Genomic DNA, 56,901 nt, shown 5'->3' on the forward strand with positions numbered 1-56,901 from the left:
GGTCCGTCGAATTACGATCCGGTGCGCTATCACGACCGTGCAATGACGCGGCGAAACTATGTGCTCGACCGGATGCTCGAGAACGGGTTCATCACCCGCGCGCAGTTCGATGCGGCGAACGCCGAACCGCTGGGGGTCGTGCTGCGACGCACGCCGCGGTTTGAAAGCGTCGGCGGCTATTTCGTCGAGGAAGTCCGCCGCCAGCTGATGGCCAAGTTCGGCGAAAGCGCGAAGGACGGCCCTTACAGCGTCTACTCGGGCGGCCTCTGGGTGCGGACCTCGTTCGACACGCGGTTGCAGGATCTGGCGCAGCAGGCCTTGCGTGATGGTCTGGTCCGCTTCGACAGCGGGCGCGGCTGGAACGGGCCGATCCGCCATGTCGAGATCGAGGACGACAACTGGCTCCAGCCGTTGCTCAACAGCAACATCGCGCTCGATTACCGCAACTGGGTGGCGGCGATCGTGACCGGCAAGGACGGCAATAGCTGGAACCTGGGCTTCCGCACCGGCAAGACCGGCACGCTGCCGCGCTATGCCGCGCAGATGGCGGTGCGCGGCAAGGGCGGCAATGCGTTCGGGGCGATCAAGACCGGCGACATCATCGCGGTTGCGCCCGAAGGCGGCGAGTTCGCGCTGCGGGCGATCCCCAAGGTTTCAGGTGCTTTCGTCGTCGAGGAGCCTGCCAGCGGCCGCGTCCTTGCGATGCAGGGCGGCTTCGACGACCGGTTGCAGGCGTTCAACCGCGCGACCCAGGCGATGCGCCAGCCCGGATCGACGATCAAGCCAATCGTCTATTCCGCCGCGCTCGACAACGGCATGACGCCCGCCTCGATCATCGTCGACGGGCCGTTCTGTGTCTATCAGGGCGCGCGGCTGGGGCAGAAATGCTTCCGCAACTTCGGCAATTCGCGCGGCGCCGGGCCGCACACGATGCGTTGGGGCATCGAACAGTCGCGCAATCTGATGACGGTCCGTGCCGCCGCGCAGACCGGCATGCCCAAGGTCGTTGCCACCATCAAGAAGATGGGCGTCGGCGATTACGCGCCTTATCTCTCCTTCGCGCTGGGCGCCGGCGAAACCACCGTGGGGCGGATGGTCAACGCCTATTCGATCCTCGCGAACAACGGCAAAGGCGGGCCGCCGTCGCTGATCGACTTCGTCCAGGATCGTCACGGCAAGGTGATCTGGCCCGAGAACTGGCGCGCCTGCGATCGCTGCAACGCACCCGATTGGGACGGCAAGTCGATGCCGCGTCCGGTCGCGCGCCAGCGCCAGGTGCTCGACGCGATGACCGCCTATCAGATGGTCCACATCACCGAAGGGGTCGTCCAGCGCGGCACCGCGGTGACGCTGCGCGATCTCGATCGGCCGATGTTTGGCAAGACGGGCACGAACAATGGCCCGACCGACGTCTGGTTCATCGGCGGAACCCCGCAATATGTCGGCGGCCTGTATATCGGCTTCGATACGCCGCGGAACCTTGGCAGCGCGGCGCAGGGCGGCACGCTGGCCGCGCCGATCTTCAAGCAGTTCGCGGTCAAGGCCTATGCCGATCTGCCCAAGCTGCCATTCCGCGCCCCCGCGGGTATCCGGATGGTCCGGATCGACCGGGGCAGCGGCCGCCCGGTCTATGGCACATGGCCGAACACCGATGATCCCAAGCCGGGCGTCATCTGGGAAGCGTTCAAGCCCGAAAGCGAACCGCGGCGTGCCGCGCGCCGTACGGGCCCCGCCCCCACCACCACCACCACGCCGACCGCCGCCCCCAAGGCAGAGGCTCCGCGCGACAGCGATTTCTTGCAAAGACAGGGCGGAATCTACTAGCCGTCCCCATATTCCGGGGCTGGCTGTTCATGCCGACCCCAACACTGGAGAATACCCATGCGCGCCGAAGCGCAGGCTCACGTTGACACCATCAAGGACGCGCTGGCGCTGTTGCGCCGTTTTCTCGACTGGGACCGCGCACTGCGTCGTCTCGACGAGCTGAACGCGCGCGTCGAGGATCAGGCGCTCTGGTCGGACCCCAAGGCTGCGCAGGAGGTGATGCGCGAGCGTCGTCGTCTCGACGAGGCGATCAGCGCGACGCGTGCGATCGAGAGCGAGCTCAGCGACACGTCCGAGCTGATCGAAATGGCCGAGGCCGAGGGCGACACCGCGATGGAAGCGGACGGCGTCGCCGCGCTCGCCGAACTTGCCGCCCGCGCGGACAAGGACAAGATCAAGGCGCTGCTCGCGGGCGAGGCCGATGCCAACGACACCTATATCGAGGTCAATGCCGGTGCCGGCGGGACCGAGAGCCAGGACTGGGCGGGCATGCTCAGCCGGATGTATTCGCGCTGGGGCGAACGCCACGGGCTGAAGGTCGAGCTGGTCGACCAGCATTCGGGCGAGCAGGCGGGGATCAAGTCCGCGACGCTGCTGCTGAAGGGCGAGAACGCCTATGGCTATGCCAAGACCGAGAGCGGCGTCCACCGGCTGGTGCGCATCAGCCCCTACGATTCGGCAGCACGCCGGCATACGTCGTTCGCCAGCGTCTGGGTCTATCCGGTCGTCGATGACAATATCGAGGTCGAGTATAACGAGAGCGACCTGCGTATCGATACGTATCGCGCATCGGGCGCAGGCGGCCAGCACATCAACACGACCGACTCGGCGGTGCGCATCACGCACGTCCCGACCGGCATCGTCGTCCAGTGTCAGAACCAGCGATCGCAGCATAAGAACAAGGCCGAGGCCTATAATCAGCTCCGCGCGCGGCTCTATGAACGCGAGCTCGCGATCCGCGAGCAGGCAGCCAATGCCGAGAATGCGTCGAAGACCGATATCGGCTGGGGCCACCAGATCCGGTCCTATGTGCTGCAGCCGTACCAGATGGTGAAGGACCTGCGGACCGGCGTGGTCTCGACCAGTCCGTCGGACGTGCTCGACGGCGATCTCGAGGCGTTCATGGCCGCGGCGCTGTCGCAGCGTGTGACCGGCGAGGCGGTCGAGGTGGAGGACGTCGATTGAAGATGACGCGCGTCCTGGCCCTGCTGCTGTCCCCGATCTGGCTGCTAGCGGCATGCGATGGCAGCAAACCGCTGATCCAGCGTGAACCCAAGGATGCGGGCCCCTTCCCCGCCGCCGACCGGCCGGTCGCGTCGATCGTCTCCGCGCGCTGGTCGAACGAGGAGGCGCGCGACCGGCTGAACGAGGCGGGCGAGGTCATGACCAAGGCGGATATCCGCAAGGGCATGACCGTCGCCGATATCGGCGCAGGCGAGGGCTATTACACGATCCGCGCCGCCGCGCGGGTCGGCAAGGACGGTCGCGTTCTCGCAGAGGACATCGTCGCGAGCGTGCGCGACCAGCTGGCGGAGCGCGTCGCGCGCGAGGATCTTACCAATGTCAGCGTGCGACTCGGTGAAGCCAATGATCCGAAGCTGCCCCCGGCGAGTTTCGACCGCGTGCTGATGGTGCACATGTATCACGAGATCGAGCAGCCCTATGAATTCCTGTGGCGGCTTCGTCCTTCGCTGAAACCCGACGGACTGGTCGTCGTCGTCGACGCCGATCGCGAGACGCGCAACCACGGCACGCCGCCCGCATTGCTCAAATGCGAGTTCGCGGCGGTCGGCTATACGCAGGTCGACAGGGACGAGATGCCGTCGGCGGGCGGCTATATGGCCATGTTCCGCGCGACCGGCCCGCGCCCCGCGCCCGAGGCGATCCGCGCCTGCCGGACGAAATAGCGCCACCGGGCGGAGCAACTGGTGCTCCGGACCGTCAGACCACCCCCATCGCGCGCAGGCTCGCCACCCGGTCGCCCGCGATCACCACGTGATCGAACAGCACCACCTCCACGGTCCGCAACCCCGCCGCCAGCGCACGGGTAAACGCCACGTCGCGCGCGCTCGGGGTCACGTCCCCGCTCGGATGATTGTGCGCGATCACCACCCCCTGCGCCGCGAACGCCAGCGCATCGGCAGCGATACTGCGCACCGCGATCCGCACCTGATCGCGCCCGCCCGCCACATGCCGCATGCCCAAAAGCCTCCGATTCGGATCAAGATAGGCGACCGCCACCGCCTCAGTCGTTGCATGCCCGAGTCTTGCGAACAGCGCGCACGCCGCTGCAAGGTCGGCAATGATCGGAGCGGAGGCGGGCCAGGCGGGCACCACCTCGACTGCCGCATTGCCGCCCCTGTCGCATTTACAACTGCATCCGCTTGAGCGATCCGTCCCGCACCGCTAGGCCGTCGCGATGCGCCAATATCTAGACCTCATGGACCGCGTGCTCTCGACCGGAGTCGAGACGATGGACCGCACCGGCACGGGCACGCTCAGCGTCTTCGGCGCGCAGATGCGCTTCGATCTCGCGCAGGGCTTTCCCGTGCTGACGACGAAGAAGCTTCACCTCCGCTCGATCATCGTCGAACTCCTGTGGTTCCTGCGCGGCGACACCAATGTCCGCTGGCTGCAGGATCGCAAGGTCGCGATCTGGGACGAATGGGCGGACGAGAGCGGCGATCTCGGCCCCGTCTATGGCAAGCAATGGCGCGACTGGGTGGCCGGCGACGGTCGCCATATCGACCAGATCGCCGAGCTGGTCGACCAGATCAAGACCAACCCCGCCTCGCGCCGCCAGATCGTCTGCGCGTGGAACCCGGGCGATCTGCATGCCATGGCGCTGGCCCCCTGCCACTGCCTGTTCCAGACGCATGTCGCCAACGGCAAGCTCTCGCTCCAGCTCTACCAGCGCTCGGGCGACATCTTCCTCGGCGTGCCGTTCAACATCGCCAGCTACGCACTGCTGACGCACATGCTCGCGCAGCAATGCGGACTCGAGGTCGGCGAGTTCATCTGGACCGGCGGCGACTGCCACCTCTATTCGAACCATCTCGAGCAGGCACGACTGCAACTCGGCCGCACCCCCGGCCCGCTCCCGCGGCTCGAGATCGTGCGCACGCCCGACTCGATCGACGCGTATGAGTATGAGGATTTCGTACTCCACGATTACGTCGCGCAGCCGCACATCAAGGCACCCGTCGCGGTCTGAACAGAGAGCGAATCGCAATAGGAACTGGGTGCCGTCCGCGCGGTTGACCGTCCGAACCCATTCGGAAGGCCTATCATGGACATCACCCAGCTCATCCTCGACGAACACGCGCAGCAGCGAGCGCTTTTCGCGCAGATCGACAGCATCGACGCCAAGGACACAGAGGCGCTGTCGGCACTGTGGACCCGCCTCAAGAACCTGCTCGACGCGCATGCCGAGGCGGAGGAGCGCTTCTTCTACCCGCGGCTGATGAAGATCGGCACCGGCGGCAACGACGCCAACTCGGCCGCCGAGGAGACCGAGGACGCGATCGAGGATCACAACGACATCCGCGAAACCGGTGAGGCAGTCGACAAGCACCCGGTCGGCTCGGACGCGTGGTTCGAGGCGGTCGGTGAATGCAACAAGGCGAACAGCGATCACCTTGCCGAGGAAGAGCGCCAGGGTCTGACCGATTTCCGCAAGCATGCGACGCTGGAAGAGCGGCACGAGCTGGGCGTCCGGTTCGCGGCGTTCGAGGCGAACCACCTGAACGGCGTGAAGGTCGTCGAGAAGGATCCCGAGGCGTACGTCAAGGAACACGCCCCGAACTGATCCCCCCGCTTCTTACCACCCCGGCGAAGGCCGGGGTCCAGGTGGAAAGGTGTTCGTAACGGAGTGCCGTCTTTCACCACCGACGTCCCCCAACTGGGCCCCGGCCTTCGCCGGGGTGGTGATACAAGCATAGCCCCCCGCCCCCATATCCGGCATGATGCGCCGATGATCACCTTCTACCTCGCCCGCGCCAGCAACGGCGTCATCGGCCGTGACGGCCAGCTTCCCTGGCGCCTCCCCGCCGACCTCAAGCGCTTCAAGGCGCTGACGATGGGCAAGCCGATGGTGATGGGGCGCAAGACGTTCGAGAGCTTCCCGAGCCCCCTCCCCGGCCGCCGCCACATCGTCCTCACCCGCGGTCACTGGCACGGCGACGGCGCGGAAGTGGCGCATTCGATCGACGAGGCGCTCGCGATGGCCGGCGACGACGTCGCGGTGATCGGCGGCGCGCAGATCTATGCGCAGCTGCTCCCCCATGCGGACCGGATCGAGCTCACCGAAGTCCATGACGAACCCGAAGGCGACGCCATCGTCCCCGCGTTTGACGGCTGGCACGAGATTGCCCGCGAAGACCACCCGGGCGAAAAGCAGCGTCCACCCTACAGCTTCGTCACGCTCACCCGCCGGTAAAGACCGTTCCCCCCGCGAAGGCGGGAGCTCGGACTCGACTCCCGCCTTCGCGGGACAACAAGGAGGCGCGGGAGACAACGACACGGAAGGACTATCGTCATCCGCGGCGTCTGGGTACTGACCCGTGCATGCAACGGCTCGACGGTGGCGCATCCATCCCTTCGCATCTGGCGGACGGGATCGTGGCGCTGGGTAATTTCGACGGATTCCATCTCGGTCACCAGGCGGTGGTCGCGCGCGCGATCGCGTGGGCCAAGGCGGAGGGTCGCCCCGCGCTGGTGGCGACGTTCGATCCGCATCCGGTCCGCCATTTCCGCCCCGATACGCCCGCCTTCCGCCTCACGACGCTCGACCAGCGCGAACGGCTGTTCGCAGACGCTGGCGCCGATGCGATGGTGGTGTTCCATTTCGACGGCGATCTCGCCGCGCTGACCGCCGAGCAGTTCGTCGCCGACCGGCTCGAACGCAATCTGCGGATCGGCGGCGTGGTGACGGGCGAGGATTTCACCTTCGGCCATGCCAAGAGCGGCACGGTCCACACGCTCGCCGCGCGCGGCCCGGTCCACGGCTTCCGGGCGGAAACCGTCGGCGCGGTTGCGCTGGATGGCGAGACGGTGTCCTCGACCCGGATCCGCGAGGCGCTGCGTGCCGGCGACATGGCGACCGCGACCCGGCTGCTGACGCGCCCGTTCGCGATCGAGGGCGTGGTGCAGCATGGCGACAAGCTCGGCCGCACGATCGGCTATCCGACCGCCAATCTCGACATGGGCAACTATCTGCGTCCCGCCTACGGGATCTACGCGGTGACCGGCCGGCTGGAGGACGGCCGCGTGCTGAAGGGCGCGGCGAACCTCGGCATCCGCCCAAGCTTCGATCCGCCGAAGGAACTGCTCGAGCCGCATTTCTTCGATTTTGCCGAGAACCTGTACGGGCAGACGATCGAGGTCGCGCTGATCGACTATCTGCGCCCCGAGGCGAAGTTCGACAGCCTCGACGCGCTGATCGCGCAGATGGACATCGACTGCGACCGCGCACGCACCATTCTAGGCTGATTGCCGCGGCGCCGTTGCGTATGGGAGGGGGGATGGCAACGGGCTCCCGGCTCGGCTACAGCCCGGCCCACTTATGACCGATACTCCTGCGCCCGCCCGCGATTACCGCGACACCGTCTTCCTGCCGAAGACCGACTTCCCGATGAAGGCCGGTCTCGCCGCCAAGGAGCCGGCGATCCTCGAGCGCTGGGCAAAGCTCGGCATCTACGACCGGCTGCGCGAACAGCGGCTCGGGCGCGAGCGGTTCATCCTGCACGACGGCCCCCCGTACGCGAACGGCGACATCCACATGGGCCATGCGATGAACAAGGTCCTGAAGGATATCATCGTCCGCTCGCAATCGCTGATGGGCAAGGACGCGCCCTACGTCCCCGGCTGGGACTGTCACGGCCTGCCGATCGAGTGGAAGGTCGAGGAAGCGTATCGCGCGAAGAAGCTGAACAAGGACGACGTCCCCGTCGACCAGTTCCGCGCCGAATGCCGCGCCTATGCCGAAAAATGGGTCGCCGTGCAGAAGGGCGAGTTCGAGCGGCTCGGCGTGATGGGCGACTGGGCCGATCCGTACCTCACGATGAAGTACGACGCCGAGGCGACGATCGTCGGCGAACTGCTCAAATTCGCCGAGAGTGGCCAGCTCTACCGCGGTGCGAAGCCCGTGATGTGGTCGCCGGTCGAGAAGACCGCGCTCGCCGAGGCCGAGGTCGAATATGAGGACATCGTCTCGACGCAGATCGACGTTGCCTTCGAGATCGTCGACGCGCCGAACGCGCCCGAACTGGTCGGCGCGCATGCGGTGATCTGGACGACGACGCCGTGGACGATCCCGGTGAACCAGGCGCTGAGCTATGGAGCCGAGATCGAGTATGTCTGCGTGCTTGCGGACGATCGCTATGTCGTGATCGCCGAGCATCTGCTTGATAGCGTTCGCACGCGCATTGGCTTCGATCTTTGGTCGGAGAACATCAAGTGGCGCGGTAAGGGTTCGCAACTGGAAGGCGCGACCGCACGCCACCCGATGCACACCCTCGGCGGGTTCTTCGCGAAGCCGCGCCCGTTCCTCCCCGGCGACTTCGTCACCACAGACGCGGGCACCGGGCTCGTCCACATGTCGCCGGACCACGGCGAGGACGATTTCGAGCTCTGCAAGCAATACGGCGTCGACCCCGTCTTCGCGGTCGACGGTGCGGGCATGTATCGCGCAGACTGGGCCTGGCTGGGCGGGCAAGGGTCCGTCATCAACAAGAAGTTCGTGGCCGCCGACGGCCCGATCTGCACCGACCTGCGCGCGACCGGTGCGCTGCTCGCGGCGAGCGACGATTTCAAGCACAGCTACCCGCATTCGTGGCGTTCAAAGGCCAAGGTGATCTTCCGCGCGACGCCGCAATGGTTCATCCCAATGGATGCGGCCACGTCGGTTGGCACCCAACGTGCTTCGACTTCGCTCAGCACGAACGGGGTTGGGGATGCGGCCGCACCCCCGTTCGCCCTGAGCGAAGTAGCAGGGCCTGGGTCGAGCAACGGCGCAACCCTCCGCGAAATCGCGCTCGACGCGATCGCCGCGACCACCTGGATCCCTGCGCGCTCGGAAAACCGGATCACGTCTATGGTGCAGGGCCGCCCCGACTGGGTCATCTCGCGCCAGCGCGCCTGGGGCGTGCCGATCGCGCTGTTCGTCAACCGCGTCACCGGCCAGTACCTCAACGACCCCGCCGTCAACGCGCGCATCGTCGAAGCCTTCCGCCAGAACGGTGCGGATGCGTGGTACGCCGACGGCCACCAGGCGCTGCTCGGCCCCGACTACGACCTCGCCGACTATGAGGTCGTGAAGGACATCCTCGACGTCTGGTTCGATTCGGGCTGCACCCACGTCTTCACCGTCGAGGCGCGCTATGGCGAGGGCACCCGCGCCAACCTGTATCTCGAAGGGTCGGACCAGCATCGCGGCTGGTTCCAGTCGAGCTTGCTCGAAAGCTGCGGCACGCGCGGTCGCGCACCCTATGACGCGGTCCTCACCCACGGCTTCGCGCTCGACGGCCAGGGCCGCAAGATGTCGAAGAGCCTCGGCAACGTCGTCGATCCGCTCAAGATCATCGGCGAGAGCGGCGCGGACATCCTGCGCATGTGGGTCGCCTCGACTGACTATTTCGACGACGTGAAGATCGGCAAGGAGGTGCTCGCCACCGCGTCGGATTCCTACCGCAAGCTGCGCAACACGTTCCGCTACATGCTCGGTGCGCTCGAAGGCTTCGACGAGTCGGAACGCGTCGCGGTGTCCGACATGCCCGAGCTCGAGCGCTATGTGCTCCACCGCCTGGGCATGATCGACACCGAACTGCGCCAGGCGGCGGAAGGCTATGAGTTCAACCGCTACACGCGGCTGCTGACCGACTTCGCGAACGAGGACCTGTCCGCGTTCTTCTTCGATATCCGCAAGGACTCGCTTTACTGCGACGCGCCCGGCGACGTGAAGCGCCGCGCGTACCGCACCGTCCTCGACGTGCTGTTCCACGCGCTGGTCCGCTACGCCGCGCCGGTGCTGTGCTTCACCGCGGAGGAAGTCTGGCAGTCGCGCTTCCCGAGCGACGACAGTTCGGTCCACTATCTCGAATGGCCGTCGCTCCCGTCGCTCGACGCGGACGACGTCGTCGGCGCCAAGTGGCAGGAAATCCGCGCGCTGCGCGTCGCGGTCACCGAGGCGATCGAGCCGTTGCGCCGCGAGAAGACCGTGCGGTCCAGCCTCGAGGCCGAGATCACAGTCCCGGCGATGCTGCTCGACGCCAACGCGCTGGCCGAGGCATTCATCGTCGCCAAGGTCACGCCGGGCGATACGGTCACCGTGACGCGCACCGACTTTCACAAATGCGGCCGCTGCTGGCGCCACCTTCCCGAAGTGACGACCGACGGCGAGCTCTGCGACCGGTGCGAAGAGGTGGTGGCGCATGCGTAACCTGCCAAAGGCCGGCTTCGGGGCGGCGATCGCGCTGTTCCTCGCCGACCAGCTCAGCAAATGGGCCGTAACGCGCCCGCTCGGGATCGATTCGCTCGGCGATGCGCAGACGATCACGTCGTTCTTCGACCTGCGCTTCGTGCCAAATATCGGCATTTCGCTCGGGTTGCTGCCCGCCGATGGCCATCTGACGCGCTGGGCGCTGGTGCTGCTGACGGGGGCGATCTCGGTCGGGGTCGCGATCTGGATGACGCGCGAGAAGAACCGGGCAGATCAGATCGCGCTGGGCTTCGTGCTCGGCGGTGCGGTCGGCAATATCCTCGACCGGATCCGCCTTGGCTATGTCGTCGATTTTGCCGACCTGCATATCGGCGAGTGGCGCCCGTTTTTGGTCTTCAATGTCGCGGATGCAGCGATTACTGTCGGCGTGCTCGTCCTGCTTGTCCGGGCGCTGCTCGTGCGCGAGAAGCCCCCTGTGGAGAATTCCCATGCGTAAGTTTGTGCCCCTGGCTGCCGGTCTGGCGAGCGTCGCGTTGCTGTCCGGCTGTGGCGCCGGCAAGAGCCTCGATCGTGCGCGGCCGGACGAGTTCGCCGTCGCCCGCCAGGCTCCGCTGGTGATCCCCCCCGATTTTGCGCTGGTCCCGCCGCAGCCGGGTGCGGCACGGCCGCAGGATACCGCCGCGAACGCACAGACGCTCGACGCGCTGTTCGGCGGCACCGCCGCGCGCAGCCCCGCCGAAGCTGGCGTGCTGAGCGAAGCGGGCCCCAGCGCCGCCGACCCCGGCATCCGGTCCAGCGCGGGCGATCCCGGCACGACCGTGATCGACAAGGGCTCGACCACGCGCGACATCGTTGCCGCCCCCGAAGGCGACGGCCAGGATGCGCGCGCAACCGCCAACTGATCGGTTGCTGCAAGACGCGAAAAAGGGCGGCCCCCTTGCGGGAGCCGCCCTTTTTCGTGTTCGGTCGATGGCCGCCCCGCCCGCTCCTGCTCCGTGGATACCCCAGCTTTCGCTGGGGTGACGAGAGGGAGGCAGGAAGCGACCGTGCAAAATGTCGCAACCGCGCGCTCCCGCCATCACGGCCGAACGCCAGGACGACGACAGCACCCGCGCTACGTCAGAACGCAGCGGTCAGCGACGCCAGCACCTTCCCGTTGGCGATCGAACCGACGCCGTCCTGCCCACGGCTGAAGCTCGGCTGGAGATACGCCGACTCCGCCTTGCTGATGTCGGTATCGACATAGGCGACGCCCAAGGTCAGCGGCGTGCCAGGAATCACGTAATCGGCACCCACCAGCCAGTCGAAATATTCGCCGGTCGGCGACACGCTGGTGGCGAATGGCCCGAGCCCCTTGTTGCCGTTCGAATAGCCGACATGCGCCTTCACGGTCAGGCCGGTATCAGGAATGCCGCTGCTGACATCGCCCCACAGGTACAGGTTCGAATCCTTGGCGTTGACGCGGTCATAGACCCCGTTGGCGGCCGAGGTGCCGTTCGAATACCAGGGGCCCAGTGCCTGCTGCTTGGGCGCATAGGCGACGCCCGCGGTCAGCGCGACCGGGCCGGCGGTGCCCGAGAGCTTGGCATAGGGCTCGATGAAGTCGGTATTGTCGAAGCCCGACGGGTACATGTACCACGTCGCGCCGACGTCGAGCGTGCCGCCACCGACGGGAAGCTTGTACCCGGCGATGAGGTCGAGCTCCATGTTGGCGCCGCCGAACGTGCCCCAGCCGGCGAGGTTCGAACCCCAGGTGCCGATATAGACGCCGCTCTTGTGCGCGATCGTGATGCCGCCCTGGACCGCGAGATTTTCGTCCGACTGCGACACGCCGCGAAAGCGATAGTCGCTGACAAGTCCGACCGATCCGCTGACCGTGACGTCCTTGGGTGGCGCCGTATCCTGCGCGAACGCAGGGGGTGCGGCAGCCAGCGCGAGGCCGCCGAAGAGGATAGTGGAGAAGCGCATCGTTTCCCTTTCGAAACTGGAAATTCGATGTCCCCGCCTGCACCCGCGGACGCCGCATCTATCGAGGCATGGCCTCCGAGCGCGGTCTTTCCTGCGGTGACAAATGAATGACAGTCGTTGATGCACTGCACAAGCGATTATTGCGCCAGGCGCGGTGTTGACGCCATGGATGTTGCGCACCGGCCACACCGTCTCGGTTGCAACGCGCGGGTGCGCGCCGGCCTATCGACGCAGGATCGGCGTGCGACGCGGCGCTTCCCAGCCCTCGCGCGCCAATTCGGGCATGTCCGCCTCGCGTTCTGGATAACCGAGGCAGAGATAGCCGACGAACCGCCATCCCTCCGGCACGCCCGCAATGTGCGCGATCCGCGCGGGGTCGAGGATCGAGACCCAGCCGAGCCCGATCCCCTGCGCGCGCGCCGCCAGCCACAATGTATGGATCGCGATCACGGCGGAATAGGCGACGCTTTCCGGCATGGTCTGACGCCCCAGGCCGTGACCCTGGCTCGGATCGGGTTCGACGAACACCGCGATGTGAACGAGCGCCTGCTCAAGCCCGGCAAGCTTCAACCGGGCGTAGAGCGCGGCACGCGTCTCGTCTTGGCCGGCCAGCGCGGCGGCGTTGCAGGCGGCAAAGTCCGCGCGGATCGCGTCGCGCCGGGCGGGGTCGTCGATCGTGACGAACCGCCAGGGCTGGCTGAGCCCGACCGACGGCGCGGCGTCGGCGACCGCGAGCAGCGCGTCGACTGCGCCCGCGGGCAGCGGATCGCGCCGGAACCGGCGGACGTCACGGCGCCAGCGGAACAGCAGGTCGAGCCTGGCCTGAAACGCCGTATCGAAGACCGGGCCTCCAGCGTCGGGCGGTTCTGTCTGCATGACCGGCACGCTGTACCCGCTCACGTCCGGCGAGCAAGGTCGCTAGCCGCGCACCGCCCGAAAGGCGGCGAGCCCCGCGTCGAGATCGGCGATCAGGTCCGCCGGGTCCTCGAGCCCGATCTGAAGGCGGATCATCGGCCCGGCGACTTCGCGGCGGGTGACGCTGCGATAGCGGTGCGGATCGACCGGCAGCGCCAGGCTTTCGAACCCGCCCCAGCTATAGCCGATCCCGAACAGCTCGAGCGTGTCGATCAGCGCGGCCCGCGACGCCTCGTCACCGCCGTCCAGCACGAACGAGAACAGCCCGCTCGATCCCTTGAAATCGCGCACGAACAGATCGTGTCCCGGGCAGCCAGGCAGGGCCGGATGCAGCACCTGCGCCACCTCCGGACGCGCCTCCAGCCACTGCGCGATCGCCAGCGCGCTCGATTGATGCTGGGCCAGCCGGACCGCCATCGTCCGCAGCCCGCGACTGCCGAGCCAGCAGTCGTCGGGACTGGCGATCTGCCCCAGCTGAAAGCTCGTCTCGCGCAGCGCCTTGAAATGGCCGGGTCCTGCCGTCACCGATCCGAGCATCGCGTCCGAATGGCCGACGACATATTTGGTGCACGCCAAAATCGTCAGGTCGACGCCGTGGCCGATCGCCGGAAAGAACAGCGGCGTCGCCCAGGTATTGTCGAGCAGGGTCGTCACGCCGCGCGCGCGCGCCGCCGCGACAATGGCGGGGATGTCCTGCACCTCGAAACTGAGCGAGCCGGGACTCTCCATGAAGATCGCACGGGTCTTCTCGCCGATCAGGTCGGCGATTCCCGCACCGATCAGCGGGTCGTAGAAGCGGGTCGTGATGCCGAACCGCTTGAGCAGGCCGTTCGCCATCCCGCGCGTCGGGTCATAGGCGCTGTCGACGAGCAGCAGTTCGTCGCCCGGCGACAACACCGAGAGCAAAGCCGCCGCGATCGCCGCGACCCCCGATCCATAGAGGAACGTGCCCTCCGCCCCGGGTTCGAGCGTGGTCAGCGCATCCGCAAGGCTCCACTGCGTCGGCGTGCCCTTGCGACCGTAGAACAACCGATGATGCGTATCGCGGGTCGCGCTGTCGCGAAGATGGCCGACGGAATCATACAGGATCGTCGACGCCCGCCAGACCGGCGGACTGACGATCGCCCCTTCCCCGACACCACGAGTCCATTCCGCGCGACGTCCGGCGAGCACCACCTTGGTGCCGTCGCCGACCGGCCTTGTCGTTTCGGTCATTGCGTTCCTGTCGCCTTCGCGCCCATTGCCTTCGGCGTCGACGGATCGCCGCCCCATTCCGACCAGCTGCCGTCGTACAGCGCGACCTCGTTGCCAAGGAGGTGCGCGCCGAACGCCAGCACCGCCGCGGTGATTCCCGATCCACAGGTCGTCACGATCGGCCTGGCGAGATCGATGCCCGCGCCCTCGAATGCCGATCGCAACGCGTCGCCCGTCTTCCACGTGCCGTCCGCGTTGAACAGCGTGGCATAGGGCAGCGATTTGGATCCGGGGATATGCCCGGATGCGGTGCCGGGTCGCGGATCCGCCTCGGCACCGGTGAACCGGGCGGCGGAGCGTGCATCGACGACCTGTTCCGCACCGCTCGACAGGTTCGCGGTCATCTGGTCCTTCGTGCGAACAGCCTTGTCGTCGGCCCAGATGGTGAAGTGGCGATGCCGCACCGCCTGCTTGCCCGACTCCGTCTCACGCCCTTCGGCCTGCCATTTCGCCAGACCGCCGTCGAGGATCGCGACATTGTGCGCACCGAAGGTCCGCAGCATCCACCAGGCGCGCGCCGCCGTGCGCCAGGGCGAGCTGTCGTACAGCACGATGCGGCTGCCATCGCCGAGCCCGAGCGACTGCATCCGGCTGGCGAACTTGGCAGGCGACGGCAGCATGTTGGGCAGGTCGCTGTCGGTGTCGCGAAGCTCGGCGAGGTTCAAGAACACCGCGCCCGGAATATGCGCCGCTGCATAGTCCGCCGCAGCGTCGCGACCCTCGGCATAGGTTGCGTCGACGACCCTGAGATCGCCAGCGCCCGGGACGCTGGTCTCGAGCGCGTTCGCCAACCATTCGGTGCTCACCAGCGTGTCCATGACCTGCCCTCCTGACGGTTGGCGCGGATAGTAACCGGCGCACAGTCGAACGTCGAGGCCGCGGCTCGGCCGCCGCCCCGCCAGCTAGGTCTTGAACGCCAGCCCGATCGTTACCGCCAGCCCGATGAGCGAGAACATCTGGACGGTCGGCCAGTCGACCCAGCCGACCGCGTCGGGATCGCGCCGCCGATGGCGACGGCGGGCGCCCAGACCCGATGCGATCGCGAGCGCCGCGAAGCCGCCGCTCGCCGTCCACAGCAACGGTGCCATGTCAGCTCCCGAGCTTTTCCACCTTGTCCTGAAGACTGGCGAGTTCGGTGCGCAGGGCAGCGATCTCCTCGTCCTTCGTCGCCACCGGCCTGACGGCTGCTGGTGCGGGGGATGCTGCACCCGCAGCATTGCCGGGGGCAAAGGCCTGCGCGGCAACGTCGAACATCGCCAGATTACGCTTGGCAATGTCGGCGAAAGGCGAATGGGCAAACGCCCCTTCGACCGCGGTCTTGAACTGTTCCTGATTGCGGCGGAAGCTGTCCATCGATGCCTCGAGATAGCCGGGCACCATCTTCTGCATCGAATCGCCGTACATCGAGATCAGCTGGCGCAGGAAATTGACCGGCAGCATCGTCTCGCCGCGGCTTTCCTCCTCCATGATGATCTGGGTGAGGACGTTATGCGTGATATCCTCTTCGGTCTTCGCATCGACGACCTTGAAGTCACGGCCCTCGCGAGTCATCGTCGCGAGATGATCGAGCGTGATGTAGGATGATGTTTCGGTATTATAAAGCCGCCTGTTGGCGTACTTCTTGATGATGACAAGCCCGTCGACCGTGCTTTGCTTCTTCATATGCAGCCCCTCCACGTGACCGGGGCAAACGCTACGCGCTTTGACATTGCGCCGCAACATGGTCCACGGCCATTGCCGCTGTTCCTCGCCATGTTGCGCAACGAAACCGCAGCATCGCCCGACCGCCGCGCGCGGGCGCTGGCCGGGCTCGACCGCTATCAGGCCGCGCCCCGGGATCTGCCTTTGCCGCCCCGCCCGATCCGCGCGTCGGCCGGCCGGGCGGTCCTGCGCGACTATGGCGGTGGCACTACGGGCAAGCCGGCGGTCATCGTTATACCCTCGCTGATCAACCCGGCGGCGATCCTCGATCTTTCCGCGGACACGTCGCTGATGCAGTGGCTGGCCACGCGGGGCTATCATGCGCACCTGCTCGACTGGGGAACGCCGGGGCCCGAGGATCGGGACCTCGACCTCGACGCGCATGTCGCGCGCATCCTCCTGCCCCTGCTGCAAGGGTTTGCCACCCCGCCGATCCTGGTGGGCTATTGCCTGGGCGGCACCCTCGCCGTCGCCGCTGCCGCCTTGACGCGGGTGGCGGGGCTGGCGACGATCGCGGCACCCTGGCATTTCGCCGGCTATGGCGAGACCGCGCGTGTCGAGATGGCGCGACTTTGGCGCGCCGCCGCGCCGTTCGCGCGCCAGACGGGGCTGTTGCCGATGGAAGTGCTGCAAAGCGGGTTCTGGCAGCTCGCGCCCGCGCAGACGATCGCGAAATACGAGACGTTCGGCGACCGCGATCCGACCAGCCCCGCCGCGCGTGCGTTCGTCAGGCTGGAGGACTGGGCGAATGCGGGTGCGCCGCTCCCAGCTGCCGCAGCTGCCGCGCTGTTCGGGGACATGCTCGCCAGGGACCTGCCCGGACGCGGTCTGTGGCGGATTGCCGGTCGCGCGATCGCCCCGCTGGCGTTGTCCTGCCCCGCGGTCGAATTCGTCGCGCGCAACGACCGGATCGTGCCCGCCGCCACCGCGATCGGGCTCGCGGACCGGCGCGACGTCGATGCCGGCCATGTCGGCATGATCGTCGGCAGCCGCGCCCGCGACCAGCTCTGGGAGCCGCTCGCGAACTGGATAGATTCGCTCGGCTAGCGTATTGCATTCTCGAAACGAGAGGACCCGTCATGACCGCCACCCACCCCAGCGACATTGTCATCACCGCCGCCAAGCGTACGCCGGTCGGCAGCTTCCTCGGCGCCTTCGCCACCGTCCCCGCGCATGAACTCGGCCGGACCGCGATCGAGGCGGCACTCGCGCAGGCCGGTGTCGACGGCGCCGATGTCTCCGAAGTGATCCTCGGCCAGGTGCTGACCGCGGCGCAGGGGCAGAATCCTGCGCGTCAGGCGTCGATGGCGGCGGGCGTTCCCAAGGAAGTCCCCGCCTGGGGCGTCAACCAGGTCTGCGGCTCCGGGCTGCGCGCGGTCGCGCTGGCATGTCAGGCGATCCAGACCGGCGACGCGACGATCGTCGTCGCGGGCGGGCAGGAATCCATGTCGCTGTCCGCGCATGCCCAGTCGATCCGCGGGGGCCAGAAGATGGGCAATCTCAGCCTTGTCGACACGATGGTCAGCGATGGCCTGACCGACGTGTTCAACGGCTATCACATGGGCATCACCGCCGAAAATCTCGCCGAGCAATATCAGGTGACACGCAGCGAACAGGACGTCTTCTCGGTCGCCTCGCAGAACAAGGCGGAGGCGGCTCGCGGATCGGGCCGGTTCAAGGACGAGATCGCACCGGTGACGATCGCCGGCCGCAAGGGCGACACGATCGTCAGCGACGACGAATATATCCGCGCGGGCGCGACGATCGAGAGCGTGTCGGGCGTACGGCCGGCGTTCAAGAAGGACGGCACCGTCACCGCGGCGAATGCGAGCGGCCTCAACGACGGCGCCGCCGCGCTGGTGCTGATGCGCCGCGACGAGGCAGAGCGCCGCGGCAGTCCGGTGCTCGCGACCATCCGCAGCTGGGCCTCGGCCGGCGTCGATCCGTCGATCATGGGCATCGGCCCCGTCCCCGCCACGCGCCGCGCGCTGGAGAAGGCCGGCTGGACGATCGCCGATCTCGACCTGATCGAGGCGAACGAGGCATTTGCCGCCCAGGCCTTGTCGGTCGGCAAGGAGCTCGGCTGGGATGCCGACAAGGTCAACGTCAATGGCGGCGCGATCGCGATCGGCCACCCCATCGGCGCGAGCGGCGCGCGTGTGCTGACGACGCTGATCTACGAAATGGAGAAGCGTGACGCCCGCAAGGGTCTCGCGACGCTCTGCATCGGCGGCGGCATGGGAATCGCCATGTGCCTCGAACGGTGAGACTGCCGTTGCCGCACTTATAAGCCTCAAACGAATAAAGGGGGCCGCTCGGTAAGACGAGCGGCCCCCTTTTTCATATTATCGCTCGGTCAGAACTTACCGGCAACGCTCACCGCGAACCGGCGACCGATCAGATCACTATAGCTGGCCGGGATGATGATCCCGTTATACTTTTCGCCGACCCTGTTGAACAGGTTGGTCACGGCAAAGGTAACCCGGAAACGATCGCTTGCGTTTATGTAGACGCTCGGATTGACCGTCACGAAATCCTTGAGCTTGTCGATTTCGCGAAGATCGGCACCACGGCTGACGCGAGAGAAAAGCTGCTCGCCGGTATAGTTGAACGAGGTCGAGATGCCGAAGTCGTCATGAAAATAGGAGAGGTTGTACTGGCCCTGAAACGTCGGATCGCCCAGCGTTCCGTCGGTCCGCACGGGGGCAACGCCGGTGATGTCGTTGACGCGCTTGAGCGAGACGAAAAGATTTCCCCGCATCCCGACCGAGCCAGGAATGCCCAGACCCGACAGCGGACGATTATAAGTGAGTTCGGACTGGATCCCTTCGAACTTGATCTTGTTTCCGTTGACGAAACCACTTCCGACACCCGGGTTTAGGGGGTCGTTGACCACCTGGCCACCATTGTTGCCACCGTTCGCCGATGTGCCGCCTTGTCCCTGTGCATAGCGTCGGATCTGTGAGCAGAACGCATTGCCGTTCGCCGGATCGGCGGCGTTGAACGTCGAATTGTCGAAACACGCCGATGCGATCTGCGCGACCGTCAGGCTGGCAATCGGATCCGAGATCTTGATGTTCACATAATCGACCGTCAGCGTCAGGTTGGGAATGAAACGCGGCTGTAGAACGACACCGTAGGTGAAGCTCTTCGCCACTTCATTCGCAAGCCCGACATTGCCCCCGTTGCGTCCCGGGACGGTGGCGGCTGCGGCATCCAGTGGCGTGGCATTCGGGAATGCCGACAGGAAGGCCGCGCAGTTGCGGGCACGGTTTTCGGGCGCGGCACCGGCATTGATGTTGGCAGGCGAACACAGGTCGGGAACCGTGGTGAACACGTTCGCAACGGGGGAGAACAACTCGGTGATGGCAGGTGCGCGGAACGACTTCGTATAATTGCCGCGCAGCGCGATATCCCGGATCGGCGCGAACGACACGCCGCCTGCATAGGCCGTGAAACCGCCATTGACGGTGTTGTTGACGTGACGGCCGCTGGCATTCAGCTGAAGCGAATGCAGGAACGACAACCCGTTCTGCGCCGTGACGATCGGAAGGATGACTTCGCCGAACACCTCGTCGACATTGTATCGTCCCGCGACCGGAAGAATGGCGACAGCACGCCCCTGCCCCAGTTGCTCGAAGGTGCTGGGGGTGAAGCTGCCGCGCTCCTCGCGATGCTCATAGCCCAGGTTCAAGCCGGTCTCGTTGCCGAACAGGTCGAACGGGCTGCCGCCGACATTGACGTTGTAAACGATCTGTTCGAGCCGGCTCCTCGTGATGTTCTCGGATACGATGTACGACCGTGCCTCCGGGCTCGAAAGACCTTCACCCAACAGGTTGAGCGGCACGCAGGCGGCGTCTGCGACTGGCGTACCGCCAGGTGCGGCCTGCACCAACGGGGTTGCCGTGCACACGATCTGCCCCGCAGCGTTCCGCGTGACGTTCACCGCATTGATGAACCGCTGCGCGTTGATGTCCTGTCGGGTATCGCGAATATCGACCCGACCGATGTTGCTGCTGGCTTCATAGTTGAAACGACGACCACCAACATTGAAATTGCCGCGGACGCCCGCGACGGCACGATATTGCTTGTTGGTCGAAAAGCCCGTCAGGTCGGCCAGATCGAGCGACGCACGCGAGACCTGGAACCGCTGGACGCCGAGCGCCGTCAGCTGCGCACGCGCCTGATCCGTCAGGAACGGGCTTGCGGTCGTGAACGTCAACGCGCCGCTGAGACCGCCGAACAGGCTGCTGTTGAAGGTTGGCTGCTGAACCAGTTCGTCACCGCGCGACTGGAAATAGGTTGCCTCGATGAAGACCTTGAACGCATCGGAAAAGTCGTAACCGGCAAAGCCGTTGAACACGTTGCGCCGCAGATCGCTGGTGATCTGCGAATAATCGTTGAAGCGGAACCCGTCGCCGCCGCTGCCCTGCTGGACGCTCACGAACCGGATACCCCGGTTGAAGGGCACGAGATTGCCGCTGCGGTCGAACTGATAATTCTGCACTGCCGCCGCGACTGAGCCGGTCCCGTTCGCGTTGGCGAAGGCCGACGTGATCAGACCTCCACCGGTCAGCAACGGCAACGTCCGGTCGCGTACCAGGATCGATCCGGGAAATCCGTCAGTTCCGGAATCATTGAAACCGATTCCCGTATTCACCCGGCCGTCATTTGCGGCGGTCGTACCAGCAGGGCGGCCGAGCTGTGCGGACTGCGCTGTCGAGGGATTGTCGGCCGATCCGATATTGTCGCGCAGAAATCCCCGTGAATTGTACAGCAAACCCTTCTGATAGTCGCGCGTATAGGCCAGCGTGATGTTACCGCGGCCATCGTCAAAGTCGAAGCCGCCCGCCAGCGCTAGGTTGTAACGGAATGCGTCCCCTTCTTCCGTGATACCGCTCAATGCGGTGTAGCGGACGCCCTTCAGGCGGGTGTCGAGAATGAAATTGACCGTTGAGGCAATCGCGTCTGAACCATAGGTGGTCGCCCCGACCGTCGAGATCTGTTCGATACGGTCGAGCAACAGCGTCGGAATGACGTTGACGTCGACCTGCGTCCCCGCGCCGCCCTGGTTGAAGATCGTCGTCACGTTGGACGATACCGAGCGGCGGCCGTTGATCAGCGTGAGCGTCCGGTTCGAACCCAGGCCAAGTCCGTTGATGAAATTGACGCCTTGGCCAAACGAACCCTGCGCGCCTGCGGGGGTGATGCTGCCGCGAATGCCCGGCGTCTCGTTCAGCGCATCGGCAGCATTGGTCAGGCCGCGATTGGACAGATACTGATTGTTGATCACCGTGATCGGCACGGTGCCTTCGACGTTCGGAAGCCGGATACGCGATCCGGTGACGGTGATCTCTTCGGGGGCGGACTCGCGCCGCGTTGCGCCATCGGCGCCCACCGCCGGCTCGCCCGCGACCGGCGCGCACAGCGACCCATCGGCGAGACGCTCCTGGCCGGGCGTGCATTCAGGGGTGGTCGAGGTTTGTGAATAGGCGGTGCCGGAAAATCCCGCGGCCAAGACGGCAAGCGCGGATACGCGAACGAGCAGATTGCATCGCATTAGTTATATCCCCCTGTGAACACGTGATTTTCTAGGGAGACATCGGACGAAGATCGACCCTTACATGACGGAATTGTCATTTGGCGCCGCACGCGTTGTAAGAATGCAACATATTTGTCACAATATGTCGATTTATAATCTATGTTTGTTGTTAAAAACCTCCGCAAGGCCGCTTGGGTGTATTTTGGTTTAAACCCTATGGTTTGCGATCGCACGGCGGAAGCTGTGAGCCTCGTTGACAACGACGCGGCCGCTATCGCCCCGCTGCGGTGATAACGCCACCTCGCCTCTTCGAGTTCACAACATGGAATATGGAAGGGGATGTGTCGAATTGTTGCGTGAACGCTACAGTTTTGTGAAAACTCGGACTTCCGTTCATGCTGCAGCAATAAACCAATTGCGCGGCCAATCGCATGGCGTCACCCTCTCGCCATTGAATAGGGCATAAATGCCAACGCAAAGGGGTTTTATGAAATTTTCTCGCTTTCTGGGCGCGACGGCGATCGTCGGCGCGCTCGCGGCACTGCCCGGCACCGCGCTGGCACAGACCACCCCGGATCAGGTCACCCCTGCTGCAGAAGCACCCCAGCGCGAAGCGTCACAGCCTGCGAACGACGAAATCCTCGTCACCGGGTCGCGCATCGCCAGCCCGAACGGCGAATCCGCGGTTCCCGTCAGCACGATCAGTGCGGTCGAACTGACGACGACCGCCAAGACGTCGATCGGCGACGTCCTGAACGATCTGCCGCAGCTGCAGAGCACCTATAGCCAGGCGAACTCGACCCGCTTCCTCGGCACGGCCGGCCTCAACCTGCTCGATCTGCGCGGCCTTGGAACGCAGCGCACGCTCGTGCTCGTCAACGGTCGCCGGCATGTCGGGTCCGACATCCTCAACAACGCCGTATCGGTCGACACCAACACGATCCCAACTGACCTGATCCAGTCCGTCGATCTTGTGACGGGCGGTAATTCGGGCGTCTACGGATCGGACGCGCTGGCCGGCGTCGTCAACTTCATCCTGAAGGACAATTACGAGGGTCTGCAGGTCCGCGGCCAGGGTGCGATCAGCGAGCGTGGCGATGCCGGGTCCTATTTCGGCAGCGTCCTGGCGGGCAAGAATTTCGCCGACGGTCGCGGCAACCTCGCGGTCAATCTGGAATATTCGCGGCAGAATGCGCTCTACGCGTCGCAGCGCGACTATCTGCGCCAGGCCAACGGCTTCATCGCAACCGATTCCGACTCCGCGGGCGTCGCTACCGGTCAGACGAACCTGAACTATGACGGCATTCCGGATTCGGTGTTCTTCCGCGATATCCGGTCGGCAACGATCTCGGCCGGCGGTCTTGTCGCCTTTGCAAGCCCGACCGGCGCGTGCGGGCGCGACAACACGCCGACGGCGACGTTCAACAATGCCGGACGCCCCTTCTCGTGCAACTTCCTGTTCCAGTCGTCCGGCGCCCTCGCGCAGCAAACCGGCTCGCGCGTCGGCCTTGCCGCAACGGCCGGCACGGGCAGTGCCACCAACCCGTTCCGCGCCAGCGCGGTGCCGGCCGGATCCTATCTGAGCGGCAATGGCGACACGCGCCGTGAAGGGCAGCTGATTCAGATCCTGCCAGAACTTAACCGGTACTCGGCCAATCTCATCGGCCATTTCGAGGTATCGGACGCCTTCGTCCCGTTCATCGAGGCCAAATATTCGCGCACCGATTCGGTCGGACAGGGGAGCTCGGGACCGGCCTTCTTCACCGGCCAAACGCTGGACCTTCTCTACGAGCGTCCGCGACTTGATAACCCCTATCTGTCGGCCGATGCGCGCAACACCATCGCTGCGCAGATCCTCGCAAGCGGTATCAATCCGACCACCAACGCACCGCTCACGGCCGCGAACATCACCGCGATCAACAATGGGTCCTTCCGCTTCATCCTGCGCAAGAACCTCACCGATCTGGGCGTCCGTACCGAAGCGGCGCGTCGTGAAACCTACCGCCTCGTCGGCGGTGTCCGGGGCACGTTCAACGACGACTGGCACTATGAGCTTGCGGGGAACTATGGCGAGTTCCGCGAAAAGACGAAGGTCATGGGCAATCTGAACCAGCAGCGCATGGTGCTTGCCCTCGACGCTGTCACCAATCCGGCAAACGGCCAGATCATCTGCGGATCGCAGCTGCCGGGTACGGGTCAGGCGCGCGCCGATGCGTCCTTCGGCGGCGACATCGCCGGAAACGCAGCCGTCCAGGCGGCGGATATCGCCGCCTGCCAGCCGCTCAATCCGTTCGGCACAGGGAATATCTCGCAGGCGGCCAAGAACTACGTCCTTCAGGACACGGTCTCGAGTGGCAAGATCACGCAGCTTGACATCAACGGCTTCGTCTCCGGCGATCTGAGCCAGCTGTTCAGCCTGCCCGGCGGCGACATCGGCTTCTCGGTCGGCGGCGAATACCGGCGCGAGACGGCCTTCTACGAGCAGGATCCCTTGGTCTCGTCAGGCTACACCTTCTACAACGCGATCGGAAAGTTCGACCCGACCTCGTTCGAGGTCAAGGAAGCGTATGGCGAAATCCGCATACCGCTGTTGAAGGACATCACGCTCATCCGCGAGCTGACACTGAGCGGTTCGGGCCGCGTGTCGGATTACAAGGGCTCGGCGGGCACGGTTTACGCATATAGCGGCAACGCGACCTATACGCCGATCGATGGGATCCGTTTCCGCGGAAACTATTCTCGCTCGGTCCGTGCGCCCAACCTGTCCGATCTCTACTCGCCGCAATCGCAGAACTTCGCCACCGTCACAGATCCGTGCTCGGCGCGAAACGTCGCGGGGGGCACGCAGTTCCGGGCCGGCAATTGCGCCGCGGCGGGCATTCCGACCACCTACGACTATGTCTACGCACAGACGCTGGAGATTGTCAGCGGCGGCAATCCGCAACTCGACGTCGAAAAGTCGGATTCCTACACCTATGGCGTGCTGCTCCAGCCCAGGTTTATCCCGGGCCTGACGCTGTCGGTCGATTACTACAACATCAAGGTCAACAATGTGATCACCGCGCCATCGGCGCAGGGCATCATCAACAGCTGCTACGATTCGCCAACGACCGGCAACCAGTTCTGCTCGCTCTTCACTCGCGTTCCCGCGGGTCAGACCGGTGCTGTCGGTGAAGAGCAGTATCGAATCGTCGAGGGCAGCCTTCAGCAGACCTTGCTCAACTATGCAAAGCTGCAGGTTCGCGGCATCGACGTCGACCTGAACTACACCCACACCTTTGGCGATGTTCGCCTGAACAGCCACATCATCTACACGCACGTGCTGACCAACAGCTCGTTCACCGACCCGACGCAGCCGGGCTTTGCTGACACGACGGTCGGCGAAGTCGGAACGCCCAAGGATCAGGTCAACTGGAACCTTGGCGCTGATTTCGGCTCGGTCTTCGGCAACCTGCAGATGCGTTACATCACGAAGCAGTCGGTCGGGGCCGCCGAGAACCGTCAGTCGTTCCAGGGCCGCGTCCCGCAGAACCTCGACGATTTCGACATCCCCTACTACCCCGACGTGTTCTACATGGACGTGAAGTTCGGCGTGAACGTCACGCGCGAAACGAACTTCTACTTCGGCATCGACAACCTCACCGACCGCCTCCCGCCACTGGGCTCGACGGGCATCGGCGCCGGCACCGCGATCTTCGAGCCGCTGGGCCGCAAATTCTACGCCGGGTTCCAGGCGAAGTTCTGACCTGATCGCAATTTTCGCGACAAACGGTATCCCTTGCGGGGCGGTGATTTCCACCGCCCCTTTTTTTTGTAACCCGCCGGTCCGCGAACACCTATGCGGTGCTTGCCGTGACCTAGTGCCGCGCCTTGCCCGCGCGGAGCGTCACGCAGATATACGCGGCGCGTCCCAAAGGCGCTGGAACCTGGTGCCCATCGCGGTCAGCAGTTCATATTGCGACATCCCCGACACAACGGCCGCATCCGGCAAGGCTACGTCAAAGGCGATCCAGTCCCCCTCGCTCACAGTCGCCGAGGTCACGTCGATCGCGACGAGATCCATCGAGACCCGGCCGATCACTGCCAGCCGGTCCTGACCATGCCATGCGGTGCCGCAACTGGAAAATCCCCGGAAATACCCGTCGGCATATCCAAGATTGACGACCGCGACATCGGTGTCGGCCTTCGCGGTCCATGTCGCATTATACCCGACCGCGTCGCCGGCGTGCACCCGCCGGACCTGCAGGATCTCCGCCTCGGGATAGACCACCGGCACGATCACGTCGCCCAGTTCCCCTCGCGGCACCCCGCCATACACCGCCAGCCCCGGCCGTGTCAGATCGAACGCATAGTCGTGCCCCAGCGCGATCCCCGCGGAGTTCGCAAGACTCATCCGACGCGCGCCCGTCATGCCCTGCAACGCCGCGAACCGATCGCGCTGTACCGCGTTCATCGCCGCGTCCTCATCAGCGCAGGCGAGATGGCTCATCAACGTCTCGATCGTCAGGTCGTCGAGCAGTCCGTCGGCGATATCCTGCGCAGACACGCCGAGGCGGTTCATCCCCGTGTCGACCATGACGTCGCACGCGCCGCCACCCGCCGCCTTCCAGCGCGCGACCTGTGCCGGCGTGTTGAGCACCGGGCGCGCGACCCCGGCGCGGCCCGCCGCCATGTCCTCGTCGCGGACGCCGTGCAGGACCGACACCGTGAGGCCGAGCGGTGCCAGCTCGACCGCCTCGCGCCAGTTGGAGACGAAGAAGTCGCGACACCCCGCCCCCGCGAGACGCTGCGCGACCTCGACCGCGCCCAGACCATAGCCGTTCGCCTTGACCGCCGCACCGCACGCGGCGCGGCCGCTCATCCGGTCGAGCGTCTGCCAGTTGCGGACGAGAGCGTCGCCGTCGAGGCGCAGGCGGAGCGGGGCGGGGATATCGGTCACCCGCGCGGGATAGAGCGCTCGCGCGGCATCGTCGATGACCTTCCCGCCTGCCCGCCCTCGCCCGGCCCCGATCCGTCTGTTACCGCATGGCGTAGCGCAGCCCGATCCAGAGCGTGCGCGGCGTCGCACGCTCGACGATCGTGCCGCTGCTGATCCCCGCCTCGACAGTTTCATCGAACAGGTTTTCCGCGCGCGCCTCGACGACCAGCGCGCGGGTGATCGGATAGGCCGCATAGGCGTCGAGCGTGGTTGCGGGATCGAGGCTGCGGCTGTTCTGATCGTCGTCGAACTGGCGCGCGACATGGCGCACGGTCAGCGACGCGGCGGCGGCATCGCGGCGCCAGTCGACCGTCGCCGATACCTGGTCGCGCGGCGTCTGGGCCGGACGCAGTCCGTCGAGCGCGATCGCGGCGGCCGAGGCATCAACGGTCGAGTTGACGTGCGACCAAGAGGCCTGGACGCCGACCGGGCCGGGGCGATACGCGGCATCGATCTCGAACCCGTGCGCGCGGATCGCGTCGAGGTTGCGGCGGACGCGCGACGCGCTCGTCGCGGTCGACGAGAGGGTGACGTTGGCGATCGCGTCCTTCAGCCTGTTGTAGAAATAGGTTGCGGCGATGCTGACCCCCGGCGCGGGCGCCAGCGTGACCCCACCCTCGACCCCGGTCAGCCGCTCTGGCGACAGCAGCGCATTGGCCGCGGTCGTGTCGTTGCCGACGCGGAACGGGCGATAGAGTTCGTTGAGCGTCGGCAGCCGCCAGCCGCGATAGCCCGCAACACGCAGCGTAACCGCGTCGACGGGACGATAGGCGATCCCCGCGCGGCCCGTCGTTTCGGTGCCCTCACGATCGGCATAGCGCAGGTCGGTGACCGGCAGCCCGCCGGCAAGCGGTCGTTCCGACAGATAACCCTGGTCGATCGTCCAGCGGTCGATCCGCCCGCCAAGGCTGAACGTCACATCGCCCGCGACGAGACTGCCGTCCGCGAACAGCCCCGACGTGGTCGAACTGCCCCCCGCCTCGCGTCGCCGCGTCGGATTGCCGCCGGCAAAAAAGAACAGCTCCTGCGTCTTGCCGCTGACGTCGCGAATGTCCGCGCCGAGCCGCAGCGTTATCGCCTCACCGAGCGGCGGCAGGAGTTCGAACCGCGCACCGAGCCCGGTCGCGGGCGTATTATACTGGTCGAGCGACTGGGTCGTCGCGCTGCGAGCCGCGTTGATGCTGCCAAAGCTCGAGGCAAAGGCGCGGGTCTGAAGATAACCCAGCAGCGAATAGCCCCAGCGCCCCCGCCCGACGAGTCGCAGGCTGGCATCCGCGCCCTCGCTGCGATTGTCCGTGAAATCGCTGCCGCGGTCGCGCGTGTCGGTGAAGGCGCTCGCGTTCAGCTGCAGTTCGGTGGTCGCGTCGACGGCGATCACCGTGCGCACGGCGCCCGACGCCTGTTCATACGGCGCCGGGCGATCGACCGCGCCGCGCGACCCAGCGACCGTCGGCGTGAAGCCGTCGCCGCGCGCATAGGCCCCCGACACGACCGCGAAACCGCCGTCGCGGACCAGCGCCGCCGAGGCCTGCGCGTCGACCGAATCGCGGCTGCCATAGGCGATACCCGCCTGAAACGGGGTCAGCTGGTCGGGACTGGCGCTTTCGAGCTCGACGGTGCCGGCGAGCGCACCCGGCCCCTGATAGCCGCTGCCGCCGCCACGCGTGACGCGGATCCGGCCCAGCCGGCCCGTCGCATAGGCGGGAAACGCGACCCAGCCGCCGAACGGGTCGGCCTGCGGGACGCCGTCGAACAGCAGCAGCGCGCGGCTCGACGCATTGCCACCAATGCCGCGCAGCGAAATGCCCTGGCTGGTCGGGTTGGCGCTGCGTGAATCCGAGCGGCGGAACTGCTGCAGCCCTGCGACATCGGCGAGCACGGTTTCCAGCCGGTTGCTCGCGCTCGACTGGATGCGGTCGCGCTCGATCGTGACGATGTCATAGGCCCGGTCGCCGGGTACATCCGCCAGGCCGCGCCCGGTGACGACGATCACCGGCGGCGTCTCGGCGACGGGCGATGGGACGACGTTTTGCGCGATGCCCGGCATCGGGAGCGCGAGCGTAAGGAGAAGGACGGCGGGCAGGCGACGCGATCGCGCGATAATGGTCATCGCGGGCTCATGCCAGCATTGCACCGCCGGCGAAAAGCCTCTTTCGCCAAAGACCTGACACCAGGGCAAAGGCGGGGACGCACACGCACTCCCCCGCCCCCGCCGGGCTGGGTCAGATGAGTTCGACCGCGACCGCCGTCGCCTCGCCGCCACCGATGCACAACGCCGCCACGCCCTTGCGCAGACCGCGCGCCTTCAGTGCGGCGACCAGCGTGGCGATGATCCGCGCGCCGCTTGCACCGATCGGATGGCCGAGCGCGGTGGCGCCGCCATTGACGTTCAGCCGGTCGCGCGGGATTGCGAGGTCGCGCATCGCGATCATCGCCACCGTCGCGAACGCCTCGTTGACCTCGAACAGATCAACGTCCCCGACCGACCAGCCCGCACGGTCGAGCACCTTGCGGATCGCCGAGACGGGCGCGGTCGTGAACTGTGCAGGGGCGTGCGCATGCGCGGCGGTCGCGACGATCCGCGCCTCCTGCGCCAGACCCAGCCGCGCGGCGACGCTCGCCCGCGTCAGGACCAGTGCCGCGGCACCGTCCGAAATCGACGCCGAAGTCGCCGCGGTGATCGTGCCGTCCTTGGCAAAGGCGGGGCGCAGGCCCGGGATCTTCTCGGGCTTTGCCTTGCCGGGCTGCTCGTCCTCGACGACCGCGACGTCACCGCCGCGCGTCCTGACCGTCACCGGAACGACCTCGTCGCGGAAATGGCCCCCGGTGACCGCCGCACTCGCCCGCGCGAGGCTTTCGAGCGCGAACGCGTCCTGGTCCGCCCGCGTGAATTGATAGGCCCCCGCCGTGTCCTCGGCGAACGCGCCCATCGGCTTGCCCTTTTCATAGGCATCCTCGAGACCGTCCAGCATCATCGAATCGGAGACGACGTCATGGCCGATCCGCGCGCCGCCGCGATGCTTGGCAAGGAGGAAGGGCGCATTCGTCATGCTTTCCATCCCGCCCGCGACGACCACGTCGACGGTCCCGGCGGCGAGCGCCTCGAACCCCATGATCGCCGCCTGCATTCCGGATCCGCACATCTTGTTGATCGTGGTGGCCTCGACCGAATCGGGAAGCCCCGCACCGAGTGCCGCCTGCCGCGCGGGCGCTTGTCCTAGCCCGGCGGGCAGGACGCAGCCCATATAGATGCGGTCGATCTCCGCCGGATCGACCCGTGCGCGCTCGACAGCCGCCTTGACCGCGGTCGCGCCGAGTTCGGTCGCGGTAACCCCTGACAGCGCCCCCTGGAATCCACCCATCGGCGTGCGGGCATAGCTGGCGATGGTGATCGGATCGTCGGTCATGGTGATCGTTCCTGTAAACGGCATGCGGCGTGCGCCAGTGGACCGGGGCCGGCGTCGCCGCGCACGGGCGCGGACCATACCGGATCATCCAAAGTCGCTGCAACCGACGCTCTGAGCGCCCTGCCATACCCGCCGCGAATGGTGTGTCAACACCACCGCGCCACCGTGGCGCGCTGCCCCGAATTGCCGCACGCAGGACGTCGCACCCCCGGCCCGACGCGGTACCCGCGCAACGAACCGCCAGACGCGCGCGTTTAAGAGACATGGTCAATCGACCGTGCCCAGACTTGGAAGCGTCACCGGCCAGCATAAGCCGGGACCCGAAAGGAGACGAACATGACCCATATGTTGCTCGCTGGCCTCGCGCTCGCGACCGCCGCCACCATGGCCGCACCGACCATCGAACACACCACGCGAGTCGATCATCACAGCGGCCCCGTGGAGGTCCGTTATCGCGGCGCGGTCGTCGTCGAACACCGCCAGATCGGCGCGGTCGCACCCGCGGGGCAATCCTCGACGCTGCGTTGTGCCTGGACCGCCAACATGATCGTCGACCGGCACGCCAAGGCGTCTTCTGGCACGTTGATGACGCGCAACTTCGCGCGCGATGGCGTCGCGGCGGGCCACCAGCCGGGATGGTGCAGCAGCAGCCGCGCCGCGATCGCGCGCGAGGTCGCCGCGAAGACGCGCGACCTCCATCAGGACGTGACCGCGATGGCACAGGAAGACCATGACGTACTCCGCGCCGAACTCGATCAGATCCACGGAGCGTTGGCCGCAGGATGACGCGCCCCTTCACGCATACACTCGCGCTGACCCTGTGCAGCGCAGCAGCGCTTCTACCGGCATCCGTGCACGCACAGGTCGCGCCCTCCGGCGGGGTCGAGGTCGCCACCGACGAAGCACGCCGCGGGCTCAGCTGGAGCGAGGGCCGCGCGGTGCTGTCCGCGGATGCGGCGGCGTCGCTCGGCCGGATCGACGCGACCGCGCGTGTCACGACGCTCCGCAACGCTGACCGCCAGGCGGGCGCCGAAGCGGTCGTCGACGTCATGGTGGCAACGGGGTGGGACCTAGGCGCGGTCACGCTCCGGACGTCCGCGACCGGGCATCTGTTCGCCGGCGCGCGCACCGGGATGGACTATGCGGAGATCGGCGCGTCCGCGCGGTACAGCTATGGTCCGGCCCGTCTGGTCGGCGGGATCGAGTTCGCCCCGTCGCAGGATGCGCTGGGGGGCAGCAACGTCTATCTTTATGCGAATGCCGATGCCGGGATCCCCGGGACGCCCTACACGCTGCTCGCAGGTATCGGGCACTCCTCGGGCACCACGACGGATCCGCTGCGCATACAGCGGCTGCGTCCCGGTGGCAGCTATACCGATTGGCGATTGGGCGTCGAACGCCAGCAGGGGCCGCTGACGCTCGGGGTCGATTATATCGGCACCGACATCGCACGCGCCGATGCGACCGGCCCGTTTGCGGATGCGCGACACAGCGGCGACCGGATCGTCGCCCGCGCGCGGCTGGGCTTCTGATCCCGCGGGAGCGCACTGATCCGCGCTCCCGAGACCGGCCCCCTTGGAGGGCCGTGCTCACGAAGATCCAGAAATGACATGATGGGGTTTGGGAAGCCCGGAAGTCCCTGAGGACATCCTCTGCTTCGAATTATCCCTACCCGGCTTTCTGTCTACAAAGACGAGAAAGACCGGGTAGGGTCAATTCCATGGTGGGCGTGGCAAGGATTGAACTTGCGACCCCTGCGATGTCAACACAGTGCTCTACCACTGAGCTACACGCCCGCCGGAGCGCTCCACTAGCCGCGCTTATCGCGGGGCGCAAGCGCTCAATTGAAGCTTGTTGCATTATCCATCTCGAACAGCCGATCGACCTCGGCCACCAGGTCGCGGAGATGGAAGGGTTTGGACAGCACGCGCGCCTGCGGCATCGTCTTGCCCGCCTTCAGCGTGACCGCCGCAAAGCCGGTGATGAACATGACGCGGAGGTTCTTGCAGAGCTCGCCAGCACGCTGTGCCAGCTCGATGCCGTCCATCTCCGGCATCACGATATCGGTCAGCAACAGGTCGAACGTCTCGGTCTCAAGCAGCGGAATCGCCGCGGTGCCACGGTCGACCGCGGTCACCGCATACCCCGATCGCTGCAGGGCGCGGGTAAGATATTCGCGCATGACCTGATCATCCTCGGCCAGCAGGATTCGCAACATCGATATATTCCCGTGATTTAGCGGTCCGTTACTCCATAAGCAGTTAAGATTTCCAGATCGTTTGCCCGTTCATGCAATGCGCCCTACGCTTTTCCGCATGCAGTCTCCTTCGTTCACGCGCTTCGGCGACCTGCCGCCTGCCAGCCCGGTGGTGATGTCGGTACCGCATGCCGGTCGCGACTATCCGCCCGCCTTGCGCGAGGCGTTACGCGTCCCGTTCGACACCGTGGTGGCGCTCGAGGACCGTCATATCGACATCGTCGCCACCCGGGCACGGACGGTCGAGACGATGATCGTGCAGACCCGGGCACGCGCCTGGATCGACCTGAACCGCAGCGAGGCCGAACGTGATCCGCGCGTGGACGAGGGGGCGAACCCGATGGCGCAGCCTCAACCCTCCGCCAAGCTGCGAAGCGGCCTCGGCCTGGTGCCGCGTCGGGCAGCCGCCGCGCCCGACCTCTGGCGGCGCCGGTTTACCGACGCGGACATCTCCAGCCGGATCGCCAACGACCACCGCCCCTATCATGACGCGGTGCACGACGCGCTGGCTGCAGCGCAGGCGCGGTTCGGGATCGCAATCCTCCTCGACGTCCATTCGATGCCGCCGCTCTCGGCGGCGGGCGTACCGGGCGGCAGCCCGCCCCGGATCGTGCTGGGGGACCGTTTCGGCCGCAGCGCCGATCCGCGCTTCCTAGCCTGCCTCGAGGCCGAGATCGCGGACACAGGCCTCCCCTTTGCCCGCAACGCGCCCTATGCCGGGGGGCATATCCTCGAACGGCATGCGCGTCCCACCACGGGGATCCACGCGATCCAGCTGGAATTTGATCGGTCGCTCTATCTCGATCGCCAGTTCGACGGGCTGGGCACCGGCGTGGATGCGACGGTGCGGCTGCTCAAGGCGCTTCTCACGGCCTTGACGAACGAGGCTCTTGCCATGGGCGCATCGGCCACCACCCGGGCCGCAGCCGCCGAATAAGGGCCAGCGCCAGCGACACCAGTTCCCCGCAGCGGGATCCCAGCTCGGCACATAAAAAAACCACCCCGTGCGCGAAGCACGAGGTGGCCAAGGTTCAGGGAGGAGGCACGCTAGAAGCGTGCCGTACGACGCCGCGAAAGGGGGGGACACGGTGCCGTACAGGTCTAAAATGGGCGAGCGGGATTTTGGTTCAACCCCGACGCGAAAAATTCTGCGCCGCAACGATCGTAGCCCGGGATCCCGGCGCGAGCGACCGGCATCCGGTGCGCCGACCGACCGCGCTGCGATCGGTCGGCGCGGACGGATCAGCCGCCGAGCTGCGGCAGCGGCGTCTTGCCGAGCTGAACCTGGCGCGCAAAGATGTCGCGCATCAGCGCGAGCGAGAACAGGTGGGCGTACAGCAGCGGCAGCATGCCCGACTTGCTGATCTTGCGCAGCGCATCGCCGCGCAGGTCGATCAGCTTCTCCTCGTTGACCATCTGGAACCCGCGATAGACGAAGGGCTGCTCGGCACCGTCGGGCTGGATCGAGACTTCGCCGTCCATCAGCAGGCCGAGTTCGCGCAGCTCCTTCATGAAGTTCTGCGTGCGCGCGCCGGCCTGTTCGAACGATTCATTGAACGCCAGGATCGACTTGGTGACCTCGGTCGGCGCGCCATCCGCGAACAGCGCGTCGCCCTCGTCGAACGCACCGAGCGCATCGGAGGTCGGATCGAAGCAGAGCGACAGCTCCTGCGCATCGGGATGCAGCCGCGCGAGCATGTACGGATAGCGGCGGATATAGGCGGGAACGTAGAAGGTGTTCTCGGTCAGCTTGCCGTCGTCGCCGATGAAGACGTTGACGCCCTCGTTGAGGCCCATCAGCGCCAGCGGGATCGCATCGTCGCCGACCGAGAAGACGATCGGCATGTGACGCTGCACCAGCGGGAATTCGTCGACGGTGATCGGGATCGCATGCTGGCCGACGAGGAACGGCGCGCTCTCCTGCGGGCGGACCTTGTAATCGGCGTGCGTGTCGCTCGAAAGCGGCTCCAGGCCGTTGTAGAAGAGCGGAAGCTGCGGTGCGCTGGCCATCATGTATCTCCAGTGTTTCGTCAGAGGATCTGGGCGGCAGGACGCCGGCGATTGGCGCGAGGCTCTATGGCGTGACGCCTGCCCGTGCAAGCGTGACGAGCTTGCCGGGGTTCAGCAGCCCGTGCGGATCGAATGCGGTCTTCACCGCGCGCAGGATCGTCAGCCGTGCGGGCGACGACAACCGCTCCAGCTCGCCAATCTTCATCTGGCCGATCCCGTGCTCTGCGGAGATCGATCCTCCGGCCGCGACGACCAGATCGTCGACGAAGCGCGTCACGACCGGCGCATCCTCGGCATACCAGCGCGCGGGATCGGTGCCCTGCGGGGCGCGGACGTGAAAATGGACATTGCCGTCGCCCAGATGGCCGAACCCGCTGGCATGCGTACCGGGAAACCGCGCGTTGCAGGCCCGCGCGGCATCGATCATGAAGCGCGGCATCGTCTCGACCGGGACCGAGATGTCATGCTGGGTGGCGGGGCCGAGCGCACGCTCGGCCGCGGACAGGGAATCACGGATCCGCCAGAATGCCGCGGCCTGCGCCTCGCTGGCGGCGATCACGGCATCCTCGGCCTGCCCTGCCTCCAGCGCGGCGCCCAGCAGCCGTTCGAGCAGCGCCGCGGGGGTCTCGCCGTCCATGGACGGTGCGGTTGCCTCGATCAGGACATGCCAGGCATGGTCGCCGTCGAGCGGGGGACGCGTCCCCGGGAGATGCGCGACCGCTGCCGCTAGCGTTTCACGCGGCAGGATCTCGAAGCTTTCGACACGGTCAGTCGCCGCCTGCAAGCGGCGGAGCAGCCGGAGCGCGCTGTCAGGTCCGGAGACCCCGACCCAGGCGACCGCGCGTGCGGCCACGGCTGGCACCAGCCGCAATGTGGCTGCGGTGACGATCGCCAGCGTTCCCTCGGATCCGACCAGCAGCTGATCGATGTCGTAGCCGCGATTGTCCTTCTTCAGCGCAGACAGGCCGTCATGGACGCTGCCGTCGAGCAGCACCGCCTCGACGCCTGCGACCAGCCCGCGCATCGTCCCGAACCGCAGCACCTGCGTGCCGCCGGCATTGGTCGAGACCAGGCCGCCGATCGTCGCGCTGCCGCGGGCACCGAGCGTCAGCGGGAAGCGCTGGCCGGCCGCCTGTGCGGCGTCGTCGAGATCGGCGAGAATAGCGCCTGCCTCCACCACCGCGAGGCCTGCCTCGGCATCGATCGACCGGATGCGGTTGAGACGGCGCAGCGACAGCAGGGCGGCACGGCCATCGGCGGGCGGCGTCGCCCCGCCGACCATCGACGTGTTGCCGCCCTGCGGTACCAACGGGACGCGGAACGCCAGCGCGGCCTGGGCGATCGCCGATACCTCGGCAACCGACGACGGAGCGAACATCAGCGGGGCTGCACCGTGGAACCGGCCGCGCCAGTCCTCGAGCCAGGGGGCGATATCGGCGGCATCGGTGACGATGGACTTGCGCTCGAGCTGCGGGGCAAGCGCGTCGAGCATCTGTGTCTGTTCGGGCGTCATGACAGCGCCGCTAAGCGCAATTCACCTCCCGTTCAACGATCGCGGTTAACGCTGCTTAGCGACATCATGATTCACCCTGCGCTTCCCGCCTCCCTCCTCGCCCTCACCGCCCCCCTCGCGGCCGTGGCGAACCCCGCCGTGCCAACGCGCGCGCGCGTCGAGATCACGCAGGTCTCGATCCACGAGCGGATCATCATCCGCGTCCCCCGCATGTTCAGGCGATCGGCCCAACCCGTCGGTAGCGCGCCCTTGTCGAAGCCGCGCGAGTGGAAGGAGCGCAAGGGGCCCAAATGCGTCGCCGTCGCGGAGATAGCGGGCGCCTTTCTCGGCCAGCCGGGCTCGGTCGATCTCGTCATGCAGGACGGCACGCGATTGCGCGCGAAGCTTGATGGCGACTGCAAACCACTCGACTATTATCCGGGCTTTTACCTGCGGCCGAGCGGTGACGGTCTGATATGTCGCGATCGCGACGCGATTCGCATGCGGTCCGGGGCGCGCTGCGAAATCGATGACTTCAAGACGCTGAAGCTCAAGCAATAGACAAGACCGCTGGGGTGATGTGCGACTTTCGTCGTGTCGCCACCCGCTTTCCTTGACATTTTGCTGGAAATCCGCGAGCGGCGGGGCGCTTGAGGGAATAATGCGCGCCCTCCTTTTCCCGGACATATAAATGAGCTTTGCCGATCTCGGCCTTTCCGAAGAACTCCTGAAGGCGGTCACTGACGCCGGCTATACCGAGCCGACGCCGATCCAGGCCGGCGCGATCCCTTCGGTTCTCATGATGCGTGACATCATCGGCATCGCCCAGACGGGCACCGGCAAGACCGCGTCGTTCGTGCTGCCGATGATCGACATTCTCGCCCATGGCCGCAGCCGCGCCAGGATGCCGCGCTCGCTGATCCTCGAGCCGACCCGTGAACTTGCCGCGCAGGTTGCCGAAAACTTCGAGAAATACGGCGTCAATTCGCATCTCTCGATGGCGCTGCTCATTGGTGGCGTGTCGATGGGCGACCAGCTCGCCGCGCTCGAAAAGGGCGTCGACGTCCTGATCGCGACGCCGGGCCGGCTGATGGACCTGTTCGGTCGCGGCAAGATCATGCTCAACGGCTGTTCGCTGCTGGTCATCGACGAGGCGGACCGGATGCTCGACATGGGGTTCATCCCCGACATCGAGGAAATCTGCACCAAGCTGCCCAAGTCGCGCCAGACGCTGCTGTTCTCGGCAACTATGCCGCCGCCGATCAAGAAGCTGGCGGACAAGTTTCTCTCGAACCCCAAGACGATCGAGGTCTCGCGCCCTGCATCGACCAACCTCAACATCAAGCAGTATCTGGTCCCGGTCGCCAGCCAGACCGCGAAGCGCGAGACACTGCGCCGGATCCTGGCGCAGGACGAGGTCACCAACGCGATCATCTTCTGCAATCGCAAGACGACCGTGCGCGACCTCAACAAGGTGTTGAAGCAGGCGGGTTACAAATCAGGTGAAATCCATGGCGACATGGAGCAGCCCCAGCGTCTCGCCGAACTGGACCTGTTCAAGAACGGTGCGGTGACGATCCTCGTCGCCTCGGACGTCGCCGCACGTGGTCTGGACATCAAAGGCGTGTCGACCGTCTTCAACTATGACGCGCCATGGCATCCCGACGATTATGTCCACCGGATCGGCCGCACGGGCCGTGCGGGCGCAACGGGCACAGCCTATACCTTCGTCGCACCCGACGATTCCGAGAATATCCAGAATATCGAAAAGCTGACGGGCCAGACGATCGAGCGGTTGAAGCTGTCCGAGCCGAGAGCGCTGGCTCCGGCGGCTACCGCGCCGTTCGAGAGCGATGAAGAGCTGCCACCGCGGCGCGAGCGGTCGCGGACCCGGCGGGTGCCGCGTGCCGATGTGGTTGCCCATGCCGTCGAGGACGCAGTGATGGCTGCCGCCGAAATCGCAGCGCCCTTGCCCGCCGCGACGCCGAAACCGTCGCGCTGGGCTCGGACGCCGATTGACGAACCGGTCCCTGCCGCACAGCCTGCGCTTCCCCGTGTTGCTCCGGCAATGCCCATCGCGCCGGTCGCGGAACGTCCTGCCGCGGTCCCGGTGCCGACAGTGCCGCCAGCACCGTCGACCGCCATGCCCGAGCAGGCACGCGAGCCAAAGGTCGATCCCGTGCGGGCCACCCGCCGCAGTACCGTGCCCGACGCGCCGGTTGACGGGTGGAACGGCCCCTTCCCCAGCTTCCTGAATGCCGTGATTGGCGGATACGAGTGATGCCGAGAACTTAGCTTCAGGCTTACCCACTATAGGAGCGATAACGACACAAGCGCGCTTTCCGTTTTGATCGTCGATCCACGGAGCGATCGCCTTGGTAGTACGGGGGCACGTGGCCGAACTGACGAATGCCCGCGCGATGGGGCCACAGGCGCTGACGGGTTAGCTCGCGTCTGGGCCGCCTGATCGGGCATTCGACCTCCTAGCGCAACCTCATGACGCCATCTTGGCCATAGCGTCATCATCCAGCGTTGCTGCCCGCCGATAGGCCGCGCGTTCGGTCAGGCGGGCGGCATAGGCCTCGAATGCTGCAAGCTTCGGCATCGTGCCGAACTGTAATCCCCATATGACCTGGGCACCGACATAGACATCGGCTGCCGTGAAGCGTTCGCCCGCGATATAGGTATGCGCCGCAACGGCATGCTCAAGTCCTGCGATGGCGGCGTCATAGGTCCCATAACCGACCATCCGCTGCTGCGTCTCGGTCGGGACCACGCCGAGCGATCGGTTGGTGATTGCCGCCTCCAAAGGCCCGGCCGCGTAAAATAGCCATCGATAATAGTCGGCCCGCTCGTCGGCCGTCGGCGCCAATTGCGCCTCGGGCACGGCGTCGGCCAGATAGGCGCAGATCGCGCCGCATTCGGTAACGACGTGGCCGTCATGGACAATAGCCGGCACCTTGCCCATCGGATTGACCGAAAGATAGGACGCCGCCTTCATCGTTGTCGCATAATCGAGCATTACCGTATCGTAAGCCGCCCCGGTCTCCTCGAGCATCCAGCGAGCAATACGTCCCCGCGACATCGGATTCGAATACAGCGTCAACGTCATGGCTCGCCCCTCAAGAACATAGAGTGAACGATGGTCTCATGGCGATGCCATGCCGTCAAGATGCGATCGCGGCTCGCACCCAGCGGGTTGTGCCGTCGAACGAAGCAGCGATGAATCTTACGCCAGCGCCGTCGCGAACAGCGCGAGCATGCGGCCCCACGCACGGTCCGCCTGCACCGGATTATAGACTTTGCTGTCGGGCGGGCACCATCCGTGCATCGTTTGCGGATAGACCTCGATTTCGGCCGGACGTTTCGCTGTCGCGAAGGCCGCCCGCAGCACGTCCTTCTCGGTCGGTGCGCGCGCATCATCGTTCGCCGCTATCGCGATCAGATAGCTGCCTTTCAGTGCAGGGATCAGCCGGTGCGGGCTATCGGGTGTGTCGGTCACAAACCCACCGCCGTGAAACGTCGCCCCCGCGCGGATGCGTCCCGATACCGCAGCAGCGGTGCGGATTACCATCGGCCCGCCCATGCAATAGCCGGTGGTCGCCAGCCCGCGCTTGCGATCCACCTGCGGTTGCGCATCCAGGAACGCGGTGAAGGATTTGGCGTCACGGACCGTACCCTCGGGTGTAAGCGCGTCACGAAAGGGTGCAATTCGAGCGCGGACGGCCGGCTGGTCGTAGGATTCACCGGGGCTAAGGAACGGCGCCTTGGTCGACCGATAGAACTGATTGACGACAAGGACGGCATAACCCGACTGCGCGAGTCGATCGGCCATCTGACGGAACGCGGGGCGCAGACCCATGATGTCCGGCCAGACAAGCACGCCCGGATGAGTCCCGGTGGCCGGCGCGACGAAATAGGCGTCAGCCTGACCATCGGGCGTCTTGATCGAGACCTCGCGTCCGCTGATCGGCTTCGCATCGGCCGGCACGGGCAACAGCATCGCGAGGCCTGCGGCCCCGGTCATCACGCCGAACTGGCGCCGCGACATGGCGGCGAGATAGTGTTCGTTATCGTCTGCGGTATGCTCGTCGCACATGGGGCCTCTCCTGCCGGCTTTGATCTGATGCTAGCTCACGTTGCGCGCCACCACCACACGCCATCGACACTGTCCCGAACGGCGCGACCCTCGACCTCGAGCCGACGCAGATGCGCGAGCGCTTCACCCGTCGCCATGCCGAGCAGATCGGGGCCGATTGCGCGCCGGAACAGCCGTCCGAAACACTCGACCGCACGACGCGGCTCGGCGAGAAAGGCAGCGAGTTCGTCGAGCCGTTCGCGGTGCTCACGATCCATCGCGTCAAGCCTGATATGAAGACCAGTAAACGGATCGCCATGCCCCGGCAGGACCAGCAGATCTGCGGGCAATGTCTTCAGCCGGGCGATCGCGGCAAACCATTCGCCCAGCGGATCCGCATGCGGCTCGGTGATGCCCAAAGAGATATTGGGGCTGATACGGGGCAGAACCTGATCCCCGGCAATCAGGATGCCCGATGCTTCGTTGAGAAGGCATGCATGCTCTGGGCTGTGGCCCGACCCGATCACGACCCGCCAGTCATCGCGCCCTACCGTCAACACGTCACCGTCGGTGATCCGCGTGTAACCTAAGGGAAGCGGCGTGATGATCTTGCGGAATCCCGCCCACCCCTTCGCACTGGCATGCGCGATCTGCGTACTGTCCCAGCCCGCACCGCGCCAGAATGCCAGCATTTCGGCGGGAACGGCATCCCTGGCATCAGCGGCCAGCATTCGTGCGGTCAGCCATTCGCCCCGGGTCATGACGAGCGCCGCGTCGTGCGTTTCGCATAGCCAACCAGCGAGGCCGATATGATCGGGATGAAAATGCGTGCCGATCACGCGGGTGATGCGGACGCCCGACTTCGGCCCTGCCAGGATTGCGGTCCACGCGTCGCGAGCTTCCGGCGTATTCATGCCCGTATCGACGAGCGCGTCGCCGTCGCCGTCGGCGAGCATCCAGCAGTTCACGTGGCGCAGCGGACCGGGAATTTTGAGGCGTACCCAGTCAACGCCGGGAGCGATGCGAAATACGTTACCGGGTTCGGGCTCGCGGTGGCCAAAGGGGTAGACCAGCCCCTTGTGTGTTAGCGGTTCATCCTGTGCAGCCGGCAGCGACGTCATGTACCGCAGGTAGCAACCACTAGGCGCCAGAGATAGTCCCTGGGCCGACACGCGCATCAGCCATGCCGCGTGCCCTCAATGCCCTGTGTCGCCGGCCATCCCCGCGCCGTCAGGACCGCAAACCTGTTTGATAGCTCGTACCGGCCCCGCACCGCGCCACGCGGGGACCGGGAACGTTCAGCGCTTGAAGGGGTCGTCGAACAGCGGCTTGACCGGCAGGACACCGCCGTCTGCGACGAACTGCGCGTCCGCCGCTGCCTGCGTACGCTCGTTACGAAGCTGCTCGAGCAGCGCCTCACGATCACCTTCGAGACGCGTGTCGGTCGGTGCTTCCATACCCGCCGCCTTGGCGGCCTTGGCAACCGCGGCGTCGAGTTCGCGCTGCGACGTCAGGCCGAGCGTGACCGGATCCTTTGGCGTGATGTTGGCGATGTTCCAGTGGCTACGGTCACGGATCGCGGCGATCGTCGTGCGCGTCGTGCCGATCAGCAACGAGATTGCGCCATCTGTGATCTCGGGATGATTGCGGATAATCCAGGCAATGCCATCGGGCTTGTCCTGACGCTTAGACACCGGCGTGTAACGCGGGCCCTTGGTCCGGCGGACCTGCTCGGGACCCTTGATCATCTTAAGCTGATAATCGGGGTCGGCCGCGCCCTTGTCGATCTCGTCCTGCGTGACCTCATGCGCGCGGACGGGATCACGCCCCGTCAGCTTGGTCGACGTGGTGTCGTCGGCGATCGCCTGGATCTCGAGAATGTGCAGACCGCAAAAATCTGCGATCTGTTCGAAACTGAGCGCAGTGTTGTCGACCATCCAAGCGGCGGTCGCATGGGGCATGAGCGGCTGGGCCACGGCGGAAACTCCGTAAAAATAGAAAGGGCCGCCCCTTTCGGAGCGGCCTGACATGACACACGACTTAGTGCGCCCATGGCTAACAGGCAAGCGCGCGATCGTCGCGTCGCATCATGCCGCCATGCGCGGTCGATCGAGTGGACGGGCAAGCGGAACAAGGGCACGCAGAAACTGGCGCGCACTTGCGGGCCAGCTGTACCGGGCAGCATAGGCGGCGCAGGCGACGGGATCGCGAGTCAGTGCCGCCGCGATCGCTTCGTCGAGATCCTCATGCATCACGCCAACGCGCGGGTCGAGTACGTCGATCGGGCCGGCGACGGGATAGGCCGCAACCGGCGTCCCGCACGCGAGCGCCTCGATCATGACCAGCCCGAAGGTGTCGGTCCGGCTGGGAAAGACGAGGACGTCCGCGGTACGATAGGCCGCCGCCAGCCCTTGTCCGTCACGCTGGCCAAGAAACACGGCATCGGGGAAGCGACGTGCAAGCGTGGCGCGCGCGGGTCCGTCGCCGACGACGACCTTCGTTCCCCTATGCGCGGACGACAGGAAGGCCTCGACATTCTTCTCGACGGCGACGCGCCCGACATAGAGCAGGATCGGGCCGGGCAGCGCCGCCATCTCCGGATCGCGGGCGCCGTCCAGCCCGAATTGTGCAAAATCGACGCCTCGCCCCCATTCGCGAATCTGATGCAGGCCCTGTGCAGTAAGTGTTGTTGCGACGGAGGGGGTGGAGACCAGGATCGACTCGGCGGGACGATGGAACCAACGAATATAGCGCCATATCCAGGCGGGGTTCGCACCCGTCCGTGCCGCGATGTAATCGGGAAACTGGGTATGATAGGCAGTTGTGAACGGCAAATCTCGAGCCAGGCACCAGGTTCTTGCGGCGAGGCAGACCGGACCTTCCGTCGCGAGGTGTATCGCATCGGCGCCAAAGCTTTCGAGCAATCGTCCGACTGCGCCCGACCGTGCAAAGGCCAGCCGAATCTCGGGATAGGTCGGACACGGCATCGAGGCGAACTGCGCGGGGGATATGATCAACACTTGATGACCCGTCACTTCGAGTTCCCGCCGGACGGACTGCAGGGTGCGAACCACGCCGTTGACTTGCGGGCTCCAGGCATCGGTGACGATCGCGATACGCATCGGGGTCTCCTTGGGTAACCGCGGCATGAGCCGAATTGACGTGGGTCAGGCGGCCAGCGTGACGATGTTATCGACCTCACGCGCGGCGATTTCGTCTGCCCAGTGAAGCAGTTCCATCCGCCCGTCGAAATGCTCGACAAGCGCGGTGCAGCCTTCGACCCAGTCGCCGTCATTATAATAGGCAACGCCGGCGATATCGCGCATTTCCGCCGTATGGATGTGTCCGCACACGACGCCGTCGACCCCCCGCACGCCGGCCGCGTGCGCGACGACTTCTTCGAAATGCGATATGAAGGCGACCGCGTTCTTGACCTTGGCCTTGGCGTGTTTCGAGAGCGACCAATAGGGCATGCCGAGGCGTCGGCGCGCGCCATTCACCCACCGGTTGAGCCCCATGAGCAATGTGTACGCCGCATCCCCAATATGCGCGACCCAGCGATGCGCCAGCGTGATAGCGTCGAACTCGTCACCGTGCAGAACCAGCAGGCGGCGGCCGTCGGCGGTCTCGTGGATCGCCTTGCGCCGGATCGAGATCCCACCGAAGTCGAGCCCCGAATATTGCCGGAACACCTCGTCATGGTTGCCCGGAATATAGACGACCCGCGTACCGCGCTTCGCGCGCTTGAGCAGCCGCCACAGCACGTCGTTATGCGCCGCCGGCCAGTAGAATTTCTTCTTCAATCGCCAGCCATCGATCATGTCGCCGACCAGGAACATCGTCTCGCTGTCGACATGGTCGAGAAAGTCGTTGAGCATCGCCGCGTTGCAGCCACGCGTGCCGAGATGGACGTCGGAAATCCAGATCGTGCGATATTGCCGCCGGTCGACCACGCGTTCGGGCACAACGGGTCGCGAATGGATGAAGTCCGCGATGTCCGCCACATCGGCTATCGGCAACGCGTCGGTTGGAAACGTGACGATGTCCATCGGCCTGCCCCGCAAATCTGTTCGTTGCGGTCCTGTCTAGCGGCGCAATATGACATGGCAGTCGCAGTCCGGTGACTATTCTAAGTCATCGGACGACGCACAGCCTCCGTCACGAATACGGAGGCGGCTCGGGGACAGCCTGGTTAGGCATGTCCGCGTCACGTCATGGACAGCACGATCTTCCCGACGTGATCGCCCGCCTCCATCCGCGCATGCGCCGCCGGGGCGTCGGCAAAGGCAAAGACGCGATCGATCACTGGCTTGAGCTTGCCGGCCTCGACATGCGGCCAGACCGTCCGTGCCAGTTCATCGGCCACGAGCGACTTGAACGCGGTATCACGCGGGCGCAGCGTCGATCCCGTCAAGGTCAGACGACGGCGCATGATCTCGAACAGCGGCACTGTCGCATTCGCCCCACCCTGAACCGCGATCGATACGTGCCGCCCGTCTTCGGCCAGACATTGCAGATTACGCGCGACATAGTCGCCACCCACCATATCGAGTACGGCCGCAACACCCTTGCCGCCGGTGATCTGCTTGACCCGTTCGACGAAGTCCTCGGTCTTGTAGTCGATCGCGTGCGTCGCGCCGAGGCTGAGCGCGGCTTGGCATTTCGCCTTCGAGCCCGCGGTGACGATGATGTCGATCCCGAAGATGGCACACAAGCCGATCGCCATCGTGCCGATCCCGCTCGTGCCGCCATGGACGAGTACCGTATCGCCTTCGGTCGCATAGGCACGCTCGAACAGGTTGGTCCACACCGTGAACAACGTCTCGGGCATCGCCGCGGCTTCGACCATCGTCAGCGCTTCGGGCACGGAGAGGCACTGGCCGAACGGCGCAACCGCATATTCGGCATAGGCACCGCCCGTGATCAACGCACAGACCCGCTGCCCGATCTGTTCCTCGCCGACCCCGTCGCCGACCGCGACGATCGTCCCGGCAATCTCCATGCCCAAGATCGACGGGGCACCGGGCGGCGGCGGATATTTACCCTGCCGTTGCATCACCTCGGGACGATTGACGCCCGCCGCCGCAACCTTGACGAGGACCTCGCCGGCTCCGGGATGCGGCACGGCGCGCTCCACAAGGACGAGCACTTCAGGGCCTCCCGGGGCTTCGGGATCGATTGCCTTCATGACGTCAGGGACGATGTAACGCGGAGTCACGGTTTTTGCAGTCATGTGATCGAGACGCCCCATTGGATTCCCGTGCCTTATTGACATCACTCCGGTGCGGGTCAACGTTACAGGCGCAATGGATCCGGATGACGCCCCCTCTCGTCCCGACGATTTCCTCGATGCGCTCGTGCGTCAGGACATCGACTCGCTCTCGGTCGCCGAGCTCGATGCGCGGATCACCGTGCTGCAAGGCGAGATTGCGCGCTGCCAGTTGAAAAAAGATCGAGCGATTAGCCACCGCGCCAGCGCCGACGACCTATTTAGACGGTGATGTCCTCGACCTCGTCTCGGCGGTCCGCATTTGGACGGTGCAGGAACGCAGGCCGGCGGGGTCAAGTGCTTGATGCGATCGATTACCGTTCCGACATAGTGGCAAAGGGCCTGCGTCTGCGTGGCCCGACAGGAGTAATGTAAATGCCGTCATTTGCACCCGCCCTCGAGACCACCCTGCACAAGGCACTCGAGGCTGCATCGTCCCGACGCCACGAATATGCGACGCTCGAGCATCTCTTGCTGGCGTTGATCGACGACGAGCACGGATCGAAGGTCATGGGCGCCTGCAACGTCGATCTGGGCGAACTGAAAACCACGGTCGCGCATTATCTCGACACCGAGCTCGATGCGCTCAAGGTCGATGCCGCGACCGATCCTTCGCCGACGAGCGGCTTCCAGCGCGTCGTCCAGCGCGCCATCCTTCATGTCCAGTCTTCGGGCCGCGACGAAGTAACGGGTGCCAATGTGCTCGTTGCCTTGTTTAGCGAGCGGGAAAGCTATGCCGTCTATTTCCTGCAACAGCAGGACATGAGCCGCCTCGATGCGGTCAGCTTCATCAGCCACGGCGTCGGCAAGGGCGGACAGCAGCCGACTGAAGCTTCGACGCCCAAGGGTGCCGACGACGAGAAGCCGACCAAGGGACAGGAGAAGGGCAAGACGGAAAGCGCGCTCAAGCAATTCACGGTCGACCTGAACGAGAAAGCCAAGAACGGGAAGGTTGATCCCCTGATCGGGCGCGGGCCGGAGGTGGATCGCACGATTCAGATCCTATGCCGTCGCTCGAAGAACAATCCACTTTATGTCGGCGATCCCGGCGTCGGAAAAACCGCGATTGCGGAGGGCCTCGCGCGGAAGATTGTCGAGGGCGAGGTCCCCGACGTGCTCAAGCCGGCGGTGATCTACTCGCTCGACATGGGCGCATTGCTGGCAGGCACCCGGTATCGTGGTGATTTCGAGGAGCGCCTGAAGGCGGTCGTCAACGAGTTGGAGAAGATGCCGGACGCGGTATTGTTCATCGACGAGATCCACACAGTCATCGGTGCCGGCGCGACGAGCGGCGGTGCGATGGATGCGTCAAACCTGCTCAAGCCGGCGCTCTCAGGCGGGACAATCCGCTGCATCGGCTCGACGACGTACAAGGAATTCCGCAATCATTTCGAGAAGGATCGCGCCCTACTGCGGCGCTTCCAGAAGATCGATGTGAACGAGCCGACGATCGAGGATACAATCAAGATCCTGGCTGGCCTGCGCTCGGCGTTCGAGGATCACCACAACGTCAAATACACCCCCGACGCGATCAAGTCGGCGGTGGAGCTTAGCGCGCGCTACATCAACGACCGCAAGCTGCCCGACAAGGCGATCGACGTGATCGACGAGGTCGGTGCGATGCAGATGCTGGTGCCGCCGAACAAGCGCAAGAAGACGATCACCCCCAAGGAGATCGAACAGGTCATCGCGACCATGGCGCGCATCCCGCCGAAATCGGTTTCGACCGACGACAAGCTCGCACTTGCCACGCTCGAAACAGATCTGAAGCGCGTGGTGTTCGGACAGAATGCGGCGATTGAGAAGCTCAGTTCGGCGATTAAGCTGGCGCGAGCGGGTCTACGCGAGCCAGAGAAGCCGATCGGCAACTATCTGTTCACCGGCCCCACCGGCGTCGGCAAGACGGAGGTGGCCAAGCAGCTGTCTTCGATCTTGGGCATCCCGCTCCAGCGGTTCGACATGTCCGAATATATGGAGCGGCACTCGGTCAGCCGTCTGATCGGTGCGCCCCCGGGCTATGTCGGGTTCGATCAGGGTGGTCTGCTGACCGATGCGGTCGACCAGAATCCGCATTGCGTGCTGCTGCTTGACGAGATCGAGAAGGCGCATCCAGACCTGTTCAACATCCTGTTGCAGGTAATGGACAACGGGCGCCTTACCGACCAGCACGGCAAGTCGGTCGATTTCCGCAACGTCATCCTGATCATGACGACGAATGCGGGGGCCAGCGACATGGCGCGCGAGACGGTGGGCTTCGGTAACCTTACGCGTGAAGGCGAGGACGAACAGGCGGTGCAGAAGATGTTCACGCCGGAGTTCCGCAATCGCCTCGATGCGATCGTGCCGTTCGGCTATCTGCCGACGACCGTGGTCGCCCGGGTCGTGGACAAGTTCATTCTTCAGCTCGAGCTTCAGCTGGCGGATCGCGGCGTCCATATCCAGCTCGATGACGAGTCGAAGGCGTGGCTCACCGAGAAGGGCTATGACAAGCTCTACGGAGCGCGTCCGATGGGCCGTTTGATCCAAGAAAAGATCAAGCAGCCACTCGCCGAGGAACTGCTGTTCGGGAAACTGGTCCATGGCGGCGAGGTGACGGTGAAGATGAAGGATGGTGCGCTATCGTTCGCGATTGAAAGTGCGGCGCCGAAAAAGCCCAAGAAGAAGGGGAAGGCTGAACCCGTCTCTGCCAAGTAGCAGCGAGACGGCGTCAAGCTGCGTTTATGAGACCCGGCGGCAGCGCTTGCCGCCGGGTTTTTTTGTGCCATAGCCAGCCACGTTTACCGTTCTTTGCCGAACGCGCTTTACGAGGCATGTCATGGGGATACGGGCATATATGCGGTGGGTCATGGTCTTGCTGCTGTGGACGCTCTGCTTGGTAACTGCACAGCCCGCCGCCGCGACCGCCTTCCCCCTGGCGACCTGTCTCGTCCGCGCAGCACCCGGCATGACGGCGCCGGCCCTGTTCAAGACGCCGGAACGATTCGACTGCACCACCCCACAGCGCCGATTCGGCCCGGGTGATTTCTGGGTCCTGTCACAGCCGCTTCCCGCGGCTCAGCTACGCGGCACCAGCGCGCGTATCGGCAGCATCTGGATGACGCGCATCACGCTCTATGTCCGCTATGCCGATGGTGCGATTCGCCAGGTCGGCGTCACGCCAAAAACCGCCCATGAGATCCTGAACCTCGGCGCCGTCCTCTCGCAACCGCTGCCGCGCCATGACGCGCCACCGGTACGTCTCCTGTGGCATGTCGAAGGCGCCACGAACCTTCGCGGCGTCATCCTGCAGCCGGCACTGGCGGATCATGGCGAGGCGGCGACGACCGAGATCGTGCGCGGCGCACTTTACGGCGCGTTTGCCGGCATGGCGATCGCGCTGATCGTCTACAATCTGGCGCTATGGGGAGCGCTTCGCCAGTCCTTCCAGCCAATTTACTGCCTGCTCGTCCTGTGCCTTCTGGCCTATGTATCGACGTCATCAGGTGCTGCCGGCCAAGTCTTTACGGGCCTCGACAATAACGACCGCCAGCGGCTCAACATACTGTTCCTGGCCGCATCAGCCAGCACAGCACTCCTTTTCGCCCGCAGCTTTTTCGAACGCGCCGTGTTCTCGGGTTGGGTACGGCCGCTCAGCAGTGCTGTGATGGTCGGGCTGGTCGGCATGGCGGGGCTCTGGGTCATGCTCGCCCCACGCGCGATCCATGTTCTCGATACCTGTATGTCGATCGCCTATCTGGGATTCATCGGGGTCGTGGCGATCATCCTGTGGCGCGCGTGGCGCGTCCGCAGCAATTATCTGTGGTTGTTTGCGCTTGCGTGGGGTGCACCGATCGTCATGTCCGGGCTTCGCATCGCCAGCAGCTTCGGGATGGTCGAGCCGAGCCTGCTGGTCGACAATTCGACGGTCATCGCGATGGCGATCGAGGCGCTTCTGTCGAGCACGGCGATTGCCTATCGCATCCTGTTGCTGAGCCGCGAACGCGACGCTGCACGGGAACAGGAGATCGCAGCGCGCCTGCTTGCCGATACTGACCCGCTGACCGGTCTGCTCAATCGTCGCGCCTTCCTGGCACGCGCGATTGGCCGCCCCGGCGAGCAGACGCTGCTGATCGCCGACATCGACCATTTCAAGCGGGTCAACGAAACGATCGGTCATGATGGCGGCGACGAGGTGTTGCGGGCCTTCGCCCGTGCGCTGCGCAGCGCACTGCCAACGGATACACTCATCGCCCGGATCGGTGGCGAGGAGTTTGCCATCCTCGTCGATGCCTCGACATCGGTTTCGCCCTGCGCAATCCGCGACCGTGTCCGCGGCCAGTCGATGCCGTATGATATCACCGTCACCGCCAGCATCGGTACGTGCACCGGCCCCCTGTTGCACGACGCCGACTGGAAGACGCTCTACCGCGACGCCGACCGCGCCTTGTTCGAGGCCAAGGCGGCGGGCCGTGATCGATCGCGAAGCGCGGTCAGCCTCGTCTCGGCCGCCTGAGTGCGGTGCCTGGTGCCGCGGCTTGTCAAAGCGGATTGACGACGTCAGGATGCAGCTTCCCCCGGGAGAATGACGATGCGTAATCGTAAGGCTGCCCTTGCTGTCGCTGCGCTGGTGCTGACGCTCGCAGTAATGCCGCGACCGACGGCGGATATCCGCCTCATCACGCATGACCCGTCCGACCCCGCGCCGCACAGGATGCAGGCTGCCGTCGACCTGGGGCTGATCGGCATATCGGTGCTTTACACCTGGACCGTCGAGCGGCTGCACTAGAATTTGCAGCAAACACGGCGCGCGCCGGCCGCGGCATAGCCTCCGCCGTCGACGCGTCCTTGACCCCCGTCGCGCGCCTGCTCCATAGCAGCACCCATGGAAACGCCGACCGAAGACCTCTCATTCGAAGAGGCATTGAAAGAGCTGGAGACGATCGTGGGGCAGCTCGAGCGTGGCGATACGCCGCTGCAGCAGGCGATCGAGCTTTACGAACGCGGCAACAAGCTGCGCCAGCGTTGTGCTGATCGGCTGGACGCTGCGCAGGCGCGGATCGAAGCGATCCGGCTCGATGCCGAGGGTAAGCCGGCTGGGGTTCGCCCCTTTGCGGCAGGTTGAGCCGCGCATGACGACCTTGCCGCAATCGCTGGCGGAAGCGCTCGCTGAGGTTTCCGCAGAGATCGACGCGCAGTTCGACCTCCTTCTGGCGATCCCCGAAGATCCGCGTGCGGACCTGTATCACGCGATGCGTCACGCGGCGATCGGCGGCGGCAAGCGGCTACGCCCGTTGCTCGTTTTCGCGACCGCCAGCCTGTTCGGGGTCGACCGTGCTTGTGCGGCGCGGGTGGCCACGGCCATCGAGGCGATCCATGTCTATTCGCTGATCCATGACGATCTCCCGGCCATGGACGATGACGACATGCGTCGTGGCAAGCCGACCGTGCACAAGATGTTCAGCGAAGCATGCGCGATCCTCGCAGGTGACTGCCTTCACGCACTGGCGTTCGAGATCCTCGCCGACCCGTCAACGCACCCCGATCCGTTCGTGCGCGCCGATCTGGTGCTCGACCTTGCCAAGGCGTCCGGCCCGACTGGGATGGCCGGCGGCCAGATGATGGATCTCGAGGCGGAGAATGCCCGGTTCGATCTGAACACTGTCACCCGGCTTCAGCAGATGAAGACCGGTGCGCTGATTTTGGCGTCCGTCGAAGCAGGCGCCATTCTTGGCAGGATTGCGCCCGAGGGCCGGGTTGGCCTGCGCGGCTATGCGCACGATCTGGGGCTCGCCTTTCAGATCGCCGACGATCTGCTCGACGCCGAAGGCGATGAGGCGGCGGCGGGCAAACGCCTCCGCAAGGATGCCGGTGCGGGCAAGGAGACGTTCCTGTCGCTGCTCGGCGCGGATCGCGCGCGCGAACAGGCGCGCATGCTTGTCGACCAGGCGATCGCACATCTGCACAGCTATGGCCGTGAGGCCGATCTGCTCCGCGAGATCGCACGCTTCGTGCTTGACCGCGACCGCTGACCTCTTCCGGAGACACCGACCATGACGGCAAGCCACGAGACCGTAAGGGTCGGTGTTTACCCGGGTACGTTCGACCCGATCACGCTGGGCCATATGGACATCATCCGGCGTGGCGCGAAGCTGGTCGACCGACTGGTCGTCGGCGTCACGACGAACGCCTCCAAATCGCCGATGTTCACGATCGAGGAACGCATGGCGATGGTAAGGCGTGAGGTGGAAGGCGTGGCCGGCGAGATCCACGTGGTCGCGTTCGATTCACTGTTGATGGATTTTGCCGAGCGCGAAGGGGCAAAGGTCATCGTCCGCGGTCTGCGTGCCGTCGCCGACTTTGAATATGAATATCAGATGGCAGGGATGAACCAGCAGATCAATCCGCGGGTCGAGACGGTGTTCCTGATGGCGGATGTCGCGCTGCAGCCGATTGCGAGCAAGCTGGTCAAGGAAATCGCGCTCTTTGGCGGGGACATAGCCAAATTCGTGCCGCCTGCCGTCAGCGAAGAGGTCATTGCCCGCGTCAATCAGATTGGCCGCAAGGGAAGTTGACGCGCGCGGGACGCCAGTCGGCGGACGATGTTCAGTTTGGCGCAAGCACGGATTTGTTCTAAGCGGCGGGCTTCAAGGTCGGCCCCGGCCTCATGGCCAATGCGAGTAGGGATTTGATGCGCTTTTTCGCCGGTATGTTTGCGATCCTCGGGTGCCTCGTCGCGGCGCCTGCGTACGCCCAGATCATCGATCCCGCCGTTGCCGGACGCGCCACCCCGCCGTTGACGACGGACATGCAGAACCTGCTGCTGCTTGACCTGTCGACTGGGGGCCGGGTCACGATCTGGCTTCGTCCCGATGTCGCCCCTTTGATGGTCGAGCGTATCAAAACCCTGACCCGGCAGCATTTCTACGACGGCCTGGTGTTTCACCGGGTGATCGACGGGTTCATGGCACAGGGCGGCGATCCAAAGGGTGACGGTACCGGTGGCTCACCCCTGCCCGACGTGAAGGCCGAGTTCAATTATCTGCCGCACGTTCGCGGCGCGGTGTCCGCGGCGCGTTCGGAAAAGGAAGACAGCGCGAACAGCCAGTTCTTCATCGTCTTTCAGCCGCGCCTCAGCCTCGACAAGAAATATACCGTGTTCGGCCGGGTGATCGACGGCATGCAATATGTCGACGCCATTGAGCGCGGCGAGCCGCCGGCAAACCCCTCGCGGATCCTGCACGCCTATATCGCTGCGGACAGCCCACCGGCCTATGTCGCCGCGCCCGTTACCCCGCCACCGGCACTGGGCGCGCCTGTAACCCTGCCGGGGACCGGCAGTAGCAAGTCGAGGCCAGCACCGGCGGTCGTTGCAAAGCCCAAGCTTGCCAAGAAGGCCCCCGCGAAGAAGTGAGAGTCCGTTGAACGTCGACCTTTTCGACTTCGACCTGCCGACCGACCGTATCGCACTCCGGCCCGAAACGCCGCGCGATGCCGCACGGCTGTTGGTCTTAGACGGGGATGCAACACGCGACCTGCGCGTCACGGATCTGGCTGGACAGCTGCGTCGCGGCGACCTGCTGGTGTTCAACGACACGCGGGTCATTCCGGCGCAGCTCGAAGGGCGTCGTGCTGGGATCGAGCAGGACGGGCAGCTCTCGTCCGGGGCGAAGATTGGGGCGACGCTGCACAAGCGCGAAGGGCCGCGGCGTTGGCGCGCCTTCATTCGAAATGCGCGCCGTCTGCGCGATGGCGATCCGATTGATTTCGGCAACGGCGTCGTTGCCCGGGCGGTCGACCGGGCAGACGACGGCAGCTACGCGCTCGAATTCGCAGGGGACGAACCGATCGAACTGCTGCTCGATCGTGCGGGGCGAATGCCCTTGCCTCCCTATATTGCCGCGAAGCGCCCGACGGACGCGCGCGACGCCGAGGATTACCAGACGATGTTCGCCGCCGAGCCCGGCGCGGTCGCGGCCCCGACCGCGGCGCTGCACTTCACCCCATCGGTGATGGCTGCGCTCGAGGCTGCGGGCATCGCAAAGGCAACGCTGACGCTGCACGTCGGTGCGGGCACGTTCCTGCCGATGAAGGTGGACGATACCGACGATCACCAGATGCATGCCGAATGGGGCCGGATCGATGCGACCACGGCGGACCAGCTGAATGCAGTCCGCGCCGCCGGCGGCCGCGTGATCGCGGTCGGCACGACATCGCTGCGACTGATCGAGAGCGCGACCGGTGACGACGGCGTCATCCGACCGTTTGAGGGCGACACGGCGATCTTCATCACGCCGGGCTACCGCTTCAAGGGGATCGATGGCCTGATGACCAATTTCCACCTGCCGCGGTCAACGTTGTTCATGCTGGTATCGGCGCTGATGGGACGCGAGCGGATGCAGGCCGGCTATGCGCATGCAATTGCGGCCAAGTATCGCTTCTACAGCTATGGCGATGCCAGCCTGCTGCTGCCATGACCGGCCCATGTTGATCCCGTTGATTCTGGCTTTGCAGGTCGCGCCTTCCGCGGGGATTGCGCAACCGCCCGCAACGATCTTTGCCGAACCGGCCGCGATGCTGATCGCCGCCTGCGATGCGGATCGCGACGCGCGCGTGACCAGGCCCGAACTCGACACTTGCCTCGCGCGGAGCTTTGCGGGCGCCGAGGGCAGCACGACGGGTAAGATCGGCTATATCGCCTATGCCGACTGGTCGCTGAAATGGCTTGGCGATCGCAACGCCCTGCCGAGCCCCTTCGAAGTCGATCGCGACGGCGACAACGCGATCACCCTTGCCGAGCTTCAGGCCCGATTTGCGCAATTCTTTCTCCGCTTCGACCGCAACCGGGACGGCGTACTCGTACGCGAGGAACTGCTGACGATCAGGAGCTTCGCCCCCAACGCCCCACCGCGCGGCAAGCGCCGTTAATGGATCATACCGTGTCCCCTCGTTTCGACTTCACCATTTCTGCCACCGACGGCGCAGCACGCACGGGCCAGATCGCAATGCAGCGCGGCGTGATCCGTACCCCCGCCTTCATGCCGGTCGGCACCGCCGCGACGGTCAAGGCGATGAAGCCCGACAACGTGGCGGCCGCGGGGGCCGACATCATCCTCGGCAACACCTATCATCTCATGCTGCGTCCCGGCGCGGAACGTGTCGCGCGACTGGGCGGGCTTCACGGCTTCATGGGCTGGTCGAAGCCGATCCTGACCGACTCGGGCGGGTATCAGGTGATGAGCCTTGCCGATCTTACCAAGCGGTCCGAGGAGGGCGTGTCGTTCAAATCGCATCTCGACGGCACCCGGCACCTGCTCAGCCCCGAACGGTCGATCGAGATCCAGCGATTATTGGGGTCGAACATCGTCATGGCATTCGACGAGCTTGTCCCGACGACCTCCACGCGGGAGGTTCAGGCCGCCGCCATGGAACGATCGATGCGTTGGGCAAAGCGATCACGCGATGCCTTCGATGCAGGCGGTGCCCATGCGGATAACAACGCGATCTTCGGAATCCAGCAAGGCGCGCTGAACGAGTCGTTCCGCAAATCCTCGGCGGACGCGCTAATCGATATCGGCTTCGATGGCTATGCGGTCGGCGGATTGGCGGTCGGCGAGGGACAGGAGGCAATGTTCGGATGCCTGGATTTCGCGCCGGGACAATTGCCCGCCGACAAACCCCGCTACCTGATGGGCGTCGGCAAGCCTGATGATATCGTGGGCGCTGTCGAGCGCGGAATCGACATGTTCGATTGCGTCATGCCGACCCGGTCAGGGCGAACCGGCCAGGCGTTCACGCGCAACGGGCCGATCAACATCCGCAACGCCCGGTTTGCCGAGGACCAGTCGCCGCTGGCGGCCGACTGTGCCTGCCCGGTCTGCGCCACCTGGAGCCGGGCCTATCTGCATCACCTCGTCCGTGCGGGCGAAATGCTGGGCGCGATGTTGATGACCGAACACAATATCTGGTTCTACGAAACGCTGATGGCAGATCTGCGCGCTGGGATCGCCGCCGGTACATTGACGAAGTTCGCAAATGATTTCCGAGCGGAGTATGGTCGGAAATCGAGTTAGGAGAGTGACGTGACCGACCCCATCACAACGGCTGCCGACGACGATACCCCCAACGAAATTCTCGCCGCAGCCAAGGAAGCAAAGCTTCACGCCGAAGCCGCAGCAAAGGCGACCGTAGAGAAGGCGAAGACCTGGCCGCTTGCGAAGATCGGGCTTGGCGTCGGCATAGGCTCAGCCGCCATCGCCGGCGCGGTGCTTTTCAACCGCTCGCGTACCCAGAAGTAAGGACACAGATGCGCCTCCTCCGCTCCGCCTTGCTGCTTGGTGCAGCCTGTTGTCCTGCAGCGGTGGTGGCGCAGTCCGCTCCTCCAAAGCCCACGTCGAACGTATCGGTAAAGCCGCTCGCCTTCACCGAACGCGTGCTGGCCAACGGCCTCCGCGTCTATGCTATCCGGGACACGGCGACACCCAATGTGTCGGTCCAGGTCTGGTACGATGTCGGGTCAAAGGACGATCCAAAGGGCCGGTCGGGCTTTGCCCATATGTTCGAACATCTGATGTTCAAATCGACCCGCAATCTGGTGTCGGAACAGATGGACCGGCTGACCGAAGACGTTGGCGGGTATAACAACGCATCGACCAACGACGACTATACAAACTATTACGAGGTGGTGCCGGCCAATCACTTGCAGCGTCTGCTCTTCGCCGAAGCCGACCGGATGGCGAGCCTCGTGGTCGAGCCCAAGAGCTTCGCCTCCGAACGCGACGTCGTGAAGGAGGAGCTTCGCCAGAGCACGCTGGCTCGGCCCTATGGCAAGCTGTTCTCGCTCTATTATCCCGCGCTTGCCTATGCACGACATCCCTATGCACGTGGTACGATCGGCAGCCTGGAAAATCTCGAAGCCGCCGGCATCGACGACGTCCGCGCCTTTCATGCAACCTATTATCGACCCGACAATGCGGTTCTGGTCGTCTCGGGCAACTTAGAGCCGGCACAGCTCAATCGCTGGATCGACACCTACTTCGCCCCCATCAAGAAGCCGAGCGGGGAAATTCCTCGGGTAACGGTCGCCGAGCCGGCCCGTACCCAAGCCGTGACGCGTACCGTCTACGAGCCCAACACGCCGCTCCCCGCGGTGCTGATCAGCTATCATATCCCGGCGGACCGCGCTGCCGACATTCCCGCGCTCAGTCTCCTGAAAGCGATATTGTCGGAGGGCGAAAGCTCGCGGCTCTACGAGAGCGTCGTCTACCGCGATCAACTCGCACAGTCCGCGGACGCCATGATCGACAGCAAGCAGTCGACCGGCAATCTGGTCGTCTATGCCATCATGGCCGGGGGCAAGAGCGTCGACGCTGGCGAGGCCGCGCTCAAGCGAGAGATCGCACGGCTGCGCGACGCCCCCGTCACCCCTGCCGAACTGGCCGAAGCGAAGAACGAAATTCTGACAGCGTCGATCATCGCCCGGGAAACCGCCGAAGGAAAGGCGAGCACCCTTGCGTCATCGGTGATCGTGGATAGTGATCCCCGCGCCGCAGACCGCCAGCTCGCGGCCATTGCGCAGGTCACGGCCGCAGATATCCAGCGCGTCGCACGGACCTATCTGGCTGACGCGCAATCCGCGACGATCCGGTATCTCCCGCTCGATGCCAAGCCGGCCGCGACGCGGGTCGCGACGATCGATGTGGCCCCCACCGTCCGCGTCGAGGATCTCAAGGCGCCCGCCAGCGTCGAGATTGTTACCCCCGCCGCCGAAGGACAGCGCATCCTTCCGCCCGC

At 65.4% G+C, this 56,901-nt stretch carries 52 protein-coding genes and 1 tRNA gene (2 of these 53 running past the window's edge); 31 read left to right on the forward strand and 22 right to left on the reverse strand.

Going from position 1 to position 56,901, the window contains the following annotated elements; translation table 11 throughout:
• The 3 genes in view from NEF64_RS15300 to NEF64_RS15310 are tightly spaced (at most 57 nt apart) and all read left to right on the forward strand, a layout consistent with a single transcriptional unit that may run on beyond the window.
• A protein-coding gene (locus NEF64_RS15300; RefSeq protein WP_056405271.1) for a penicillin-binding protein 1A crosses the window boundary here: on the forward strand, nt 1-1,824 show its 3' portion. The gene continues 696 nt to the left of window position 1, outside the view; 1,824 of the gene's 2,520 nt are visible here — the last part of the coding sequence; the start codon falls outside the window, past its left edge; the stop codon is at nt 1,822-1,824.
• 57 nt (nt 1,825-1,881) lie between these two features.
• A complete protein-coding gene (gene prfB, locus NEF64_RS15305) occupies nt 1,882-3,009 on the forward strand; it encodes a peptide chain release factor 2 (RefSeq protein WP_031394840.1) in 1,128 nt (375 codons plus the stop codon).
• 2 nt (nt 3,010-3,011) lie between these two features.
• Nucleotides 3,012-3,731: a class I SAM-dependent methyltransferase gene (locus NEF64_RS15310; RefSeq protein WP_056405268.1), complete on the forward strand. Its 720-nt coding sequence runs from the start codon at nt 3,012-3,014 to the stop codon at nt 3,729-3,731.
• Nucleotides 3,732-3,765: 34 nt separating this feature from the next.
• Here the strand turns inward: NEF64_RS15310 and NEF64_RS15315 are convergent, their stop codons facing one another.
• Complete coding sequence (locus tag NEF64_RS15315; protein WP_056405267.1) at nt 3,766-4,161, reverse strand: JAB domain-containing protein; 396 nt, start codon at nt 4,159-4,161, stop codon at nt 3,766-3,768.
• Nucleotides 4,162-4,243: 82 nt separating this feature from the next.
• Between NEF64_RS15315 and NEF64_RS15320 the strand changes: the two genes are divergently transcribed.
• The 7 genes from NEF64_RS15320 (at nt 4,244) to NEF64_RS15350 (ending at nt 11,163) form a co-directional block, all read left to right on the forward strand.
• Nucleotides 4,244-5,038 carry a thymidylate synthase gene (locus NEF64_RS15320; RefSeq protein WP_056405265.1) on the forward strand — a complete coding sequence of 265 codons (795 nt, stop codon included), beginning with the start codon at nt 4,244-4,246 and terminating at the stop codon, nt 5,036-5,038.
• A 75-nt stretch (nt 5,039-5,113) separates the two neighbouring features.
• Nucleotides 5,114-5,632: a hemerythrin domain-containing protein gene (locus tag NEF64_RS15325; RefSeq protein ID WP_056405263.1), complete on the forward strand. Its 519-nt coding sequence runs from the start codon at nt 5,114-5,116 to the stop codon at nt 5,630-5,632.
• Nucleotides 5,633-5,797: 165 nt separating this feature from the next.
• The gene (locus NEF64_RS15330) at nt 5,798-6,262 is read left to right on the forward strand and encodes a dihydrofolate reductase (RefSeq protein ID WP_056405260.1); all 465 of its coding nucleotides are present in this window, start codon (nt 5,798-5,800) and stop codon (nt 6,260-6,262) included.
• 128 nt (nt 6,263-6,390) lie between these two features.
• Nucleotides 6,391-7,314: a bifunctional riboflavin kinase/FAD synthetase gene (locus NEF64_RS15335; protein WP_056405257.1), complete on the forward strand. Its 924-nt coding sequence runs from the start codon at nt 6,391-6,393 to the stop codon at nt 7,312-7,314.
• Between the two features lie 73 nt (nt 7,315-7,387).
• Nucleotides 7,388-10,261: an isoleucine--tRNA ligase gene (gene ileS / locus NEF64_RS15340; protein ID WP_252574104.1), complete on the forward strand. Its 2,874-nt coding sequence runs from the start codon at nt 7,388-7,390 to the stop codon at nt 10,259-10,261.
• Nucleotides 10,254-10,757 carry a signal peptidase II gene (gene lspA / locus NEF64_RS15345; RefSeq protein WP_031395901.1) on the forward strand — a complete coding sequence of 168 codons (504 nt, stop codon included), beginning with the start codon at nt 10,254-10,256 and terminating at the stop codon, nt 10,755-10,757. The genes ileS and lspA overlap by 8 nt, the downstream gene beginning before the upstream one ends.
• Nucleotides 10,750-11,163, forward strand: a complete 414-nt coding sequence (locus NEF64_RS15350) for a DUF3035 domain-containing protein (protein WP_031440002.1) — start codon at nt 10,750-10,752, stop codon at nt 11,161-11,163. Before lspA ends, NEF64_RS15350 begins: the two co-directional genes overlap by 8 nt.
• A 217-nt stretch (nt 11,164-11,380) precedes the next feature.
• Here NEF64_RS15350 and NEF64_RS15355 read toward each other — a convergent pair whose 3' ends face one another.
• The 6 genes from NEF64_RS15355 to phaR form a co-directional block, all read right to left on the reverse strand.
• A complete protein-coding gene (locus NEF64_RS15355) occupies nt 11,381-12,229 on the reverse strand; it encodes a TorF family putative porin (protein ID WP_031395899.1) in 849 nt (282 codons plus the stop codon).
• Nucleotides 12,230-12,451: 222 nt separating this feature from the next.
• Complete coding sequence (gene bluB, locus NEF64_RS15360) at nt 12,452-13,105, reverse strand: 5,6-dimethylbenzimidazole synthase (protein WP_056405254.1); 654 nt, start codon at nt 13,103-13,105, stop codon at nt 12,452-12,454.
• Nucleotides 13,106-13,147: 42 nt separating this feature from the next.
• A complete protein-coding gene (metC, locus tag NEF64_RS15365; protein ID WP_056405251.1) occupies nt 13,148-14,359 on the reverse strand; it encodes a cystathionine beta-lyase in 1,212 nt (403 codons plus the stop codon).
• Nucleotides 14,356-15,216, reverse strand: a complete 861-nt coding sequence (gene sseA / locus NEF64_RS15370) for a 3-mercaptopyruvate sulfurtransferase (RefSeq protein ID WP_056405249.1) — start codon at nt 15,214-15,216, stop codon at nt 14,356-14,358. Before sseA ends, metC begins: the two co-directional genes overlap by 4 nt.
• A gap of 84 nt (nt 15,217-15,300) precedes the next feature.
• Nucleotides 15,301-15,486, reverse strand: coding sequence for a hypothetical protein (locus tag NEF64_RS15375; RefSeq protein ID WP_056405247.1), 186 nt, complete (start codon nt 15,484-15,486; stop codon nt 15,301-15,303).
• Between the two features lies 1 nt (nt 15,487).
• Complete coding sequence (gene phaR / locus NEF64_RS15380; protein WP_056405245.1) at nt 15,488-16,060, reverse strand: polyhydroxyalkanoate synthesis repressor PhaR; 573 nt, start codon at nt 16,058-16,060, stop codon at nt 15,488-15,490.
• A gap of 90 nt (nt 16,061-16,150) precedes the next feature.
• Here phaR and NEF64_RS15385 point away from each other — a divergent pair, with 90 nt between their 5' ends.
• Nucleotides 16,151-17,146 (forward strand): alpha/beta fold hydrolase, encoded by a 996-nt coding sequence (locus tag NEF64_RS15385; RefSeq protein ID WP_056405644.1) that lies wholly within the window; start codon nt 16,151-16,153, stop codon nt 17,144-17,146.
• 32 nt (nt 17,147-17,178) lie between these two features.
• Nucleotides 17,179-18,366: an acetyl-CoA C-acetyltransferase gene (locus NEF64_RS15390; RefSeq protein ID WP_056405243.1), complete on the forward strand. Its 1,188-nt coding sequence runs from the start codon at nt 17,179-17,181 to the stop codon at nt 18,364-18,366.
• A gap of 89 nt (nt 18,367-18,455) precedes the next feature.
• Here NEF64_RS15390 and NEF64_RS15395 read toward each other — a convergent pair whose 3' ends face one another.
• Nucleotides 18,456-21,659, reverse strand: coding sequence for a TonB-dependent receptor domain-containing protein (locus NEF64_RS15395; RefSeq protein ID WP_056405241.1), 3,204 nt, complete (start codon nt 21,657-21,659; stop codon nt 18,456-18,458).
• A gap of 469 nt (nt 21,660-22,128) precedes the next feature.
• On the opposite strand from NEF64_RS15395, the gene NEF64_RS15400 reads away from it, so the two are divergent.
• Nucleotides 22,129-25,386, forward strand: a complete 3,258-nt coding sequence (locus tag NEF64_RS15400) for a TonB-dependent receptor domain-containing protein (protein ID WP_031393710.1) — start codon at nt 22,129-22,131, stop codon at nt 25,384-25,386.
• Nucleotides 25,387-25,527: 141 nt separating this feature from the next.
• Here the strand turns inward: NEF64_RS15400 and NEF64_RS15405 are convergent, their stop codons facing one another.
• From NEF64_RS15405 to NEF64_RS15415, 3 genes are all read right to left on the reverse strand, one after another.
• Nucleotides 25,528-26,571 (reverse strand): alanine racemase, encoded by a 1,044-nt coding sequence (locus NEF64_RS15405; protein WP_056405643.1) that lies wholly within the window; start codon nt 26,569-26,571, stop codon nt 25,528-25,530.
• A gap of 88 nt (nt 26,572-26,659) precedes the next feature.
• Nucleotides 26,660-28,729, reverse strand: a complete 2,070-nt coding sequence (locus tag NEF64_RS15410; protein ID WP_338112120.1) for a TonB-dependent receptor — start codon at nt 28,727-28,729, stop codon at nt 26,660-26,662.
• Nucleotides 28,730-28,841: 112 nt separating this feature from the next.
• Nucleotides 28,842-30,026 (reverse strand): acetyl-CoA C-acyltransferase, encoded by a 1,185-nt coding sequence (locus NEF64_RS15415; protein WP_056405239.1) that lies wholly within the window; start codon nt 30,024-30,026, stop codon nt 28,842-28,844.
• A gap of 336 nt (nt 30,027-30,362) precedes the next feature.
• Between NEF64_RS15415 and NEF64_RS15420 the strand changes: the two genes are divergently transcribed.
• Entirely contained in the window at nt 30,363-30,812 is a 450-nt protein-coding gene (locus NEF64_RS15420) for a hypothetical protein (protein ID WP_234387580.1), read from the forward strand.
• Complete coding sequence (locus NEF64_RS15425; protein WP_056405238.1) at nt 30,809-31,558, forward strand: TorF family putative porin; 750 nt, start codon at nt 30,809-30,811, stop codon at nt 31,556-31,558. The genes NEF64_RS15420 and NEF64_RS15425 overlap by 4 nt, the downstream gene beginning before the upstream one ends.
• Nucleotides 31,559-31,747: 189 nt before the next feature.
• Here NEF64_RS15425 and NEF64_RS15430 read toward each other — a convergent pair.
• Both NEF64_RS15430 and cpdR read right to left on the reverse strand, forming a co-directional pair.
• Nucleotides 31,748-31,822, reverse strand: a tRNA-Val gene (locus NEF64_RS15430).
• A 44-nt stretch (nt 31,823-31,866) separates the two neighbouring features.
• Nucleotides 31,867-32,244, reverse strand: coding sequence for a cell cycle two-component system response regulator CpdR (gene cpdR, locus NEF64_RS15435; RefSeq protein ID WP_031394969.1), 378 nt, complete (start codon nt 32,242-32,244; stop codon nt 31,867-31,869).
• A gap of 97 nt (nt 32,245-32,341) precedes the next feature.
• Here cpdR and NEF64_RS15440 point away from each other — a divergent pair, with 97 nt between their 5' ends.
• Nucleotides 32,342-33,220 (forward strand): N-formylglutamate amidohydrolase, encoded by an 879-nt coding sequence (locus NEF64_RS15440; RefSeq protein WP_082446514.1) that lies wholly within the window; start codon nt 32,342-32,344, stop codon nt 33,218-33,220.
• Nucleotides 33,221-33,525: 305 nt separating this feature from the next.
• Here NEF64_RS15440 and NEF64_RS15445 read toward each other — a convergent pair whose 3' ends face one another.
• A complete protein-coding gene (locus NEF64_RS15445; RefSeq protein WP_031394972.1) occupies nt 33,526-34,293 on the reverse strand; it encodes a SapC family protein in 768 nt (255 codons plus the stop codon).
• 64 nt (nt 34,294-34,357) lie between these two features.
• The gene (locus NEF64_RS15450) at nt 34,358-35,806 is read right to left on the reverse strand and encodes an FAD-binding oxidoreductase (protein ID WP_056405234.1); all 1,449 of its coding nucleotides are present in this window, start codon (nt 35,804-35,806) and stop codon (nt 34,358-34,360) included.
• Nucleotides 35,807-35,872: 66 nt separating this feature from the next.
• Here NEF64_RS15450 and NEF64_RS15455 point away from each other — a divergent pair, with 66 nt between their 5' ends.
• Nucleotides 35,873-36,346, forward strand: a complete 474-nt coding sequence (locus NEF64_RS15455; protein WP_031394973.1) for a hypothetical protein — start codon at nt 35,873-35,875, stop codon at nt 36,344-36,346.
• A 130-nt stretch (nt 36,347-36,476) separates the two neighbouring features.
• On the forward strand, nt 36,477-38,066 hold the full coding sequence (locus tag NEF64_RS15460; RefSeq protein WP_031394974.1) for a DEAD/DEAH box helicase: 1,590 nt from the start codon (nt 36,477-36,479) through the stop codon (nt 38,064-38,066).
• A 213-nt stretch (nt 38,067-38,279) separates the two neighbouring features.
• Here the strand turns inward: NEF64_RS15460 and NEF64_RS15465 are convergent, their stop codons facing one another.
• From NEF64_RS15465 to NEF64_RS15495, 7 genes are all read right to left on the reverse strand, one after another.
• Nucleotides 38,280-38,897: a glutathione S-transferase family protein gene (locus NEF64_RS15465; protein ID WP_031394975.1), complete on the reverse strand. Its 618-nt coding sequence runs from the start codon at nt 38,895-38,897 to the stop codon at nt 38,280-38,282.
• A 117-nt stretch (nt 38,898-39,014) separates the two neighbouring features.
• Nucleotides 39,015-39,884, reverse strand: a complete 870-nt coding sequence (locus NEF64_RS15470; protein WP_056405232.1) for a dienelactone hydrolase family protein — start codon at nt 39,882-39,884, stop codon at nt 39,015-39,017.
• Nucleotides 39,885-39,919: 35 nt separating this feature from the next.
• Complete coding sequence (locus NEF64_RS15475; protein ID WP_031394977.1) at nt 39,920-40,984, reverse strand: MBL fold metallo-hydrolase; 1,065 nt, start codon at nt 40,982-40,984, stop codon at nt 39,920-39,922.
• A gap of 177 nt (nt 40,985-41,161) precedes the next feature.
• Nucleotides 41,162-41,839, reverse strand: coding sequence for a DUF1013 domain-containing protein (locus NEF64_RS15480; RefSeq protein WP_081877642.1), 678 nt, complete (start codon nt 41,837-41,839; stop codon nt 41,162-41,164).
• 111 nt (nt 41,840-41,950) lie between these two features.
• Nucleotides 41,951-42,985: a glycosyltransferase family 4 protein gene (locus NEF64_RS15485; protein ID WP_056405231.1), complete on the reverse strand. Its 1,035-nt coding sequence runs from the start codon at nt 42,983-42,985 to the stop codon at nt 41,951-41,953.
• 45 nt (nt 42,986-43,030) lie between these two features.
• Complete coding sequence (locus tag NEF64_RS15490) at nt 43,031-43,912, reverse strand: UDP-2,3-diacylglucosamine diphosphatase (protein WP_031394980.1); 882 nt, start codon at nt 43,910-43,912, stop codon at nt 43,031-43,033.
• Nucleotides 43,913-44,070: 158 nt separating this feature from the next.
• On the reverse strand, nt 44,071-45,051 hold the full coding sequence (locus NEF64_RS15495) for an NAD(P)H-quinone oxidoreductase (protein WP_031394981.1): 981 nt from the start codon (nt 45,049-45,051) through the stop codon (nt 44,071-44,073).
• Nucleotides 45,052-45,169: 118 nt separating this feature from the next.
• Between NEF64_RS15495 and NEF64_RS15500 the strand changes: the two genes are divergently transcribed.
• The 13 genes from NEF64_RS15500 to NEF64_RS15560 form a co-directional block, all read left to right on the forward strand.
• The gene (locus tag NEF64_RS15500) at nt 45,170-45,364 is read left to right on the forward strand and encodes a DUF1192 domain-containing protein (RefSeq protein ID WP_031394982.1); all 195 of its coding nucleotides are present in this window, start codon (nt 45,170-45,172) and stop codon (nt 45,362-45,364) included.
• A gap of 143 nt (nt 45,365-45,507) precedes the next feature.
• Complete coding sequence (clpA, locus tag NEF64_RS15505; protein WP_031394983.1) at nt 45,508-47,826, forward strand: ATP-dependent Clp protease ATP-binding subunit ClpA; 2,319 nt, start codon at nt 45,508-45,510, stop codon at nt 47,824-47,826.
• A gap of 151 nt (nt 47,827-47,977) precedes the next feature.
• Nucleotides 47,978-49,624 (forward strand): GGDEF domain-containing protein, encoded by a 1,647-nt coding sequence (locus NEF64_RS15510; RefSeq protein WP_056405227.1) that lies wholly within the window; start codon nt 47,978-47,980, stop codon nt 49,622-49,624.
• A 75-nt stretch (nt 49,625-49,699) separates the two neighbouring features.
• Nucleotides 49,700-49,897, forward strand: coding sequence for a hypothetical protein (locus tag NEF64_RS15515; RefSeq protein WP_031394985.1), 198 nt, complete (start codon nt 49,700-49,702; stop codon nt 49,895-49,897).
• Between the two features lie 96 nt (nt 49,898-49,993).
• Nucleotides 49,994-50,233: an exodeoxyribonuclease VII small subunit gene (locus NEF64_RS15520; protein ID WP_031394986.1), complete on the forward strand. Its 240-nt coding sequence runs from the start codon at nt 49,994-49,996 to the stop codon at nt 50,231-50,233.
• 7 nt (nt 50,234-50,240) lie between these two features.
• Nucleotides 50,241-51,140, forward strand: a complete 900-nt coding sequence (locus NEF64_RS15525) for a polyprenyl synthetase family protein (RefSeq protein ID WP_056405226.1) — start codon at nt 50,241-50,243, stop codon at nt 51,138-51,140.
• 21 nt (nt 51,141-51,161) lie between these two features.
• The gene (gene coaD, locus NEF64_RS15530) at nt 51,162-51,683 is read left to right on the forward strand and encodes a pantetheine-phosphate adenylyltransferase (RefSeq protein ID WP_056405224.1); all 522 of its coding nucleotides are present in this window, start codon (nt 51,162-51,164) and stop codon (nt 51,681-51,683) included.
• 116 nt (nt 51,684-51,799) lie between these two features.
• Nucleotides 51,800-52,522: a peptidylprolyl isomerase gene (locus NEF64_RS15535; protein WP_252574107.1), complete on the forward strand. Its 723-nt coding sequence runs from the start codon at nt 51,800-51,802 to the stop codon at nt 52,520-52,522.
• A gap of 7 nt (nt 52,523-52,529) precedes the next feature.
• Nucleotides 52,530-53,585: a tRNA preQ1(34) S-adenosylmethionine ribosyltransferase-isomerase QueA gene (queA, locus tag NEF64_RS15540; RefSeq protein ID WP_056405220.1), complete on the forward strand. Its 1,056-nt coding sequence runs from the start codon at nt 52,530-52,532 to the stop codon at nt 53,583-53,585.
• 7 nt (nt 53,586-53,592) lie between these two features.
• On the forward strand, nt 53,593-54,036 hold the full coding sequence (locus NEF64_RS15545; RefSeq protein ID WP_235516265.1) for an EF-hand domain-containing protein: 444 nt from the start codon (nt 53,593-53,595) through the stop codon (nt 54,034-54,036).
• Complete coding sequence (tgt, locus tag NEF64_RS15550; protein ID WP_056405218.1) at nt 54,036-55,181, forward strand: tRNA guanosine(34) transglycosylase Tgt; 1,146 nt, start codon at nt 54,036-54,038, stop codon at nt 55,179-55,181. Before NEF64_RS15545 ends, tgt begins: the two co-directional genes overlap by 1 nt.
• Nucleotides 55,182-55,190: 9 nt before the next feature.
• Nucleotides 55,191-55,406 carry a hypothetical protein gene (locus tag NEF64_RS15555; RefSeq protein WP_197975095.1) on the forward strand — a complete coding sequence of 72 codons (216 nt, stop codon included), beginning with the start codon at nt 55,191-55,193 and terminating at the stop codon, nt 55,404-55,406.
• Nucleotides 55,407-55,414: 8 nt separating this feature from the next.
• A protein-coding gene (locus tag NEF64_RS15560) for a M16 family metallopeptidase (RefSeq protein ID WP_252574110.1) crosses the window boundary here: on the forward strand, nt 55,415-56,901 show its 5' portion. The gene runs 1,351 nt beyond the window's last position; the window shows 1,487 of its 2,838 coding nt (coding positions 1-1,487); its start codon is at nt 55,415-55,417; the stop codon falls past the right edge of the window.

This window comes from Sphingomonas aerolata (genome assembly GCF_023935825.1).
GTDB classification, from domain to species: Bacteria; Pseudomonadota; Alphaproteobacteria; order Sphingomonadales; family Sphingomonadaceae; genus Sphingomonas; species Sphingomonas aerolata.

What these genes read in the sequence shown, in the direction of transcription:
- NEF64_RS15385 (WP_056405644.1), top strand. Translation starts at nt 16,151, where the DNA reads ATGTTGCGCAACGAAACCGCAGCATCGCCCGACCGCCGCGCGCGGGCG.
- bluB (WP_056405254.1), bottom strand. Translation starts at nt 13,105, where the DNA reads ATGCAGACAGAACCGCCCGACGCTGGAGGCCCGGTCTTCGATACGGCG.
- NEF64_RS15525 (WP_056405226.1), top strand. Translation starts at nt 50,241, where the DNA reads ATGACGACCTTGCCGCAATCGCTGGCGGAAGCGCTCGCTGAGGTTTCC.
- lspA (WP_031395901.1), top strand. Translation starts at nt 10,254, where the DNA reads ATGCGTAACCTGCCAAAGGCCGGCTTCGGGGCGGCGATCGCGCTGTTC.
- metC (WP_056405251.1), bottom strand. Translation starts at nt 14,359, where the DNA reads ATGACCGAAACGACAAGGCCGGTCGGCGACGGCACCAAGGTGGTGCTC.
- NEF64_RS15465 (WP_031394975.1), bottom strand. Translation starts at nt 38,897, where the DNA reads ATGACGTTGACGCTGTATTCGAATCCGATGTCGCGGGGACGTATTGCT.
- NEF64_RS15355 (WP_031395899.1), bottom strand. Translation starts at nt 12,229, where the DNA reads ATGCGCTTCTCCACTATCCTCTTCGGCGGCCTCGCGCTGGCTGCCGCA.
- NEF64_RS15425 (WP_056405238.1), top strand. Translation starts at nt 30,809, where the DNA reads ATGACGCGCCCCTTCACGCATACACTCGCGCTGACCCTGTGCAGCGCA.
- sseA (WP_056405249.1), bottom strand. Translation starts at nt 15,216, where the DNA reads ATGGACACGCTGGTGAGCACCGAATGGTTGGCGAACGCGCTCGAGACC.
- NEF64_RS15455 (WP_031394973.1), top strand. Translation starts at nt 35,873, where the DNA reads ATGATTCACCCTGCGCTTCCCGCCTCCCTCCTCGCCCTCACCGCCCCC.
- NEF64_RS15325 (WP_056405263.1), top strand. Translation starts at nt 5,114, where the DNA reads ATGGACATCACCCAGCTCATCCTCGACGAACACGCGCAGCAGCGAGCG.
- phaR (WP_056405245.1), bottom strand. Translation starts at nt 16,060, where the DNA reads ATGAAGAAGCAAAGCACGGTCGACGGGCTTGTCATCATCAAGAAGTAC.
- NEF64_RS15495 (WP_031394981.1), bottom strand. Translation starts at nt 45,051, where the DNA reads ATGAAGGCAATCGATCCCGAAGCCCCGGGAGGCCCTGAAGTGCTCGTC.
- NEF64_RS15520 (WP_031394986.1), top strand. Translation starts at nt 49,994, where the DNA reads ATGGAAACGCCGACCGAAGACCTCTCATTCGAAGAGGCATTGAAAGAG.
- NEF64_RS15490 (WP_031394980.1), bottom strand. Translation starts at nt 43,912, where the DNA reads ATGGACATCGTCACGTTTCCAACCGACGCGTTGCCGATAGCCGATGTG.
- NEF64_RS15390 (WP_056405243.1), top strand. Translation starts at nt 17,179, where the DNA reads ATGACCGCCACCCACCCCAGCGACATTGTCATCACCGCCGCCAAGCGT.
- coaD (WP_056405224.1), top strand. Translation starts at nt 51,162, where the DNA reads ATGACGGCAAGCCACGAGACCGTAAGGGTCGGTGTTTACCCGGGTACG.
- clpA (WP_031394983.1), top strand. Translation starts at nt 45,508, where the DNA reads ATGCCGTCATTTGCACCCGCCCTCGAGACCACCCTGCACAAGGCACTC.
- NEF64_RS15420 (WP_234387580.1), top strand. Translation starts at nt 30,363, where the DNA reads ATGACCCATATGTTGCTCGCTGGCCTCGCGCTCGCGACCGCCGCCACC.
- NEF64_RS15330 (WP_056405260.1), top strand. Translation starts at nt 5,798, where the DNA reads ATGATCACCTTCTACCTCGCCCGCGCCAGCAACGGCGTCATCGGCCGT.
- NEF64_RS15535 (WP_252574107.1), top strand. Translation starts at nt 51,800, where the DNA reads ATGCGCTTTTTCGCCGGTATGTTTGCGATCCTCGGGTGCCTCGTCGCG.
- NEF64_RS15395 (WP_056405241.1), bottom strand. Translation starts at nt 21,659, where the DNA reads ATGCGATGCAATCTGCTCGTTCGCGTATCCGCGCTTGCCGTCTTGGCC.
- NEF64_RS15460 (WP_031394974.1), top strand. Translation starts at nt 36,477, where the DNA reads ATGAGCTTTGCCGATCTCGGCCTTTCCGAAGAACTCCTGAAGGCGGTC.
- NEF64_RS15415 (WP_056405239.1), bottom strand. Translation starts at nt 30,026, where the DNA reads ATGACCGACGATCCGATCACCATCGCCAGCTATGCCCGCACGCCGATG.
- tgt (WP_056405218.1), top strand. Translation starts at nt 54,036, where the DNA reads ATGGATCATACCGTGTCCCCTCGTTTCGACTTCACCATTTCTGCCACC.
- NEF64_RS15320 (WP_056405265.1), top strand. Translation starts at nt 4,244, where the DNA reads ATGCGCCAATATCTAGACCTCATGGACCGCGTGCTCTCGACCGGAGTC.
- NEF64_RS15450 (WP_056405234.1), bottom strand. Translation starts at nt 35,806, where the DNA reads ATGACGCCCGAACAGACACAGATGCTCGACGCGCTTGCCCCGCAGCTC.
- NEF64_RS15445 (WP_031394972.1), bottom strand. Translation starts at nt 34,293, where the DNA reads ATGGCCAGCGCACCGCAGCTTCCGCTCTTCTACAACGGCCTGGAGCCG.
- NEF64_RS15485 (WP_056405231.1), bottom strand. Translation starts at nt 42,985, where the DNA reads ATGCGTATCGCGATCGTCACCGATGCCTGGAGCCCGCAAGTCAACGGC.
- NEF64_RS15350 (WP_031440002.1), top strand. Translation starts at nt 10,750, where the DNA reads ATGCGTAAGTTTGTGCCCCTGGCTGCCGGTCTGGCGAGCGTCGCGTTG.
- NEF64_RS15510 (WP_056405227.1), top strand. Translation starts at nt 47,978, where the DNA reads ATGGTCTTGCTGCTGTGGACGCTCTGCTTGGTAACTGCACAGCCCGCC.
- NEF64_RS15515 (WP_031394985.1), top strand. Translation starts at nt 49,700, where the DNA reads ATGCGTAATCGTAAGGCTGCCCTTGCTGTCGCTGCGCTGGTGCTGACG.
- NEF64_RS15500 (WP_031394982.1), top strand. Translation starts at nt 45,170, where the DNA reads ATGGATCCGGATGACGCCCCCTCTCGTCCCGACGATTTCCTCGATGCG.
- NEF64_RS15545 (WP_235516265.1), top strand. Translation starts at nt 53,593, where the DNA reads ATGTTGATCCCGTTGATTCTGGCTTTGCAGGTCGCGCCTTCCGCGGGG.
- NEF64_RS15470 (WP_056405232.1), bottom strand. Translation starts at nt 39,884, where the DNA reads ATGTGCGACGAGCATACCGCAGACGATAACGAACACTATCTCGCCGCC.
- ileS (WP_252574104.1), top strand. Translation starts at nt 7,388, where the DNA reads ATGACCGATACTCCTGCGCCCGCCCGCGATTACCGCGACACCGTCTTC.
- NEF64_RS15375 (WP_056405247.1), bottom strand. Translation starts at nt 15,486, where the DNA reads ATGGCACCGTTGCTGTGGACGGCGAGCGGCGGCTTCGCGGCGCTCGCG.
- NEF64_RS15410 (WP_338112120.1), bottom strand. Translation starts at nt 28,729, where the DNA reads ATGACCATTATCGCGCGATCGCGTCGCCTGCCCGCCGTCCTTCTCCTT.
- NEF64_RS15400 (WP_031393710.1), top strand. Translation starts at nt 22,129, where the DNA reads ATGAAATTTTCTCGCTTTCTGGGCGCGACGGCGATCGTCGGCGCGCTC.
- NEF64_RS15440 (WP_082446514.1), top strand. Translation starts at nt 32,342, where the DNA reads ATGCAGTCTCCTTCGTTCACGCGCTTCGGCGACCTGCCGCCTGCCAGC.
- NEF64_RS15335 (WP_056405257.1), top strand. Translation starts at nt 6,391, where the DNA reads ATGCAACGGCTCGACGGTGGCGCATCCATCCCTTCGCATCTGGCGGAC.
- NEF64_RS15475 (WP_031394977.1), bottom strand. Translation starts at nt 40,984, where the DNA reads ATGACGTCGCTGCCGGCTGCACAGGATGAACCGCTAACACACAAGGGG.
- prfB (WP_031394840.1), top strand. Translation starts at nt 1,882, where the DNA reads ATGCGCGCCGAAGCGCAGGCTCACGTTGACACCATCAAGGACGCGCTG.
- NEF64_RS15310 (WP_056405268.1), top strand. Translation starts at nt 3,012, where the DNA reads ATGACGCGCGTCCTGGCCCTGCTGCTGTCCCCGATCTGGCTGCTAGCG.
- cpdR (WP_031394969.1), bottom strand. Translation starts at nt 32,244, where the DNA reads ATGTTGCGAATCCTGCTGGCCGAGGATGATCAGGTCATGCGCGAATAT.